Source organism: Deltaproteobacteria bacterium (assembly GCA_016874735.1).
GTDB lineage: Bacteria > Bdellovibrionota_B > Oligoflexia > Oligoflexales > CAIYRB01 > CAIYRB01.
In genome coordinates, this window is the sequence record VGTI01000020.1 from 1 (window position 1) to 57,671 (window position 57,671).

The following is a 57,671-nucleotide window of genomic DNA, read 5'->3' on the forward strand; positions in this document are numbered from 1 at the left end:
TGAAGAGTAAGGTTGTCGGAGGTCTACGGCGCATCCAGAAGGATGAGGAGAAAGTCCGCTCGTTCTTCGCGAAAGAGTCAACTCGCTACGCTGCTTGACGTCTACATACTTTCGAACGCGTTAATAAGATAAGATCTGATCAGGACTGACTGCTTTTTTATGTCAGCCACCGCGCGAAACTCTAGGCGCCGCGAAGCTTGCGAATTAGGTCCGTTTTCAACCAAGACTTTTTTGGCGTCTTTAAGCAAAGTTCCCTTAAAAAACATCAGTGCGAGACAGGACTTGAACGGCTGGATGATGGCTACATTGTGCCCTTCATGACTGTAGCAAGGCAGACGCCATTTGATGTTCTCATCAAGTTTCACAGAGCGCACAACGGCGCGAAGCATCACCATTTCGTCACGCCATTTGGTGGCGCCATTGAAAAACTTATCAACCGATGATTGCAAGGTTATAGACCTCCACGCTGCGTCACTTTTAAACGATTAGAGATTCATCCTAACACAAAATCTTCTCCCATCCTTTGCACAGATTTAATGATCTTCTGTTATCATGTCAGCAAAGATCAGACGACAGGATGCGAGATAACTTTATGAACCGACGCCAATTCGTGCGGACCAGCAGTGTCGCGACTGCAGCTGCCATGTTTTCCGGTAGAGCGATTGCAACGGCATTCCGGTTGCCGCGCATGGCGAAACCAAACCAAAGCAATACACTAAAGAGAATCGCCTTCGGATCCTGCAACCGCACCCATAAGGATCAGACATTCTGGCGGACCATAACAAAAACCGCTCCGGACCTATGGATTAGCCTAGGTGATAATATCTATGCCGATGACCTCAATATTCAGGCGAGGCGCCTCAAGTACGAAAACCTGCGCCTTAACGAAAACTACGCATCGTTTGCCGCAGCTACACCCATCATCGGCACGTGGGATGATCACGACTACGCTTCTAATAATCAAGGTGGTGAGTTTATCGACAAAGTTGCAAGCAAAGACTTGTTTCTTGACTTTTTTGATCTCGCTACACCAGATTTTCTTGATCGCAGTGGCGTCTATCAGAGTTACGTCTTTGGTACCCCAGGTCAGCGGACCAAAGTGATCCTGCTCGACTGTCGCTTCAATATGGACCGTTCACGGACAGCGCCCCAAATTCTCGGTCAAGATCAGTGGCAATGGCTTGAGAGCGAGTTAAAAACAGGCGACTTTGAGCTCCTGTTACTGGGCAGTAGCATAAGCCTTACAGCCAACTCAGTTGGGTTTGGCATCGAAGGCTGGTCGAGTTTTACTGAAGAGAGGCTGCGCCTCTACGGTGCTCTTAACGCGCTTAGCTGCCCCATTATCGTTATCAGTGGCGATCGCCACCAGTCAGACATCTCACGGATCGAGCTTGAAGGTGGATCCCACGTTTATGAATTCATGTCGAGTGGCCTTACCCACTCTTTACCGATTCCGATTCCGAATAACGCCCGCATCAGTCAACTGATCGGTGATCGGAATTTTGGCCTTATTGAAATCGACTGGAACGCAACGGGACCATCCGTACTTTTTCAAACGAGAGCGCCACATTCAGGACTGATCCTGGACGAACTACGCCTGCCGCAGCGCCGATAAAACCAATAATTCTGGTTTATTAAGATGCTGATTGGTTTTCTTGCTGCGCGCCTTGGGGCATATGAGCTATACAACCCCCAACCAACTTGGGCTGCCATTCGTTCTCAATCGCTTATCCGACGAAACAAACAATAGGTATCGATAGACTCCCATGCTTAAGACTCACAGCATCTACCTCCCCATAGTACTTCTCATCGCGTCACTAAAGTTTGGCTGCACGCACATTCAAGGGACCAGTCAAGAACCGGCCGGCGATCTGAGTCAAGGACCCGCTTGGAAAGACGAGACTGATGCCATTCTCGCAGCGATCGCGACTAGCTCTAGCGCAGATCAGGAGCTGGTATCACGAGTGCCAGCTCTTGCGGCGATGGCCAAGAAAGACGCGACTACGCCACAAATCTTCGGATTCTGGGGCACAAGTATCAATTTTGACGAGGCCGCTAAGGCGGAAATCGTCAATGCCTCGGTCCTCACTGCTGTGGGTCGGCTAGCTGGTGTGCCGATGGCTGGCCGCCATGTGCATGCAGGTCTAGCTCATACCTACGGGTACCTACTAAGTAACTTGGTGACTCCCTATGGCTACAAGCGTGAGCGCTGGACTTTGCCCACTATCGATCAAGGTTTTGGCTGGAATCGAGGGCCGATTGCGCCAGTACCGCCGCAAGGCACGTTGCTGACCAACGTGACACTTTTAGCTGGGAAAATCGCCTTCCGCGATGACGCTAAGCGCTTACACAAATTGACCGGTACGTTGACGAGTGCGGCACCAGAGATTGTTGCATTAGATACGTCAAAACTCGTGATTCGACGCTTAACGGAAACCGTTACAATACCAGAAGATCAGAAGGCAGGTCTCAGGACACGAACAATTAAGCTCTACACTGACTTAGTGAAGCTACCACAAGTCCCAAGTACAGCCACTGCGCTGACGCATATTCTTGTTTACTCCATAGCCGACACGGCGGTCGAGGGCCGTCGTCTCATAACGCTCTTTCCGATGACGGATGCAGCTGCTAACGGCGTTTTCACACCTGCTAACCTCGGCGCTGACAAGCCCGTAGTAACCCGTTACAACGCCTATGTGCCTGGACTTACTGGTCATGCGACAAATGGTAGGCGCATTGCGACTCCCTAAACTTCAACGACTACCAGGATTGTCTCACTATGGTTCGCACGCGGCGACATTTTTTTAAGCACAGCGGTAAACTCGGTGGCATGTTCGCCGTTGGCAGTAAAGGACGCGCCGCAGTAGCATCGAGGACTTTTAGAACAGAGACTAACTTCGAAGTCCGCGACTATGCCGAGAGACTAGCGACGACTTTTGCCCATGGCGTGGCATCCGGGGATCCCCTGCCACAGAGCGTGATTATATGGACTCGGATCTCTGGAATTAAAGCCGCCCAGGTTTCCGTTGAGTGGCAAGTGTCACACGACCTAGGGTTCAGCCAAATTGTAGCGTCGGGACTCACGGAAACGTCAGCCGACCGTGATTACACGGTTAAGGTCGATGCTGCCTTACCACGACCTGGGACCACTTATTTCTACCGATTTAAAGCTAACGGCACATGGTCCATGGTAGGTCGAACGAGAACAGCTCCGCTGGTCACCGATCAGGTGCGTTTAGCCGTCGTGAGTTGCTCGAGTATTTGGTCTGGTTATTTCAACGCCTACAATGTCATCGCCGGTAGAAATGATATCGATGCCGTCATTCACCTCGGTGACTATACCTACAATGTGCCGGATCCTGATGAGCTACGCAATATGCCGCAAGATCCGCTCAATGCGGTGAACCCCGATAGTCTCGAGGCCGTGCGGCAGAGATATCGATATTTTCGTAGCGATCCTTTCCTCCAGGGGGCTCATCAGCAGCATCCCTGGGTGATTGTTTGGGATAATCATGACATTGAGAATAACGCATCGCGTGCTGACAATATTCGAGCCTTTCACGAATGGACGCCGATCCGATCTCCTGATCCGCAGGATCCCAACCTCATATACCGCAGTCTAAAATTTGGCGATTTAGCTGATTTAGTGATGCTGGATACGCGGCACATTGGACGAGGCAGGATGAGTGCAGCTACCGGGCAAATTTCGCTGCTTGGTGACAATCAGTTTGATTGGCTCACTAATAAATTATCAGAGTCAAAAGCCACGTGGCGCATCATCGGCAATCAAGTTTTGATGGCACCATGGAAGATCGCCACGAAAGTGCTCTGTCCGATTAACTGGGACGGCTACGAAGCTGACCGGGCCCGCGTTCTGCAGCATCTTAAAGACTCAGGGATCCAAAATACGCTCGTCGTTACGGGCGATCTTCACTTATCCATTGCCGCTGATCTGGCCATTGACGGTGAACCTGTGGCTGTAGAATTTCTCCCAACCAGCGTGACGCGCGGCAATTTGGATGAGCAAGTTAAAGGTGCATTCGAGAATGTAGCTGCCATGGGCTTTGAGGCGGCGACCCGTCTTTTCAACCCCCATATCAAATATTTTGAAAGTCGCTCCCACGGATTTGGTATTGTCGATCTGAGAGATAGCGGCGCCACCCTTGAATTTTGGTACGTCCCCCACGAAGAGCTCAGCACCGAATGCCGCCTCGGTCACAGCATGTTTGTAGCAAGTGGGGCCCAACGCATTACCGGATCAGTGAACACCGCAACCACTGGCCCACAGATGAGTGAGCAGGCTCCGTCTCCCACACGCCTTTATGATTTTAGTACGGAAGTAGGGGGCACCGGAGGCCACTACTTTGATGACGCCGAGCAACTGCCAATAGATGCGCGCATCAAACAAGTGACGCTGCGATCAGGTCTGAGAATAGACGGGATGAGCGTTCAATATCACGATGGTCTTTTGCTTCACCGTGGGGGGCAAGGCGGGTCGGATCAAACAATGGCCCTAGAGCCAGGGGAATATATACGGCGCGTGTTAGTTGGTGTCGGCAAACACGGCAAGACCATTTCCATTCACCACCTGCGCCTAGAGACCTCCCACGGGCAAACGCTGAGCGGCGGTATCCCCACGCCTCATACCATCGAATTCATTGCCCCGTCCGGATATCATATCGCTGGATTCCGCGGGCGCGCCGGCATTGAACTTGATAAACTCGGCCCCATTTTTGCTCCGGACCTGCCGCACTAGTGCCGCTAAAGAGAAAAAAGCATTAGTCAAAAACATAAATAGCACGGATAGTTGTTGTAAAAATTATCAACTAGCTAAAGTTTACTATTGGTCGCGCCGATACGAAATCATGTCCTGCCCGTATAGAGGTTTTGTCGCAACGAGCGACCTTATCCCAAAATTTAGAGAGGGCAGATTCATGAGCAAGTCTAGAAAGCAACTAGCGGCTAATGATCAGAAAACACACCAAGAACTCCTCATTATGGAGAGACGCGGGTTCTTGCGCAGCGCCCTCCTCGGAGGACTAGGATACGGTGCCTACAGCTTTTTAAAACATAAGGGCGTCAATCACGTTGCGTCCTTTGTACAAGATGCGATGCTCCGGACCGGTGCTAGCCCCCTACACGCAATCGACGTGATCAATGATGCCCTGCGTGGCGGTCCCTCGCTACTGTCACTGAGTCGGGCGATGGCAGCCGGTGCTCAGCAAAAACCCGCCGTATTCCATGTGTTCTACCGCATGTCGCACGATATTCGCCATGAACTCAATCTGCTCGATTATGGTCCGCAGTACAACATGTTTGGCACTGGTAGCCTCAACGCAAAAACTAACCCTGACAACATTGCCCAGACCTTAGCCATGAAAGCGCCGGGTTCACTGAACCTCCTCAATAAATGGGCTTACGATATTTTGACCACTGGAAAAGTCGACGGCCCGAACGGCACACGAGTACCACTAGGCGGAAGCGCGGCTGATTCACCTGCGCTCGACGCGTCCAAGATCACTAATATGTCCATCATCGCCGGTGTGGGCATGCCCGGTAGCCAAAAAGTTCATGGCAACGCACTAACGCCGGGATACGGCAACCTGGAATATCTGGTGCAGCAGGCCTTCGCCAACTACAGCCCAGTTGGCTCGGTGATCTTCGGCACCAGTGCTTTCGACGGGACCGGGGCCGTGCAGGTTCCTGGGAAAAAAGTGAAGCAGTTTATCAGTGCTATCGATTCACCTGGTGGCTACATGCCGCGCGACAAAGTCGATAACAAAGTTACACTATTTGATGACCTTACAGGTTCGGCCGCGGTCAAGCAGATACGCACGCAGATGCTGGATGCCCACGCAGCTCTCAAACAAAAACTGCAAGCGATCCAGCAATACGGAGCCATGGCAGACATGACTTTCGGCAATTTCGGCACCAGAAATCTTGAGGGATTTGCGGGGATGAGAGTCTTTGCGGAATTGTTTGAAGCCGGTATGGCCAACCTCGGTAGCGTGGGCCTGCTCTCCCACGATCACCATGAGGCGGACATCCTCAGGCAGCCAGATGGAGACACCGGCAACATGTTGTCGGAGACGGCGCAGGCACTTGCCGGAACCTACTACATTGCACAAGCCGCTTTTGCCGCCAAGCGAGACGCCATCGTCCACCTGAGCACGTGTAGCAACCGTAGCCAGAACTGGGTTGATGACAACCAACATGTCTCGACGCTCACCATCATTATCAAGGGCTCTGGTAGCAGCAGCCCTTTCGCCGCCGTGCCACCGCAAACTTTACTCATCGGGGACAATGCCAAGTCCGTCTATGCCGAAGGTCCTAAGGAGTCCCCTGTCTTCACGAGCGCTACGGCCAAGCAGCTCGGCGTGGGAGCCGCGGGCCTCGTTGGTAGTTTGGAAGCAGGTATAGTCGAGGCAGTGGGTAAGGCCACGGGCGCACAACCTGCGATTCAACTGATTACTCCTACCGCGAAGATTATTTGAGGGCAAAATTTCGTAGCAAAATTTCTTTATAACTTATCGATATAGCTAATTTAATAATAATTATTTAGTTATCTCTAAAGTTTCGTTCAGCAGGTTCCGAAACCAGATACTGAGTTCACGAGAGAGTTAACGATTTCCGTCGCAGGGTTGGGGAGGGTTATGAAGCTCAGTCTTACAAAAAGTCTTGCCACGTTGGCCGGTGTGACGGGGCTTTCGGTGCTTCTTGCGGCCTGCGGCACTCCGGTGACCCCGCAGCCTGCTGTCGCCTCCCGAGTGAAGAACGGCAGCGGCCTCACGAGTGGCGGCAACTGCAAGCCCACAACAAAACTGACGGCAGCAGACACACTGAACTTAGCCGATGCGACAGTAGGTGGCTACGCTGATACCATTAAACCCATCCTCGATAAGCACTGCGTCTTCTGCCACCGCGCCCAGGGCACCCCGCCAGACTTGAGCAGCTACGCAGCGGCATCCACCGTGACGACGCGAGACCTGTCGCTCAAGACGATTCTTGACGAGAGTATGCCCACCGGCCCCAAAAAATTGACCGCCGATGAAAAGGCTAAGTTTAAGGCCTGGGTAGACGCTGGCGCTCCAGAGACGGCAAAACCCGCCGCAGCAGCTCCTTCAACACCGGGCACTGGTTCCGGAACGACCGGGTGCAGTGCCGATGGCACCCCCAATGGTGGGACGCCAAAACCTACACAGACAACTCCGAAACCAGGACCGACACCTGCTCCTGGTACACCGGCACCAAAACCAACGCCGACACCGCAACCCCCAACGCAGCTCGCTGTGACTTACGATAATAAGATCGCCGGATACCTGAACGCCTACTGCACCAATTGCCATGGCGGAAGCCGTCCCAAGCTTGAGACCTTTGCGCAAGCCAAGGCAAGCGCAGCGGCAAGTCTGGCCAGTATGAAGAGCGGCCGGATGCCGATCGGTCAAAGAGCGTCCGCTGCCGATATCGCTGCCTTTGAGTCCTGGGTCAATGCAGGAGCACCGGAGAAGTAATAAGGCAGCGGAAATAACGATCCCAAGCCAACGCGGCCCCCCTTGGAAGCCGCGTTTTTGTTTGAGTTTCGCCCACTAAGCTTTACCATGAAGGGAGGAGCTGCTGTCGTGATTCATCTGCTGGCTCGATGATAGGAGTGATCGCCATGCAAAGACGGGATTTTTTGACAACATCGCTGGCGGCTGGTGCGGCCCTAGCGACACTCAATTTGACCACCAAAGCGGCAGCTGCCGGTACTAAGGACGGCGCCACCAAGCCCGCCCCAACACCAGCAGCGCCGGCGGCGCCTGCAACGACCCCAGCGCCGGTGGCCGATGTTTTCGTTCAGCCACCGCTACCCTACAGCCTGGCTGCCCTAGCTCCCTTCCTCAAGGAGGAGCAGATGAGCTTTCACTACAATAAACATCATGCTGGTTACTTTAAGAAGTTAAACGGTCTGGTCGCTGGCAAACCAGAGGCCAAAATGAGCCTGGAAGACCTCATCACTAAAGCTCAGGGGCCGATTTATAACAACGCTGCCCAAGCGTGGAACCACACCTTCTTTTGGAGCTGTATTTCACCAGACGGTGGTGGTAGCCCTAAAGGCCCTATTGGTGATGCTATCGACCGCGATTTTGGTGGGATCGACCAGTTCAAAAAACTCTTTGGCGAAACTGCCGTCAATCTATTCGGCTCGGGTTGGGCATGGCTGGCTGCGGGCAAAGACAAGAAGCTGCAGGTCCTCGGCCTCCCGAATGCGGACAATCCCCTGCGGCAAGGTCTGACACCGATACTCACTCTAGATGTTTGGGAACACGCCTACTACATCGACTACCGCAACGACCGGGCCAAGTTTGTCGAGGAGTTCTGGTCTAAGGTGAACTGGGAATTCGCTGCGCACAACTTAGCTTCGTTGGCAAAAGCCTAGGCCCGCGTTATATCTCTACACATGACAACGACCGCGGTTGAATGGCTAGGGGCCATAACACGCGGTTTGTGCTTTCTTTTGGTCGCCCTTGGACCACCCTACTGTCATGGAGTTGCGACATTGACAACCAACGAGCCCAGACCAGTGCAACTTGATCCCACCTGGAAGAACGTCCTCGGCGACGAGTTCACAGCTCCCTACATGCGTGAGCTGCGTAGCTTTCTTGAGCAAGAATACAGCAACGGTAAGGTGATCTTTCCCGCTGGGCGGGAATACTTCCAAGCTCTCAACCTGACACCGCTGCCCGAGGTCAAAGTGGTCATCCTCGGCCAAGACCCCTATCACGGTCCGGGCCAGGCACACGGTCTATGTTTTTCGGTGAGACCGGGCGTTCCGCCCCCGCCATCACTCGTCAATATCTTCAAGGAGCTGAAAGCTGACCTCGGCATTGCTCCTCCTGCGCCGCTCCATGGATCACTCGAGTCGTGGGCAAAACAGGGAGTTTTGCTTCTAAACTGCGTCTTAACGGTGGAGCAGGGTCTGGCGGGATCCCATGCTGGACGTGGGTGGGAGCGATTTACAGACCGTATTATTTCTATTTTAAACGAGGGTGCCACCAATCTCGTATTCGTCCTCTGGGGAGCCTATGCCCAGAAAAAGGGCCAGTACATCGATCGCAGGCGGCACCTGGTCATCAGTAGCGTGCATCCGTCACCACTGGCGGCTCACCGCGGCTTTTTGGGCAGCAAACCATTTTCGCAGATAAACGAATATTTAATTATCTGCGGCAAAACTCCAATCGATTGGCAGCTCCCGTCTCTGGCCTGACCCAAGGAGACCCAAGGAGCAAGGCACGCCGCAGCCCCCGTCCAGCCGCTCGAAAGGCCCCGGGGGTGTCCCCCCGGGGTAACCGCTGCCGTCCCGCCCGCTAGTATTCAATTTAGCAATGTTTAGATGTTAGATAATGAATACCGCAAAAGGCCGCTGATGCATACAAAAAAATTACATCTCGGCAACTTACGACCTTCCCTCCGTAGGAGACGACCGGATCGTGGCGCCAATACGGCATCGCGACTTGATAAAATATTCATTTAATTCAGGCGGTTATCCCGGCATGCCGCGGCGGCGGCTGTAGTCCTTGCCCGACCGGCGCGGATCCCTGATCCCAGAGCACATGAGTTCGTTCATCTTATCGACCAACTGACCGTGAAACACACGGGCCCGGCGGTCACGTTCAGCTTCGTTACGTGTCCACTTGGGCGGCATCATTGGCTCGCTCAGGTAATGGGTCAGCTGAACCGGCTTAGGAATCGGGGATAGTCCGCGCCCAGCGGCAAGAAACACGGGGAGCTTGTATTTTTCGTAAAAAAATGACGTTATGTTTAGTGGCAGTACGTCATATAGCTCATCCGCTTTGGGGCACGCGGCTAGTATGACCGGCGTCTTAGTCTTCATCGCCACATGGACGAAGCCGAGGCGGTGCTCCCACTTAATCTGGTAACGCTGCGTCGAAGGCCTGAGAGCCTCAAACATGCCACCGGGAGCCACGGCAACGATTTCCTTTTGCTTGAGTAGCTGCTCGGCAATATCGCGTCGCCCCTGGATGGCACCGAGGTAATTTTCCATGAAGTTGCCGAGCAGTGGCACCTTGAAAAATAGCCGATCCAAAATCGTCCGCGCCGCCACACCGCGCTCCATGTAAAGGGCGGCAAGCATTAAGCTGATGTCATAGGTGGCTAGACTATGATTGAAGACCAGCGTGGCTCCTGTGCCTTCAGGCACATGCTCGAGCCCCTTAACCTCATGATTGTGGTAGCGGCGCGCAGCTTGAAAGACAGGAATTAAAGTCTTCAGCCAAGTTTCATGCTGAAACATCGGGTTCACTAAGGACTCCACCGGCATTTTATGAATGGGATCTGATAAGGCGTGGTCAGGACGACCTAAGGCTTACTATTTTAGGATAAGGGACGACGGCATTTCCTTCAACTCCAAGGCTCGCGCTTAAATTAGCGCGCCGTCAACCAGCGCAATTCGCTGAATTTACCCGACAAATAAAATTAATGGCCAACTGCAACTTCGTGCTTCAAAGACCTCGATAGCTTTGCTATACAATGGGCTCGCAATTCTGGCGGCATGGCGGAATTGGCAGACGTGCTGGACTCAAAATCCAGTGTCCGCAAGGACGTCCCGGTTCGACCCCGGGTGCCGCTACCACTCTCTCTTAGCATCCCTTTACATCGATGTGCTCTTAATCAGCTGGATATAGAAGCGTACCGCTTCGCCATAAGCCGTGACCGCAATACGCTCATTCGTGCCATGAAAGCGCCCCTGATCCTCCGGGCGCCAGCGAATCGGCAAGAAGCGGTATACGTTGTCGGTCAAGTGCTTGTAGGCCACGGAATCGGTCGCTCCCACAGTTGCATAAGGAGCTACCAGTGCATCGGGAAATACCATGCGTATGCTATCTGCCAGGCGTTTGAAGCTCGGCGCCTCCGGATCCGACTCCGGTGCGGGCTCCCTGGTCACCTCTAAGTTTGGCGTGACTTTGACGGCGGGATCATCAATGACCGCGACCAGACGATCAACAGCACGAGCCACACTGTCACCTGCGATAAGCCGTAGATTGACCGTGGCCGTGGCCCGCCCTGGTAGTACGTTATCTTTGATGCCTGCATGAAACATGGTTGCAGCCCGCGTCGTATGCAGCGAAGCACGCCCCGAATTTGTGCTGGCCATGGTCCTCGACACAAGCGGACTAAACGCCCATAAGTTAGCGATTGCCAACTGACTACCAAAGCTCATACCTGGCGCTAGTGCCTTGAGCGAGGCCTCGAGCGTACGGGTGATTTGATAGGGCTCTGGGTGCTCCTCAATCCGATGTATAGCGCGCGCCAACCGCCCGATGTTGGTTGTTACGCCTGGCATGGAACTGTGACCACCTGCGCCTTCAGCACTCAGCTCGACGCTGACATAGCCCTTTTCCGTGACACCAACCATGGCTGCTGGCGGTTTGACTCCGCCAACAATCTGCTCGGTGACCATCCCCCCCTCATCCAAGAGATAATCAAGCTTCACGCCTTTAGCCTGAAGCGCACGGCCCATCGCAGCAGCACCAGATCCCCCAACCTCCTCGTCATGACCAAATGCAAGGATAACGCCACGTCTGGGCTTAAAACCCTTACTGAGTAGGTGATCCACAGCTTCTAAAATGCCGAACATCGAGGCCTTATCGTCGATGGCGCCACGCCCCCAGACAAAGCCCTGTTCGATAGCACCGCTGAATGGAGGATAAGACCACGCATCCTCTGTACCAGGAGACACGGGCACCACATCTTGATGGGCCGTGAGCATGATCGGACTCAGGCTAGGGTCAGAGCTAGCCCAAGTCAGGAGGAGGCTCCCCCCAGGAAAACTCTCGACCTTGAGCGACGCGAACACTGCGGGAAAGGAGCTGCGCAGCACTTCATGTAACTGCGCTATGGCGGCTTCGTCCGCTGGCGCGGCCGGACGGTGAGAAATGGTGGCTACTCTGATCCCTCTGGCCAAGCGTGTGGCCATGTTTGCAAGGACCGCAGGATCAGGATCAAACGCCTGCTCCGAGGAAGCGATGGTGGCGGCGGTGGCTGGCGATACCGCAACACTGTTGTCTGCCGCGCTGAGACGCACAAGCATTACTATCAGCACTAACACGAGCAGCACCACGCCGGCACTCAATGCACGCAACATCTTTACTACCTCATGGGATGATCGTCCTACATGAGATAGTCGGCCCTCCAGTCAATTAAAGTCAATCCAATAAGGACTGGTACCTCAGACCGGAAACTGACCAATGCCACCTGGCACAACCCTGAAAGCGCGATCAAATAGGTGGCGTATCGCCTCCTTGAATACATGGGGTTCATGTGTGGTCGCTAGCTGCAAGATCTCATCACGGTCGAAGTAGACCCCGCCACACGAAGAGCAAAGATCACCTTTGAGACCGAAAAGCTCTTCCTCTCGCAAGTCATGGCCGCATTTCGGGCACTTCATCCAATGGTCCTGCATAAGCTGAGTATCCGCCCGCTCCTGACGCAGACGGTCAAGCTCGCGCCTATTCTGCTCAATCAACTCGCGATTGAGTTGGTAAAAGTACTCAGCCTCGCGGTCATACCCAGTGCGTTGGATATCTTGTGTCAGTGTGTAGCTGCGGTCGTCCATGGCATACCTCACAAGTCTAGTGTCAGGCTCCTTTAGTCTAGGGAGCCTGACGTCTTTACCCATGCAATCCTGATGCCACCCTATGCTTCTGCGCCTTTTCCCACAGACGGCGCAGATGACGGATGGGTCCATCACCGGCAAATAAGAGTTCACCAGCACCGGTATCAGTGCTAGCACCCGCCGGATGACTGTTCACTATCCGCGAGTCCTGCTTAAACACGATGCGATTCGATTGGTTCATCAAACGCGTCAGCGCCGACCCTAGAAGGGGCCATGTAACTAAAGCTTGATAGGTACGAAGGTAAATCCGCGTGCGATTCTCATCAATGGGACAAAAAGCCAACATGATACGAAATCGTTTGGTAATCGTATTCATCCAAATATTGGGCATTTTGAAACAAATGGAACTGTCGGCAAACTTTTCGTTCTGCTGCACCGAAAATTTGACGCTACTATCATCGGACTCGACGGTGGCCTTGCGCGTTGGATCAAAGCCGCGACCGATGGTTGTCCGGTGTACAAAGGCCAAATGGACGAAGTCGAGTTGGTTTTCGATCGCTCTAGTGATGTGGCAGTCCACATGTTCAACGATGGTTGCGTAGTCGAAGCTATCGTCGAGCTCATCGAACCACGGCACTTGATCTACCTGCGGGGCCTCATCTCCGATCCATAGCCACACAAAACCGTATCGCTCAACAGTCCAAAACGTCTGTAAACAAAGCGCTGAGGCAGGCTTGCCCGTCTCTGGGACATGACGGCAGGCACCCCCTGCATCAAATTGCATGCCGTGAAAGGGACACGCAATGGTTCCAGATTTAGTGATTGATCCAAGACTCAACTTAACCGAACGATGAGGACAAAGATCTCTCTGAACGACGAGATTACCGGCATTTTCTCGCCAAAAAACCAAATCTACACCGAAGCGACGCATACCAACGGGCCCTGTTCGTCCTACTTCGCGTGACTCCGCTACGGCATACCATCCCTGGGGGTATTGGTGCATATTCTCGCCTCATCAAAGCAAAACTTATTTTTTTTGTCACTTCAAGTTTCAAGACAACGCGCGATGTACTAAGTTGGTCTAGATTTTGATCAGATCACTGTCTCCAAATCCTTGTCTACTTTTTTGACAGCACTGTTTCGACTGGTTGAGCTGCAAGTTTGAACAATATTTTTTGGTGCGGCAAATACTTCCCAGGGAATCAATTGCCTAGAAATAAAGATTAGCTTTTTTGCCATGACTCCGCCGCCAGAAAAGGCATCGGCTCAAGATGCCCCGCGAACGAATCCGCCTGCCGATTCAGGGGATTAAAAGTTTTTTTGCGATTGCTCCCAGAGCCCGCCGTTGGTGGGCAAAAATTTCCTAACTAAATCCACATTTTGTGAAACTTTTTCGGATACATGTGTTCGCCCTCAAGCTCGCTTGCCTTTGTGCCGACGTAGCGCCATGGACTGATGCGTCGCCCCCCGATTTTGGCACTTTTCAAGGACTCAGGTACATGACGCTTAGATTCGGCAAAGTTAGTAGATCTGCGCTCCGAGGAGCGTTAGGGCTGCGCTTTGCTTTGCGTCGTTTACCCCAAAATTGGTTCGATACGATGGCGCGGCTCTTCACCGTGCGTGCGCTTACAGCAATGGTTCTGGTACCGCTGATAGCTTTCAACACACCTTATGCATACGCACAAAGCACCTTCGACTTCGTGCTGAGCGGAAGGCTGACGGAAGTAAACGGTAAACCAGTGGTTGGTCCGGTTGCGCTCGAAATCAGCTTCTTCCACGATGCGCAGGGCGCTGCTCCCGTGCTAAGCGTCACCGACGGCTTTGAAAACGTCACGCTGCAGGAAGGCATATTTCAAGTAAGGGTCACACTTAACACGAGTGACTATACCAAAGTCTTCCCAGAGGTCGGTCAACAAGTATGGTTCCAGGTCACAGATTTGACCCACGCAAGTACCCCGTACCCCATGCAGCAGGTGGTGACCGTTCCTTATGCTGCACGCGTACCGGTCGATGGGAAAACAGTCAATTTCAATAGCGATGGAAAATTAACCGTCCTGCCAGAAACAACTCCGAGCGCCAATCAGTTCTTAACCAAAGACACTAATGGCCGCTTTGTGTGGCGCACACCAAGTCCGAATGCGAGCGCTATTCAGGGTACAAACATCAGCAATACCGTTCCAGTTGCCGGTCAGGTCCTGAGCTACGATGGCGTCATGTGGACACCGGCTACGACAACGGTGACCGCAGACGCACCAATCGTTGTAACGATGAATGGCACCACGCCCAAACTGTCTTTACCAGCTGCCACGAGTGTCAGCGACGGTTACATAAGCACAGCCGACTGGCTGATTTTCAATTCGAAGCAACAACCGATCACCGCTGATACGAACCTGAATCTGGGAAGCATCGCGACGAACAAACAAGCTGCGGTTGTTCTCAAGCCTTACAGCGACGGCGCCGGACAAACAAGCGAGCTGCGTTTCAATGCACTTGCGGGTGGCAACTACATCGGTTTCAAAGCACCAGACGAAGTTCCAGCCAATATGGTTTGGACCTTACCATCAGAAGATGGAGCCACTGGACAAATCTTGCAAACCGACGGATCGGGCAAACTGGCTTGGGGATCGTTCCCGCAGGTGCCAGTCACCTCGGTGGCTGGCAAAGTCGGTGCCGTAAGCCTGACGACCAGTGATGTCAGCGAAGGCGGCAATCTTTACTACACCGATGCACGGGCGCAGTCAGCCGCTCGCCGCGGCATGGCAGCCTCCGCACCCATATCTTACGACTCAACTACAGGCAGAATTTCCATCGGGCAGTCATCGTCGGTGTCGTCAGGTTACCTCTCTGTCATGGACTGGATCACATTCAACAACAAAATCGGTAACATTACGGCAGGCAACGGCATCGTCGTCAGCACCATCGGTAGCGGAGTGACAGTGAGCTTGCCTAACATTGGGACACCTGGCGGCTACACTAAGGTAGCAACCGATGCCCAAGGCCGCGTGACTTCAGGAACCACGTTAGTACCAGGCGATATCCCAGCGCTCTCAGCCGACATCATTAATCGCGGGACTTTATCGCGCGCCGTCGGTGGTACCGGTGTCGTATCGACGGCAACATTCCCGACTGAGGGCGTGATCGTTACACGCGACGCGGCAGAAACACTGCGCAACAAGAACCTCGAGTCACCGATGCTTAATGGCGGTACTCTTGCCGGAGCCTCTCTCGTGACTGGTTCGACCGTGATCAGCACGACCGGGACTCTCACCTCAAGCCAAGCAACGATTAATGGTAATGTCAGAGTGCAAGGTGCAGGGGGCACGGCTAGTAAGTTGATACTTACCGATAAAGACTCGGTAAACTCATTATCGTTTAAAGCTCCCGATACTTTAGCAGGAACAGTGAACTGGACCCTACCGGGCACAGATGGGCTAGCTGAACAGTTGCTCAGGACGGACGGCAGCGGCAACCTGAGTTGGGTCTCCGGCGCCAGTCCAACGGGTGCCGCTGGTGGCGACCTTACTGGAATCTATCCGAATCCGCAGTTAACGACTACAGGGGTCCAACCTGGTGTCTACCCCAAAGTCACGGTCGACGCCAAAGGCCGCGTCACTCTGGGTCAGACTCTCGATGTTGCCGATGTCCCACCACTCCCTGCAAGTAAAATTTCTGAGGGTATCCTTGGCATCGAGCGTGGTGGTACTGGTGTGAACACGCTGACTACGAACGGCGTCCTTTACGGTAACGGAACCAGCGGCATTCAGGCTACAACGCCAGGTTCCTCGTTCCAAAGCTTGGTGATCCCCGATGGTGGAGGCGCTCCCGTATTCGGAGCCGTCGATCTCTCGCAACTCGCGGCAACAACGGGCATCCTACCTCGCAGCCGCGGCGGTATTGGTATCACAACGACTGCCACTTTCCCAACCGACGGTGTGGTCGTCACTCGTGACGCCACTGAGACTCTAAATAACAAAACCATAGTTAACCCTGCAATTAGTACGATCGCCAATGGCGGCACGCTGACCCTGCCAAGCACGACTGATACGATCGTAGCCAGAAATACTGCCGACACGCTAACGAACAAATCACTGATCGCTCCGGTCATCACCTCTGGCTCAATCGGTGGTACCTCTCGCATTACAGGTGCTACGACGATCGACATTACCGGCACTGTCGCCTCTGGTGCCACCACTATTGATGGCGACCTGAAAGTGAAAGGTAACGGCAACACAGCAAATAGGATTATCCTGAGCGATAAAGGCACCAACTTCTCGGTACAGCTCAAGGCTCCCGATGCTCTGTCTGGCAACGTCACCTATACATTCCCTGGTACAGACGGAATCGATGGTCAAGTACTAGCGACTGACGGGGCTGGCGCTCTCTTATGGACCAACGGGATCAAACCAATTGGTAACGCCGGTGGGGATTTAGCTGGTCAGTACCCAAACCCGACGCTGGCTGCTAGCGGAGTGTTTCCCGGAGTCTATCAAAAGGTAACCGTTGACTACAAAGGCCGCGTCGTCAGCGGCGCGACGCTGAGTCCGAGTGACATTCCACCGCTGGCCGCAAGTGCCATCACCTCGGGAGTGCTGGGTGTGGTCAACGGCGGTACCGGTGCTTCAAGTTTCATTAACAATGGTGTCGTGGTTGGTAAAGTCGCCGGCGGGCTAGTCTCGACGCAACCTGGATCCCAATACCAAACCTTAGTTGTCCCGGCAGGCGGTGGTATGCCTGCCTTTGGCGCGTTAGACCTCTCTCAAGCGGCTGCCGTGACAGGTGTTCTACCTACCACTCTCGGCGGTATCGGCGTTAGTTCGACGGCCACATTCCCTGCATCGGGAACGGTGGTCACAGAGGCTGGTAGCGCCACCTTAACTAACAAAACGTTGATTACACCGACGATCAGCTCGATCAGCAACGACGGACTCATGACGCTGCCATCGGGGACAGACACCTTGGTTGCTCGCAACACCCAAGATACCCTAACCAATAAGACTCTGATCGCACCAGCGATCAGCACCATCACGAATACCGGCACACTAACTCTGCCGACCACAACCGATACGGTCGTGGGTCGCGCCACGACGGACACCTTGACGAATAAAACCCTGTCTCTGCCCATGATTAGTGGCGGGACGGTAACTGGTGGCGCTCTCATCACCGGGGGCACGACCATCGACACCAACGGGACGGCTGCAGTTGGGACCACCACAGTGAGTGGCAATGTCACAATCCGCGGCAACACGACTGCAGCAAATGCCTTGATTTTGAACGATCGGATTAATGGCAACTCCATAGCTATCAAATCGCCCAACGATCTATCTGGATCGTTTACACTCACGCTGCCAACCACGGCTGGTGCAAGCGGCGAGCTACTGCGAACCGACGGCAATGGTGGCCTGAGCTGGGTGGCTGGTGCTTCGCCTACTGGCAGCGCCGGAGGGGACCTCGCTGGGGTTTATCCGAACCCGTCACTCAGCGCTACTGGAATTCAGCCAGGTACTTACTTCAAAATCCGTGTCGATGAAAAAGGCCGGGTCTTCGAAGGTACATCATTATCAGCAGCAGATATCCCAAGCTTACCCGCATCAGCGATTGGTAGCGGTGTCTTGGGTGTCAGTCGCGGCGGTACTGGATCGCCAAATTTCGCAACCAACGGCGTTATCCTAGGTAACGGTACCGGTAACTTGATCTCTACAGGTGCAGGCCAGTCAGGACAGGTCTTGCGCGTCCCAACCGGAGGAAGCATCCCAAGCTTTGGTGCCCTAGATCTCGGCGACTCAAGTGCTGTCACGGGCCTTTTGCCTGGCAGCCTGGGCGGTACAGGCGTCAACTCGACTGCAACCTACCCGGCCGACGGCGTCATCGTCACTGAGTCAGGCGCCGCCACGCTTACCAATAAAATCCTGACGCAACCTGAAATTAGCACTATCGCAAACGGCGGCGCTGTCATCACAATTCCCACCACAAATGACACTTTAGTTGGCCGCAGCACCGCTGACACTCTTACCAACAAAACGCTATCCATGCCGGTGATGAGTGAGATCGTCAACGGGGGCACCCTAACCCTACCCACAACCACCGACACTCTGGTAGCGAGAGACACCGAAGAGACTCTGCGTAACAAGACCCTCTCGAGCCCGATGGTTTCCAACGGTACGATAACAGGTAGCTCAATGATACTCGGTGCCTCAAGCATCGACACGGTCGGTACCATCCGCGCTGGCGCAACGACCGTTGTGGGTAACTTGAGGGTTCAAGGGAATACTAATACAGCGAACTCTCTGAGTCTAAACGACAAGGACGCTGTCTACGCAGTCAATATTAAGGCTCCCGACACTTTATATAGTAGTCTCACCCTCACCCTGCCAAGTACCACTGGAACTAGCGGACAACTACTCGCTACCGATGGGTCTGGTCTACTCTCTTGGGTATCTGGGGCGGTACCATCGGGACCTGCTAGCGGTGATTTGTTTGGTTACTATCCGAATCCACTACTGACACCGACCGGCGTCACTGCAGGGACCTACAACAAAGTCACTGTCGACAGCAAAGGTCGGGTACTCTTTGGAACGACACTGATGGTGGCGGACATCCCGCGTCTGCCAGCCTCGATCATCGGCAGTGGTTCCCTAGCGGTGACCAATGGCGGTACTGGAGCGGGCAGCTTCACAACCAACGGCGTCATTATCGGTAACAGCACTGGCAATTTACTGTCAACGGCAGCAGGCACTGAATACCAAACTCTTGTTGTACCCCAGGGTGGTGGTGTCCCGACTTTCGGTGCGCTGAACCTATCGCAGGGTGCTGCGGTGACAGGAACACTCCCCACTCAATTCGGTGGTACCGGCGTTAATTCGAACGCCACCTTCCCAACCTCTGGAACGATCGTCACGCGCAGTGCTACCGAAACCTTAACCAATAAGACGTTAGTGACCCCAGTGATCGGTGCGATCTCCAATACCGGGATGTTGATCTTGCCAACGACCAGCGACACGCTCGTTGGTCGCGCCACAGTCGATAATTTGACTAATAAAACGCTCACCAGTCCCGTTGTGACTGGGGCTACCATCAACGGCGCATCACTCATCACCGGATCTACGGCCATTAGCACGACAGGCACAGTAGCCGTGGGAGCAACCTCGGTAGCTGGCGATCTTAGCGTGCGCGGTAATAACAGTACAGCCAACAGACTGCTGCTCAACGACAAGGGTACAACAAACTTCGTTGCCCTCAAGGCGCCCGATACGCTTTACAACTCAGTCGAAATCACCTTGCCGAGTAGCGCTGGCACGGCAGGTCAGATGCTGACGACGGACGGCAGCGGTCAGCTCCAGTGGATCTCCGGCTCGACACCAGCTGGTCCCGCAGGTGGCGACTTCACCGGTTCGTTCCCGAACCCAACACTTGCACCCACAGGGGTGGCACCTGGCACCTATTTTAAAGTCTCTGTCGATGAGAAAGGGCGCGTCATGGGCGGCGCGGACCTCCTCATCGCCGATATCCCAAGCTTACCCGCATCCAAAATTGGCTCGGGTATCATCCCAGTGACGCGCGGCGGTACCGGCACCACTGGATTCGTGACAAAGGGTGTGGTCGTTGGCGGTAGCGATGGCAACCTCGCTTCGACCACTGCTGGCACAGCGAATCAAATTCTGCGCGTACCATCAGACGGTAGCGCGCCAAGTTTTGGTCCGCTCGACATCACGCAATCGGCCTCGATCACTGGCATCCTTCCCACAAGGTCTGGTGGTACTGGCAGGGATTCTGTCGCCGTATTCCCACCATCCGGCGTCATCGTAACTGAGGACGCTGTAACCACGTTAACGAATAAAACGCTGCAAGAACCGGTGATCAGCACCATCCGCAACGGTGGCCTCGTCACGCTACCGACCGACACAGATCAGTTGGTGGGTCGAAACACGACCGACATCTTGACCAATAAAACCATGCAATCAGGCATCGTTGCCAGCAGTACGATCAATGGCAGTTCGCTCATCGGCGGGGCTACGGTCATTGACACCAGCGGCACCATCAGGGCCAGCCAGACCACTGTTGCCGGCAACCTGATCATCGAGGGCAACAACTCGACGGCTAACGCGCTCGTTCTCAATGACCGTGGCGTCACCAACTCAGTGTCACTTAAAGCACCAAATAACCTGAACAGCTCGATCACGCTCACTTTACCGGAAAGCGTTGGTGGATCCGGTCAAATCCTAACATCCGATGGTACAGGAGTCTTGGGCTGGAGAACTGGGGCGAGCCCGTCCGGCATCGCTGGCGGCGATTTAGCAGGATCTTTCCCCAATCCAGAACTTTCGACTACTGGTGTGTATCCAGGTCAGTACACCAAACTATCAGTCGACCTGAAAGGTCGAGTCACTAGCGGTACGACGCTAAGAGACACCGACATCCCTCCCCTGTCGGCGACTGTCATTGCGCGCGATACTTTGGGTGTTGCCAACGGTGGTACGGGCGCGAGCAGCTTCACGACCAACGGTGTTATCCTTGGTAACCTACAAGGCAATCTATTCTCAACAGCTGCAGGGTCTCCCTTCCAAACCCTCATCGTATCCGCGAATGGGGGAGCGCCCATGTTTGGCGCACTCAACTTGTCGCAGTCGGCAGCAGTAACCGGAATTTTACCGTCGGCGATGGGTGGTACTGGAATCAATTCCCAGGCCACTTTCCCGCAGACAGGCGTCGTTGTTACGGAGGCCGGCCCATCAACGCTCTCAAACAAAACACTATCGTCGCCGATCATTACAGCGGGTACGATCGGTGGAGCCTCACTCATTAACGGATCCACTGCGATCCGAACATCGGGAAGCGTGCAAGCAGCGAGTGCGACTTTAAACGGCGACGTCACGATTCGCGGTAGCGGCGTCTTTGCTAATAAGTTGGTGCTTAACGACGCTGGTTCGATTAACGCGGTTAATTTGAAGGCACCTGACAATTTAGTAGCACCTGTGACCTTGATCTTACCTGGCACCACAGGTGCAGCCGGACAACTCTTGACTACAAGCGGAAGCGGCGAGCTCACATGGGCCACCGGAGCGATGCCGACTGGCATTGCGGGCGGCGACCTCACGGGCACCTTCCCAACACCCACGCTAACAACCACCGGTGTTAGCGCTGGAACCTACATGAAGGTCACTGTCGATGTAAAAGGACGGGTTACGGCCGGCACCAATTTAATCGCTAGCGACATTCCGAATCTTGCCACGTCTCAGATCACGAGTGGTGTCTTCGCCGTTGGTCGTGGTGGTACCGGGGCTACCAGTTTTACCAATAACGGCGTGATCATTGGTAACGATGCCGGCAATCTTTTGTCTACGGGCGCTGGATCAGCATATCAAAGCCTGGTGGTACCAGCGGTTGGTGGCACACCCACGTTTGGTGCGATCAATCTGTCGCAGAGCGCCGCAGTGACCGGAATACTCCCAACGGCCCGCGGTGGTATCGGGGTTTCATCTTCAGCCACGTTCCCACTGATTGGTACTGTCGTAACCCAAGATGCGACCGAAACGCTGAGTAATAAGACACTAGCAAGTCCGGTGATCAGCGCTGGTACCATCAACGGATCGTCCCTGATCGGTGGAGCAACATCGATCATCACGACTGGGTCGATTAGCACCGCCACTGTCGCAACGAGTGGCAACATAAACATTCGCGGTAGCGGCACTGTCTCTAATCGCCTGGTCCTTCATGACAAAGGCGCGACTTATGGCGTATCTCTCCGAGCACCCGACACCATGGGATCTTCAGTAGGATTCGTTCTACCAGGAGCAGATGGAAACTCCGGCAACATCTTAAGCACTAACGGTGCGGGTGTATTGAGCTGGGTATCTTCGGCACCACCCTCAGGCGCGGCTGGTGGCGATCTCTCTGGAAACTACCCTAACCCCACCTTGTTACCCACGGGTGTTGCTGGTGGTGTCTATACAAAGGTCACAGTCGATGCGAAGGGTCGTGTCTTCGAAGCAACAACCCTGGCAGCTGAAGATATTCCGCGGATCCCAGCCTCGAAAATTAACGATGGGCAGCTTCCTGTCATGTACGGCGGTACTGGCGCATCAGCCTTTTACACCAACGGTGTGATCATCGGTAACGCCTATGGTCCCTTGCATTCGACAACAGCGGGGTCGCGATACCAAAGTCTGACCGTACCAGCAGACGGCGGGACTCCTCGCTTTAGTGCTGTAGATTTATCTCAGATCGAAGCCACCACTGGCACCTTGCCAGCTAATCGCGGTGGTACCGGAATTAATTCGTCCGCAGTATTCCCTGCCAGCGGTGTCATTGTCACAACCGATGCACCCCAAACATTGACCGAGAAAACCTTAACGGCGCCACTGCTAACTGATGGCACGATAGACGGATCGTCGCTGATTACTGGCGCTACGGAAATCAGTACCACCGGCGGTGTGATCGCCAGAGATGTGACTTCGCGCGGTAACGTCGTTATTCAGGGGAATAACGTATCGTCGAGTCGCTTGGTCCTCAATGACCGAGGCACGGTGAACTCCTACAGTATCAAAGCGCCAGATATCATGAATAGCTCCATGGTCCTGACCTTACCAACGGTTAATGGTACCGCGGGCCAACTGCTTACCACTAATGGCAGCGGCACGCTGAGCTGGGTCACGGGGGCCGCCCCTACAGGTGTAGCGGGTGGCGATTTAGCTGGGGTGTATCCAAATCCTGAACTCACCACCACAGGGATCGCTCCCGGCACTTATTTCAGAGTCACAGTGGATGCCAAAGGTCGTGTGTACTCAGGTGGTACTCTCGAAGCTAACGATATCCCGCCACTCCCGATGTCAGTCATTTCTTACGGTATGCTCAACGTCGCCAACGGTGGTACAGGGGCTAGCAGCTTTACTGCCAACGGGGTCATTCTCGGCAATAACAACGGTAATCTCTTCTCCACCGCTGCCGGTGCCGCCTATCAGAGCTTGGTGATTCCAGGAGCTGGGGGTGCACCGCGATTTGGCTCCATCGACATCAGTCAGCCTTCTGCTGTCACTGGTATCTTGCCGACCAGTCGCGGTGGTACGGGAATGGTGTCGAATGCTACATTCCCCCAAAATGGGGTCATCATCACCGAGAGCAGTCAGTCGACTATTACAAACAAAACCCTTTTAAGTCCTATCCTCACAACAGCAACGATCAATGGTGTCTCCCGCATTGGCGGTGCTACGGTCATTGACACCCTGGGTACCATCAACGCTGGCGCAACTACAGTCGCCGGCGACTTAACGGTTCAAGGTAACGGCACCCAAGCCAACAACCTCGTACTCAATGATAAGGGTGCAATTAATGCGGTTTCACTTAAATCTCCCGACACACTGTCTAGCTCTTATAGCATGACGCTCCCAAGTGCTCTCGGTAACTCGGGACAGTTGATGTCGATTGATAGTCAAGGCAACTTAACGTGGGTCACCGGTGCGGCTCCGAATGGTGCAGCCGGTGGTGATCTCCTTGGTCAGTATCCGAACCCTATTTTGAGTAATACTGGAGTCACTCCTGGCACCTACAGCAAACTAAGAGTCGATGCGAAGGGCCGCGTCGTCAGTGGCGGTACCATCACCGTAGCTGACATCCCAACCCTCAGCGCAAGCCAGATCACATCAGGCGTCTTTGGCGTGGCAAACGGTGGTACCGGTGCTTCTAGCTTCACTGTAAACGGTGTTGTACTCGGTAATGCCGATGGCAATCTCTTGTCCACCGCTGCCGGCCTACCCTTCCAAACACTGGTCGTCCCAAGTGGCGGCGGTACACCGTCCTTTGGCTCCATCAATCTCAGTCAGCAAGCGGCAGTTACCGGTATCTTGCCAACAAGCCGTGGTGGTACTGGCATAGCGACGTCTGCCGTATTCCCCGATTCCGGCACGATTCTCACTGCAACTGGGTCCGCCACACTAACTAACAAAGCCTTAACAAGTCCGCTCATCAGTAGCGCAACTATTAACGGTGCTTCTGTGATCTCCGGCAGCACAGTCATAAACACATCTGACAACATCACCGGTTCCACAATCACAGCTAACGGCAACATGATCATTAGTGGCAACGGGACTACGGCCAATAAATTAGTGTTGCGAGACAAGGGTGCTGTCAACGCGATATCCCTCAAGGCACCAGATACGCTGGCGCAGTCACCCGTATGGACTCTCCCAGGAGCCGACGGTAGCACTGGTCAAATTTTAACCACTGATGGTCAAGGTCAACTTGTTTGGGCCACTGGCGCAGCGCCAAGCGGTGCAGCCGGCGGTGACCTGTCTGGGAACTACCCAACCCCAGCACTTACTGCCACAGGTATCGATGCGGGCACATACCAAAAGATTGCTGTCGATGCGAAAGGTCGCGCTTACTTCGGCACGACACTCGCTGTGAGCGATATCCCTGGTTTACCGGCTTCGATCATCAACGCGGGCACAATTTCTGTTGCACGCGGTGGTACCGGTGGCGTTACGTTTACTCCCAACGGCGTCATGCTTGGTAACGGGGGCGGCGCTCTCCAGGTAACGCAGCAGGGTATACCGTTTCAAAGTTTGGTCGTCCCGGCTGATGGGAGCGCTCCAGCCTTCAATGCGATTAACCTGTCTCAAGCAGCGGCGATAACGGGCATACTCCCCACTCGCTCTGGTGGTACCGGTATCAATTCTACGGCTACTTTCCCGACATCTGGGGTCATTGCAACACGCGATGCTTTAGAAACTCTCACCAATAAAACCATCGATAGTCCGCTGATTGGGTCTGCAACAATTAACGGTGCTTCTCTTATCACGGGTACAACGCGGATCAACATCACCAATGCGATTGATGCTACTGGTGCTAATATTCGCGGAGCTGTGCGGGTGCAAGGTAACGGTACCTCACCTAATAAACTCATCTTAAACGATGCCGGCACGGTGAACTTTGTCGCTCTTAAAGCACCAGATTTCGTGATCGGCGAAGTAAACCTAACGCTCCCAGGATCCGTAGGCACAAACGGCCAGGTGTTGACCAGTGATGGCACTGGTCAGTTGACTTGGGGCAGCGGCGCCGCGCCTACCGGTGCTGCAACTGGTGACCTGACGGGTTCTTATCCGAGTCCTCAACTCACCCCTACCGGCGTGAATGCAGGTCAATACACCAAGCTAACAGTAGACAACAAAGGCCGCGTCACCAACGGCACGTCTTTAGTACCAGGAGACATTCCCCAGTTGTCGGCATCGATCATTGGCTCAGGTATCCTTGGCGTAGCTAACGGCGGTACGGGATCGGCCAGCTTTGCCAACAATGGTGTCATTTTAGGAAACTTGACCGGTAATTTGTTCTCGACAGCGCCAGGTAGTTCACAACAAGTGTTACGCGTACCAAGCGACGGCGGCATCCCTTCCTTTGGGCCACTGAACATAGGTCATAGCTCTGCCGTAACCGGTATACTACCGAGAAGCGCCGGTGGTACCGGCACAGCAAGCAATGCTATCTTCCCCGGCGAAGGCACGATCGTCACACGTGACGCAACAGAAACGCTCGCTAACAAAACGCTGTCGAGTCCGGTCATTAATAGCGGTAGCCTCCTAGGAACGTCGCTCATCGGCGGCGATACCATAATCAACACGACTGGAGCGATCACTGCGGGATCCGCAACGCTCGGTGGCGACGTGACCATTCGTGGTAACAACACCACGGCTAATCGCTTAGTGCTGAATGACGCTGGCAGTGTAAACTTTGTTGCCATCAAGGCACCAAATAGCCTTGCGGCAGATATAGTTTTAACACTACCAAGCCAGACAGGTACCAATGGGCAACTACTCGGAACCACCGGTGGTGGCACGCTGACATGGTTGAACGGCTCTGCTCCGAGTGGTAGCGCTGGTGGTGATCTCTCAGGCTCATACCCCAACCCGGTATTGGCAACCACAGGTGTCAGCGCCGGTGCTTACACTAAAGTCACCGTCGATACCAAAGGCCGTGTTCAATTGGGCACCTCCCTCGTCGCAGCCGACGTGCCACCACTTTCTGCCGCTAAAATCACGAGCGGTGTTCTGGATGTGGCTCGTGGCGGTACGGGTGCCGGATTCTTCGCTACTGATGGAGTCATCGTCGGTAACGCGGATGGTAATCTTCTGTCGACTGCGGCCGGAGCTCCGTTCCAAACTCTAGTCGTACCGAGCGGCGGCGGCACACCGACCTTTGGTCCGCTCAACCTAGCTCAATCAGCGGCGGTCACTGGCGTATTGCCTACCACTTCTGGTGGTACGGGCATGGCGTCGAACGCTGTGTTCCCAATGTCTGGCACCATTATCACTGATAGCTTGCCTGCGACTATGAGCAGCAAAACTTTGATCAGCCCCATCATCACCTCGGGAACGATGGACGGGAACTCCTATATCGGTGGTTCTACGGTCATTGATACGATTGGCACTGCAAGTGTTGGCACGACTCGTGTTGCTGGTGACTTGACGATCCTCGGCAACAATACGACGGCGAGCCGACTTGTCTTGACTGACAAGACACAAATGAAGTCCCTCAGTTTCAAGGCACCCGATACCGTTAGTAACAGTTTGACATGGACTCTGCCTGGCACCGACGGCGGGGCAGGTCAACTCCTGCGCACCAATGGCAGTGGCATCCTGAGTTGGGTAGACGGAGCCTCACCAAGAGGTACTGCGGGCGGCGACCTTTCAGGTGACTATCCAAACCCAGTGCTCATCGACAGCGGTGTCATCGCGGGTACCTATCCTAAGTTTGCGGTCGATAGCAAAGGCCGCGCAGTCAGTGGACTGACGCTAGACGTTGTTGATGTGCCGCCACTGCCCGCAAGTAAAATTAGTAGCGGCGAAATCTCTGTCGTGAGAGGCGGTACTGGTGTCGCCACTCTGACTCCCAACGGAGTCATGATCGGTAACGGCACAGGGACTGTGCTGACTACGGCTGCAGGCCAGGCATACCAGAGCTTGACGGTCCCCGTGGGCAACGGAGCACCGGTATTCGGTGCCGTTGATCTCAGTCAGGCCGCGGCCGTCACTGGTATCTTGCCGCGAACCCTCGGTGGTACTGGTACCTCATCAACAGCCACGTTCCCGACCACTGGTGTCATTGTAACCAGGACGGAAATCGAGACATTAACCAACAAAACTCTCACTGCACCATATATTGCTGGCGGCATCCTAAACAGCGGAACGATTAACGGTGCGAGCGTCATTAATACGACGGGCACCCTACGCAGTGCTGCTGCCACGTTTGACGGAAACGTCAGCATCGTAGGCGATGGCACTAACGCTAAAAAACTCGTCATGTTCGACAGTGGGTCGACTTATTCCTTGGCATTTAAGACGCCGGATACGATATACAGCTCGGTAGTTTGGACCCTACCCGCGACAGACGGTGGCAACGGTCAGCTACTCAAAACTGATGGTTCCGGTAACCTCAACTGGGTCTCTGGTGCCGCACCGACCGGGAACGCAAGCGGTGACTTAACGGGCTCCTATCCAGCTCCAGAGCTAGCAACCTCCGGGGTAGTCCCAGGCACCTACGCAAAATTCGTCGTTGACGCCAAAGGTCGTGCAACGCGTGGCACCACTCTGGTCGCCGCTGATATCCCTGGGCTTGATGCGGCGGTCATTAAAACAGGCCAAATTCCTGTCCTCAATGGCGGTACTGGCGTATCCACATTTACGTCCAACGGTGTCATCCTAGGAAACAATTCCGGCAACCTCTTCTCAACGGCCGCAGGTCTATCAAACCAAACGCTAGTAATTCCGGACGGCGGCACAGTGCCTAGGTTTGGAGCGCTCAATATCGGATCGTTAGCCGCTACGTCGGGCGTACTTCCTACGGCGCGTGGCGGTATTGGCGTCAGCTCGACCGCATTGTTCCCAACCAGCGGTACGGTTGTCACACGCGAGGCGACTGAGACCTTAACCGGCAAGACTCTAGAAAGTTCGGTATTCACAACAGGCTTGATCAATGGCACCTCAACCATTGGGGGCGACTCCGTCATCAATACGACCGGCACAATCACGGCTGGTGACACTCTGATCAATGGATCAATCACTGTGCGGGGAGATGGCACGAATGCTAAACCGATCATGTTCAACGATAGCGGTAGCAGTAATTATCTCGCGATCAAGGCCCCCAATGTGCTATCGGGCATAGTGACATTGACGCTGCCTGATTCAGATGGCAACGCCGGTCAATTGCTACAAACCGATGGCTTTGGTGTGATGAGCTGGGTGTCGGGCGCATCCCCAACTGGGCTTGCGACAGGTGACCTTTCAGGGAGCTATCCAAACCCGACGCTCACAGAAACTGGCGTCATCCCTGGCACGTATCCGCGTGTCGCGGTTGACATCAAAGGCCGGATCATCGCCGGTAGCTCTTTAGCTGCATCTGACATCCCAAATATTTCCGGTGGGATCATCACAACCGGCACCGTCGGTGTCGGCGTCGGCGGTACCGGCGCGACTAGCTTCACCCAGAACGGCGTCGTCATCGGCAACGCTGGTGCTGCTCTACTCTCTACTGCGGCCGGTCTTGAATACCAAAGCTTGCTCGTTCCACCGAACGGTGAAAACAACGGCCGACCATTATTTGGTGCCGTCAACCTAAGTCAACCAAATGCGATCACAGGAATACTCCCTACGAGACTTGGTGGTAGTGGCGTCGATTCGACTGCCACCTTCCCGACCTCAGGTGTCTTGGTGACCGAGACCGCAGTTGAAACACTAACCAACAAAACATTGACGTCCCCAATCATCAACGGTGGCTCTCTAGACAACGTGGTCATTACCGGGGCCGGCTCGGTCAACATAACTGGCACTCTGACATCAGGTGCGATCACCTCCAGGAGTGACGTCAGCATCCAAGGGAACGGTACAACATCTAACCGTTTAGTCATGTACGATAAGGGCACGCAATCCATCGCCCTGCGCGCCCCGAATTCGTTGAGCTCGTCTATCGAATGGACACTTCCTGATCAGGATGGTGCCGCTAACACTGTGCTTGCGACAAACGGTACAGGTGTATTGAGTTGGGTAGGAAGTCTACCACCATCCGGTGCTGCGGGTATCGCCGGTGTATCGGGTGGAGATCTCACGGGCACGTACCCTTATCCGATTCTAAAATCTATCGCCACCGCAGGTGTCTATACAAAGGTCACCATTGATACGAAAGGGCGCGTCACCACCGGTGCCCTGGTAACGGCGAGTGACATACCTAACTTGCCTGCAACCAAAATTAGCAGTGGGACGATCGGCGTTTCCGTTGGTGGTACCGGTGCCACGAGCTTCACGAATAACGGTGTCATTCTTGGTGCGGGTGCAGGTAGCCTAGTTGCTACAGCCGAAGGTCAGCCCTATCAAATACTGACCGTTCCCGGTAGCGGCACAACGCCTGCCTTTGGTGCTTTGGACTTGGGTCAGTTTGCAGCTACAACCGGACTATTGCCACAAAGCCGCGGTGGTACTGGTGTCAACGGAAACGCAACGTTCCCGACAAGTGGTATCGTCGTTACCGACGTCAACGTGATGACGATTCGTGATAAGACGCTGATAAGCTCCGTATTCAACAATGGTACCATCAATGGCGACACGCTTATCACCGGTGGCACATCGATTAACACCACAGGGACAATCGAGAGTGGCAACACCTCGGTCAATGGTAGTGTCACTATTAAAGCCATCAACAACTTACCAAACGCACTTGTGTTTAACGACGGTGGATCCGGTTACGTGGCTTTCCGCGCTCCAGTTAGCGTTACCACTCCGGTAACCCTGACTTTACCAAACGGTGACGGCTCTCCCAATCAGCTCCTTCAGACGAATGGCAACGGCATCCTGACCTGGGTGTCAGGCGCTGCTCCTACTGGCATAGCGGGTGGAGATCTGGTCGGCAGCTACCCGAACCCAGAGCTACGCAACACGACTGTATTTGCCGGCACTTATCAGAAGGTGGCAGTCGATGCTAAGGGTCGCGTCATATTCGGCACGTCACTAACGCCATCGGACATTCCAAGCATCGATGCCAGTACCCAAATCGGAGCCGGTGTCCTTCCGGTAGTCCGCGGTGGTACGGGTGCTTCTAGCTTCGCCAACAACGGTGTCATTATCGGCAATACCGGAGGCAATCTCTTCTCAACCGCTGCTGGCCTAGCCTTCCAAAGCTTGACAGTGGGCGGTGACGGCATGACGCCGTCCTTCGGCGCGATCAACCTAACGCAATTAGCTGCAACAACCGGTGTGTTGCCGCAGAGTCGCGGCGGTACAGGCGTAAACGGCAACGCGACGTTCCCGACTGAGGGCGTCGTTACTACGGATGTCATCGCCCAGACTTTGAGTAACAAGACACTTAATAGTCCCGTTATCACCACGGGTACGATTAACGGTGCGACGCTTATCACAGGGACGTCATCAATCGATACCACGGGAACTATCCGGGCTGGCAATACGACAGTTGCCGGCGACCTAAAAATCCAAGGTGACTCCACCAACGCAAGGAAAATCCTGTTCAACGATAGTGGTAGTACCAATGCCATAGGGTTTAAAGCACCCGATACTTTAGCTACGTCGACAGTGTTTACTTTGCCTAGCGGTGACGGTGCTCAGGGTGCCGTGCTCGGAACGGACGGGGCAAGGCAACTCCAATGGTTGACCGCAGTGCCTCCGAACGGAGTGGCTGCAGGTGATTTATCAGGGAGCTATCCTGCACCCGTACTGGCAGCCAGCGGTGTGATTGCTGGCAGCTACGCCAAAGTAAGCGTCGACCTCAAAGGCCGCGTCATCGCTGGACTGGCACTGGAAGTGAGCGACGTGCCTGGTCTCCCAGCATCTAAGATCGCAGACGGCGAGCTTCTGGTCGCCAGAGGCGGTACCGGTCGCGGCAGTTTCCCGGCTAAAGGCGTACTGCTTGGCAACGGCGGTGGTACCTTGGATGCAACCGCGGCCGGCTCCGCTTACCAAAGTCTGACTGTCCCCGCAAATGGAGGCGCACCGTACTTTAGCGCCATTGACCTCTCCGAATTACCTGCCACGACTGGCGCACTTCTGACGATCCGTGGTGGTACAGGCGTGTCAGGTAACGCCGTCTACCCAAGCACAGGTACAGTAGTGACCGAGACGGGTTCCGGTACGATCAGCAACAAACGATTGATGGCTCCGATCATCACGGGTGGCACCATAGATGGTTACGGACTGATTGGTGGCAACACGACCATCGCCACGGCGGGCAACGTCTCTGGCGCCAATGCCGTGTTCTCCGGTGATGTGACCGTTCGTGGTGACAACAGTAAAGCCAACAAACTTGTCTTTGAAGACAGGGGCACTACCAATTTCTTAGCCTTCAAAGCTCCGGATACCCTCACAAAAACGCAAACATGGACTTTACCAGATGGTGATGGCCTTGGTGGCCAACTCCTAAGCACGAATGGCACCGGTGCTCTTAGCTGGGTGAGCGGTGCTTCACCCACCGGCGTTGCAGGGGGTGATCTTGCCGGTTCGTATCCGAATCCTGAACTGGGCCCAAGCGGTGCGCTTGCAGGCACCTACACTAAAGTGTTCGTCGATACTAAAGGTCGCGTCCGCACCGGTATGGCACTTGTCGCCAGTGACGTACCAAATCTGCCTGCCTCGGTCATCACCTCCGGTAGCTTAGCTGTCACGGTTGGCGGTACAGGTGCCACCACCTTTACCAACAACGGCGTCATTATTGGTAACGGTGGTAACAATCTACTTTCGACAGGTGCTGGCCAGGAAAATCAAGTCTTGCGTCTAGCTGCTGGTGCGACGGTGCCAAGCTTTGGGGCCATCGACCTCTCTAAAGCGGCTGCGGTTACAGGAGTTCTTGGGACCACAGTTGGTGGTACAGGTAAAAACTCAACTGCTGTATTCCCGGATACCGGCACGGTGGTGACGCGCGAAGCCACGGAAAGCATGGCTAATAAGACCATTAGCAACTCGACATTAACGACCAGCCTGATAAACGGCAGTTCGACCATCGGTGGATCCACAGTCATCAATACGCTCGGTGGTATGACTGTGGCATCGGCTACCATCAATGGTGACATCACAGTCCGCGGTAATAATACTTCGGCAAACAAAATATACTTTGGTGACAGCACTTCAACCAATACTGTTGGCTTGAAAGCCCCAGATACTTTCGCCAGTTCGTTCATACTGACACTACCAAATAACGACGGACTAGCCGGTGAGGTTCTGACTACGGACGGCTCTGGTGTGATGAGCTGGGTATCTGGCGCATCACCGCTCGGCGCAGTGCCAAGCGGTGGCGACCTTACCGGCTCGTACCCGAGTCCGCAGCTCACTAACACCGGCGTCATAGCTGGCCAGTACACGAAAGTGACGGTAAATGCCAAGGGCCGGGTAACCAGTGCCACCTCTTTGGTTGCGACCGACATCCCAAGCTTACCTGCATCGGTAATCGGTAACGGAACGCTGCCTGTCACAGTGGGCGGTACCGGCTCCAGTATGTTCACCGAGCGAGGCGTCATTCTCGGTAACAGCACGGGCAATCTCTATTCGACCGCCGCTGGCAACCAGTACCAAGTGCTGATGGTGCCGTCTAACAACGGTTCCCCGACATTCGGTGCCCTAAATCTTTCGAGCCCAGCAGCCGTCACGGGCATCTTGCCTACAGGTCGCGGTGGTATCGGCGTCGATTCTACGGCCACCTTCCCGACATCGGGGACGGTCGTAACTGCTGAAGCTAGCCAAACCCTGGTTAACAAAACACTGGCCAGCCCAACGATCAATGCAGGCACGATTGGTGGCTCGTCACGAATCGCAGATGCAACCGTGATTGACACGACGGGAACACTAGCTGCTGGACCTAGCACCATCACGGGCGACATCACCATCCGCACGACTAGTGCCACGGCCAATCGGCTGGTATTCACTGACTCTGGGTCGACCAAAACGCTAGGATTCAAGGCACCGGACGTGATCTACAATACTCCGGTCACATGGGTATTGCCAGACGGTGACGGTTCCAATGGACAGCTGCTACGCACGAGTGGCAGTGGTGTACTAAGCTGGGTATCCGGTGCTGCACCCACTGGTGCCGCCGGTGGTGATTTGAGTGGCAGTTACCCGGCTCCTGTGCTGACGAACACTACAGTCGTCGCAGGCACGTATCAAAAAGTCGCAGTTGACCAAAAAGGCCGTGTTTACTACGGATCCAGTTTAGCAGTAACAGACATCCCCAGCTTACCAACTAGTATCATTGGGTCTGGCATATTTAACGTCGAAAACGGCGGCACCGGATCTGGTAGCTTTAACTCCAGAGGTGTCATCCTAGGAAACGGAACTGGCAGCCTATACTCAACGGTAGCTGGTACAGCATTCCAGGTCCTGAGTGTACCTAGCAACGGAGGCAACCCAACCTTTGGACCCCTCAATTTATCACAAAACGCCGCAGTCGCAGGCACTCTGTCGGCTGCCTACGGTGGTACGGGTGTCAGTGGTAACGCGGTATACCCCCAAGCGGGCACCGTCGTTACCAGGGATGAGATTGAAACTTTAACTAATAAAACGTTACTTAGCCCAATCGTCACTGCCGGTACGATCAACGGATCCTCAGTAATCGGTGGCGCAACGATCATCAGCACCACTGGGACGATCAGTGGCGGGGCGACAACTATCGCCGGCAACCTCACGATTCAAGGCCAAGGTGCTCTTGGTGATGCCAACCGGTTACGGCTCAACGACAAAGGCACGACGAATTACGTAGGTGTGAAAGCTCCACAAACTCTTACTTCGTCCTTTGATTTAACCCTACCCAACAGCGCAGGCAGCGCCGGGCAAATCCTTGCAAACTCAGGAAGTGGCATCCTAACCTGGATCACTGGCACCACGCCCACCGGTGCGGCTGGTGGCGACTTAACGGGATCCTATCCTAACCCAATTCTGCAGACCGTACTGGCAAATCCGGGCGTATACCAAAAAGTGACCGTGGATGAAAAAGGTCGGGTCACTGCAGCTACCAGTTTGAGTCCCAGCGATATCCCAAGTTTACCGGCAAATATCATTGGCACCGGCGCCGTCGCCGTGAACGTCGGTGGTACGGGCAGGACGACCTTCACAACCAAGGGTGTCGTTCTCGGTAACGGCGATGGCGCACTCAACGTGACAGGTGCTGGACTGGCATATCAGACTCTCGTGATACCTAGCGACGGTGGTCCACCAGAGTTTGGCGCTCTTGACCTATCAAAACCAACAGCGGTCAATAATATCCTTGGGAAATCCAATGGCGGTACCGGCATTACGTCTAACGCCACGTTCCCGAGTGCTGGTGTCATCGTCACCCGTGACGAGATCGAAACCCTAACCAATAAAACCCTGACATCTCCACTCATCAACAGTGGCACGATGGACGGCGGTTTAATTACCGGTGCAACGACGATTGCCGTCGATGGCACCCTTGCTGCCCAGGACACCACGATATCAGGTAATATCAGCATCCTCGGGGATACGAGCAACGCGCGGAAACTCATGTTCTATGACAAGGGGGTAACAAACTATGCCTCGCTGCGCGCACCAGACACACTCAGTACGTCGATCAATTGGATTCTGCCTAACACGGTAGGCACTAGCGGTCAGCTGCTAGCCAACACAGGCAGTGGGCAGTTAGGTTGGGTCAATGGAGCTAATCCGGTCGGTAACGCTTCCGGTGACCTTACCGGCACGTTCCCGAACCCTTCGTTGGCAGTCTCAGGCGTGGTCGCTGGAACCTATACCAAGTTGAGAGTTGACGCGAAAGGTCGCGCCCTATGGGGCACTACTCTTAGCGTCTCCGATATTCCGCCGCTACCTACAGCTGCGATTACCTCGGGAGTGTTCGGGGTGGTTAACGGCGGTACGGGTGCGTCTAACTTTACAAGCAACGGGGTCGTCATCGGCAACGGCGGATCGAACCTCTTCTCGACGGCTGCGGGAAGCGCCTTCCAGAGTCTAGTGGTTCCAGCTGGTGGTGGAATTCCGTCGTTCGGTGCGGTCAATCTTTCCCAAGCTGCAGCTGTGGTCGGCACGCTACCAACAAGTCGCGGTGGTACCGGTGTAGTTTCCACGGCCGTGTTCCCACAATCAGGTACCGTCATTACAGACATCGGTCAGCAAACTCTGACGACCAAGACGATCAACTCTTCGGTGTTCAACACAGGCACTATCAATGGGACCTCTATTATCACGGGCAATACCATCATCGACACCCAAGGGACAGCGACCATGGGTACCACGACCGTGAACGGCAACGTTTCGCTCCGTGGTGATGGTAACGGCAATGCACGCCGCCTGATCTTCTTCGATGGTGGCAGCTTGAACTCCGTGTCGTTCCGCGCACCAGCGACTCTTGCCGGATCGGTAACATGGACCTTGCCTGGAACCGATGGCATCAGTGGACAGCTACTAAGCACCAATGGTTCTGGAACTTTGAGTTGGGCGTCAGGTGCGATCCCAACAGGGGCCGCTGGTGGCGATCTCACAGGCAGCTATCCTAATCCTACTCTGGGACCAAGCGGCGTAAGCGCTGGCACCTACGTGAAAGTTCGCGTTGATACCAAAGGCCGTGTGATTGGCTACATGGCATTGAATGCCAATGACATCCCAAGCCTACCGGCTGACAAAATCGGATCAGGAGTATTTGGAGTCGCAACAGGCGGCACCGGCGCGAGTAACTTTACAACTGACGGTGTCATCATCGGCAACGGGATCAATAACCTACTGTCTACTGCAGCAGGTCAACCGTACCAAAGCCTCATTGTGCCATCCGGCAGCACAACACCGCGGTTCGGCGCGATAGCACTCGATCAGGCCGCTGCCGTGAGCGGCGTACTCCCTACTGCCAACGGTGGTACGGGCGTCGAATCGACGGCAGTCTTCCCGTCGGACGGTACTGTGATCACGGCCGAGGCAGTACAGACATTAGCGGCTAAAACCTTGACGACCCCAATGATCAACGGGGGCACGCTATCATCTGGTGTGATCAACGGATCCACCGTGATCAGCACTACCGGAACACTTGATGCCGGTGCCACTAATATTACCGGTGACATCAACATCATGACGACGACCAGTACTGCTAACAGACTGGTCTTCCGCGATGCTGGTAGCAACTCGATAGCCCTTAAAGCACCGAATACTCTCAGCACCTCGGTCGAATTCAAACTACCAGACGGTGATGGCCAACCAGACCAACTACTGAAAACAGACGGCAGCGGTCAGTGGTCCTGGGTTTCTGGTGCAGCACCAACTGGTATTGCTGGCGGTGATTTAACTGGAAGCTATCCAAATCCAGTATTAAGAAACAGCACGGTCACCGCTGGCACCTATCCGAAACTGATGGTTGATGCGCGCGGTATCGTCATCGGTGGCACTAACCTCAGCGCTTCGGACATCCCCTCCATCGACGCATCAAAGATCGTCTCTGGTTCTCTTGACGTGTCGGTGGGCGGTACTGGTGCGACAACCTTCAACAATAAAGGCGTCGTGATCGGCAACGGCTCAAGTGCACTTTCAAGCACTGGAGCTGGGCTACCCTATCAGGTCCTTGTTGCCCCTACAGATGGCACGCAGGCTCCTTACTTCGGCGCTGTTAATCTGTCGCAGGCAAATGCGGTGACAGGCATTTTGCCTAGTTCACTCGGTGGTACCGGCACACCGTCCACCGCAATCTATCCGACCTCAGGCACCATCGTAACGAGAACTGCTACTGAGACCCTAACGAGCAAAACGCTCAGCGGCTCCTTTGTCACCGACGGCACGATCAACGGAGCCTCATTGATCACTGGCACCACAGTCATCAGCACAACCGGCTCGATTGCCTCAGGAGCTCAGTCGGTCACTGGAAACATCACCTTGAAACCTACAGTCTCCGGTGCGAGCAGAATCATCTTTAACGATACTGGGACGACCCAAACACTCGCCTTTAAAGCTCCTGAAACGCTGACTAAGTCCGCTGTTTGGACCCTCCCAGACGGTGACGGTCAACCCAACCAGTTGCTGATGACCAACGGTTCAAGCGTTCTCAGCTGGGTCTCGGGCGCAGCACCAAGTGGCCCTGCTGGTGGCGACCTCTCAGGCAGTTATCCGAATCCCGTGCTACCACTTTCTGGTGCCACCCCTGGCACCTACGCCAAAGTCCGGGTTGATAACAAAGGCCGCGTCACTGCAGGAATGAGCTTGCTCGCCAGCGACATCCCGAGTTTATCGGCCAGCATCATTGGCTCGGGAGTCCTAGGAGTCACCAACGGTGGTACCGGTGCATCTAACTTCTCAAATAACGGCGTCATACTCGGCACTGGCGGCAACAATCTTCTATCAACAGCGGCTGGTAACGCCTACCAGGTGCTGACCGTGCCAAGCAACGGTGGCACACCATCGTTCAGCGCCCTCAACCTCGGTCAAGGCGCAGCAATTACTGGTGTACTAGCGACTACCTACGGTGGTACGGGCGTGTCTTCGAGTGCAACGTTCCCACAAAACGGCACCATCGTGACGCGCGATGCCGTTGAGGCCCTAACCAACAAAACGCTCACGGCACCGCTCATGACTGCCGCGACGATCAACGGCGCGTCGCTGATCGCTGGTTCGACATCAATCAGCAGCACCGGCACTTTGAGCATTGGTGAGACTGTCATCGATGGCAATATCACGCTGCAAGCGAATCCAACAACTGCAAACAAATTTATGTTTAACGATAAGACTGATAACTACTACATAGCTCTGAAGGCTCCAGACGTCCTGGCGGCTTCTGAGACTTTCGTCCTACCGGTAGCTGATGGCATTGCGAATCAAATTCTCACGACTAACGGCGCCGGCTCTCTGGGTTGGGCGAGCGGCACCACACCAATTGGCAACGCCGGCGGTGATCTTACCGGCACGTTCCCGAATCCAATACTGAAACCAAGTGGAGCTAATGCCGGTAATTATCCGAAAGTTACGGTTGACACTAAGGGTCGTGTAACTGCTGGCCTAACCCTCGATATCGCTGACGTACCGCCGCTCCCTGGGTCAAAAATTTCCAGTGGGACTGTTAACGTGATCAATGGTGGTACCGGAGCATCGAATTTCACCAGCAACGGTGTGGTCATCGGTAACGGTACTGGCAACCTACTCACCACCGCCGCCGGTGCCGCCAATCAAATCCTGAGAGTCCCATCGGGCGGCGGTCTACCTTCATTCGGTGCGCTGAACTTATCTGATGCTGCTGCAGTTTCTGGGATTTTGCCATCCAGCGTCGGTGGTACTGGGATAGCGTCGGATGCCGTCTACCCAACGACTGGCACCATTGTCGTCCGTAGCGCTGCTGAGACTCTAAGCAATAAAACCCTTAACAACACCGTGATGATGAGCGGCACGATTGACGGTGCGTCGCAAATCATCGGTTCAACACTTATCAACACGTCAGGTGTTGCAACTGTAGGCGGCGCCAACATCAACGGCGATCTCACGGTACGCGGTACTGGGGTCGGTGGTATCGCTAACAAAGTGGTGCTAAACAATGCTGCCAATACGTTCTCGCTATCTCTGAAGGCGCCAGATGGGCTGACGGCTAATAAAGTGTGGACTCTCCCCCCTGCTGACGGCACGAATGGTCAAGTGTTAAGCACTGACGGATCTGGAGTGCTAGGCTGGGTCAGCGGCACATCCCCAACCGGCGCCGCCAGTGGAGATCTAGCAGGCAGTTACCCTGCTCCGGTATTGAGCACTGTGGTCACTGAGGGCACCTATACCAAAATGTTTGTCGATACCAAAGGTCGGGTCCGCTACGGTACTAACCTGTTGGCGACGGACATTCCAAGCCTCCCAGCCTCAGCCATCGGCTCGGGTGAGATCTCTGTTAGCCGCGGCGGTACTGGCTCTAACAACTTTACCAACAACGCACTCTTAGTTGGTAACGGGACCAGTGCCCTGGGTACGGTGGCTCCGGGCAATGCTGGTCAGGTCTTGACCATGTTAACCAATAATGGCCTCCCCACGTTTGGAGCCCTCAATTTAGCGAGCGCCAATGCCGTCAGCGGTCTACTGCCGTCATCCAACGGTGGTACCGGCATCAGCTCAACAGCAACATACCCGTCCACCGGTGTCATCGTCACTGAGGCCGGAGCCGCTGCCTTGAGCAACAAAACACTCACGTCACCTCAGATAAACGGTGGCACGGTCAGCAATGCCTTAATCGCTGGATCAACGGAGATCAATACCACAGGAACCATTCGCAGTGGAGCTCAGACTGTAGATGGCGACATCACCGTCCTGGGCAATACCACGACGGCTAATAGACTCATCTTAAATGATAAAGGCACAAGTAGCTCAGCGAAGTTTATCGCTCTCAAAGCGCCAGACACAGTGACCACGTCGCAAACTTTCGTACTGCCAGTAACCGATGGTGGTATTAATCAGCTACTAACTACCAACGGTTCGGGATCGTTAGGTTGGACGTCAAGCGCACTGCCGTCGGGGGCAGCTGGCGGCGATCTAAGCGGTAACTATCCAAATCCAAGTCTCGCCGCGAGCGGTGTGACAGCCGGTAGCTATGCCAAAGTTGTAGTCGATACCAAAGGCCGGGTCATAAATGGTTTGGCGCTTAGCACAAGCGATATTCCTAACATCTCAGCGAACATCATCAACACTGGCACCTTGAGCGTGAGCTTTGGCGGTACCGGAGCTGGTTTCTTTACTAACAAAGGCGTCGTTCTTGGCGGCGGTAGCGGTGCTCTTTATACAACTACGGCCGGTAGTGCCTACCAAGTTCTGAGCGTACCTAGTGATGGCACAAGCCCTGTATTTGGTCCGATTAACATCAACCATGACAGCGCTGTAAGTGGGCTCCTAAAAACCACCAACGGTGGTACGGGAGTTAACTCCAACGCTACATTCCCTTCGACTGGTTTGGTGCTCACTGATTCCAACACGGCCACTCTGACTAACAAAACTCTGACGAGCCCGCTGATTTCGTCAGCTACTATTAACAGCGCCTCGCTTATCACGGGTCAGACCGTGATCAATACCCAAGGCGCTATCGCGACCTCCTCAACCATCACCGCCGCAAGCAATGTCACGATCCAAGGTAGCGGTGGACAAGCGAATCGCTTAATTCTGCAAAACCCACTGAACACGGCATCAGTATCACTCAAGGCTGCCGATGGTCTAGCTTCCTCGATTACGTTCAGTTTACCAACTAGCGTTGGCAGCCCCTACCAAGTACTCCAAACCGATGGGTCTGGTGCCCTGAGTTGGACGACAGGCGTGCAACCATCCGGTGCCGCTGGTGGAGCAGACCTTACAGGCAACTACCCAAGCCCTTATCTGACCGACACCGGCACGGCCACGGGTACCTTCACTAAGGTTTACGTTGATTCCAAAGGTCGTGTACGCTCAGCAACCACTCTGGTTGCCAGCGACATACCTCCGCTGTCCACAAGTATCTTAACCAGTGGCACATTGGGCGTGAGCAACGGAGGTACCGGTGCTACGAGCTTCACGCTCAAAGGCGTCCTCGTAGGGAGTGGCGCCTCGGCTATCTCGGCTACCGCTGCCGGTAATGACGACGAAGTGCTTGTCGCAACCCCAAGTGGCCCGACTTTCGGTAAAGTCAACTTAGGCTCAGCTAGTGCAGTGTCTGGCATCTTGGGCAGCACGTACGGTGGTACCGGCGTCTCATCAACAGCAACTTATCCAAGCACTGGCGTCATCGTCACGCGCGACGCTGCAGAGACACTGACGCAAAAAACGCTTACCAGCCCGATCATCAATGCAGCAACAATCGATCTTGCATCGCTGATCACCGGCTCAACGACGATCGATACCACAGGTACGATCACCGCAGGTAACACTAGTGTGAATGGCACGATCACCTTGCGTGGTAACACAACTAACTCCAAAGCCATCGTATTTAACGACAAGGACAACACAGGGTCCCTGCAGCTGCGTGCTCCAGATACTGTCACTAACTCCGCATCGTGGATCTTACCAAACGGTGACGGTCAACCTGGTCAGGTCTTAAAAACTGATGGTTCGGGTAACCTAGGCTGGGTCAGCTCACTAGCTCCAAGCGGACCAGCTGGTGCCGGTGGTGGTGACCTGACGGGATCTTATCCAAACCCAGTGTTGACCACTGTAGTGACAGCAGGCACCTACACCAAAGTGGTCGTTAATGAACGCGGTCGTGTCACTGGTAGCATGGCTTTAGCAGTCAGCGACATCCCGACGTTACCAACATCAAAAATTGGCTCTGGTTCCTTCAGCGTTACCAATGGTGGTACCGGCACATCGACCTTGACTCTAAACGGCGTCATGGTGGGTAACAGTGCTGATGCCGTTAAAACCACTGCGCAAGGCTCAGCCTACCAAGTGCTGACAGTATCACCATCAGGTGGTGGCATGCCAGAGTTTGGCGCCGTTAACTTGGCCCAAGCAAACGCTGTAACCGGTATCCTCTCGACAGCTAATGGTGGTATCGGTCGCACTTCGAACGCAACCTTTCCAGCTTCCGGTGTGGTCGTTACTGAAAATGGGGCCGGCACCCTGAGTAGCAAGACTCTCGATAGCCCAATCATCTCTGCAGCTACGATCAATGGTGCCTCGGTGATCAGTGGTAGCACCGTAATAAATACGACTGGCAGCGTTTACACAACATCCACAATCAAAGCTAAGTCTGACATCAGTATCGAAGGTGCTGGTACGCTGTCGAATAAACTCGTACTCCATGATGGTGACACATCCAACTATTACGGCATCAAAGCCCCTGACTCTTTGGCCTCGGATCTGACTTGGATCCTGCCTGCAACGCAAGGCGCCGCTTCCAGCGTGCTGACCACCAATGGATCGGGCTCACTCAGCTGGATTTCGGGTGTACCACCAACGGGTAATGCTGATGGCGATCTCACTGGAACATACCCGGCACCGACCTTAAAGACCGTAATGCTAGGGTCTGAGGGAACCTACACCAAAGTGTACGTTGATGCTAAGGGACGCGTAACATCTGCTTCCAACCTTGTTGAAGCAGATGTACCAAATCTTCAAACGACCAAAATCACGTCTGGCATATTCTCGGTAGCACGCGGTGGTACCGGTGCATCAAGCTTCACTGACAACGGTGTCATCTTAGGTAACGGCAGCAACACACCACTTAAAGTCACTGCCGCCGGTCAGGCCTTCGAAGTCTTGCGCGTGCCATCAGGAGGCGGCTCACCGTCGTTCGGTGCGATCAACCTAGCTAGCTCGTTTGCCGTCACCGGTATTCTGCCTGCAACGTTAGGTGGTACTGGTACCTCTTCGGATGCTGTTTACCCAACCACAGGCGTCATCGTAACAGAAGCCAGCGTCTCCACATTAACGAACAAAACACTGAACAGCCCGCAAATTAATACCGGTACCGTCGGTGGCGCATCGCTGGTTACCGGAAGCACTGTGATCAATACCACTGGCAATATCAGCGGTGGCATTTTCACAGCCGCGGGTGACATCCGCATTCGCGGTAATAACAACACAGCAAACAATCTGGTATTGAACGATAAGAATGCAACTTACGGCGTTAATTTGAAGGCGCCCGATACGATGGTGGCATCAGTCACTTACACGTTGCCTGGCTCCTACGGTTCCGCAGGGCAGTTGCTGCAAACTAACGCCTCTGGCCAACTCAGCTGGGTATCTGGTGCTGCACCTACTGGTAGTGCAACCGGCGATCTCGTGGGTAATTACCCTAACCCAAGTCTCGCTGCTGTCGGCACAGCCGGCACCTACGCCAAAGTCACTACCGATAGCAAAGGCCGCGTCATTGCAGGTACAACCTTATCGCCGAGCGACCTACCACCGATTTCGGGCTCTCAGATCGTCAATGGCGCGGTAAGTGTCCTCAACGGTGGTACCGGTGCCAACAGCTTCACGGCTAACGGCATTTTGGTCGGTGCAGGTGCCGGTCCCGTATCAGCAACGGCATCCGGACTGCAGTATCAGGTGCTGACAGTCGATGCGAGTAATGGTCCCACGTTTGGCGCTGTCAACCTGGCTTCGAGTCTTGCCGTAACGGGCTATCTACCAGCTAGTCATGGTGGTACTGGCATCTACTCGACTGCTACGTTCCCAGCTAGCGGTACAGTGGCAACCCTGGCTGCGGCACAAACTTTCACCAATAAAACTCTGACCAGCCCCTACATCTCAGCCGGTACCATCGACGGGGCTTCGGTCATCACTGGTAGCACCACAATCAGTACAACGGGATCGATCGATTCCACCTCAACCATCCACTCCACCGGCGACATCACCATCCGCGCCACTGGTGCGACCCAAAACAAACTCGTGTTGAATAGCCCGAGCGACGCCTCATATGTCGCCTTGAAGGCTCCAGATAGCCCAGTACAGTCCCTCATATTCACACTGCCTACGAGCTATGGCTCGAATGGTCAGTTCCTCACAACCAACGGCTCAGGTACCTTGAGCTGGACGGCGGGTGCTACTCCCTCGGGCGCTGCTACTGGCGATCTTACCGGCAACTATCCCAACCCAAGTTTGACGGCCACCGACGTCACTGCTGGCACTTACACTAAACTGTATGTAGACGCGAAAGGTCGTGCACAGTACGGTACATCGCTATCTGTTAGCGATATCCCAACGCTACCCACGAGTTCAATATCTGGCGTCTTTGGTATGACAAATGGTGGCCTCGGCGTCTCAAGTATCACCGCCAACGCCGTGCTACTAGGTAACGGCTCAGGCACCATCAAATCGGCGGCCGGTTCTGACGGCCAAGTGCTGGTGATCTCAAGTAATGTCCCAACCTTCGGCACCGTCAATCTGAGTAGCACGGCCGCCGTTGCAGGCACTCTCGCTAAATCGATGGGTGGTACGGGTATCAGCTCTACCGCTGTATTCCCCGGCAGCGGCACGATCGTGGTCCAGGATGCGATTGAAACCCTGAGCAACAAAACGCTAAACACCACCATTTTGAGCAGTGGCACCGTTCAAGGCTCTTCACTCATTGGTGAAGGTACCGTTATCAACACGAGTGGATCAATCACCACATCGTCATCAATCACCGCGACTGGTGCCGTCACGATCCGCGGCAACAACACTACTTCGAATAGCCTGATCCTCAACGATAAAGGCACTACTAACTACGTCAGCCTACGTGCTCCAGATACACTAGCTGGCAATATCAGTTACGTTCTGCCGGCAGTTGATGGTTCTCTTAACCAAATTTTGACTACAAATGGATCAGGCTCGCTCAGCTGGACTTCGAATGTCACGCCTACAAGTGCTGCTAGCGGTGACTTGACCGGCACCTATCCTAACCCAGTCCTGACTAATACCAGTGTGATTGCTGGGACCTATACCAAAGTATATGTTGACACTAAAGGTCGCGTCCAAACGGCTACCTCACTCTTAGCGAGCGATGTACCGTCTTTAGATACCTCCATCCTTTCGTCTGGGATCTTGAGTGTCGCTCGCGGCGGTACGGGTGCAAATAGCTTTATTAATAACGGTGTCGTCCTAGGCTCGGGCGGCGGCGTGGGACTAAGCTCAACCCAACCAGGTACGCTAAACCAAGTATTTAAAGTTGGCCAGACGGGCCCAGAATTCGGCCAGATCAATCTCGCCGCCCCCGAGGCCGTCAGCGGCATCCTCGACCGCACCAACGGTGGTACTGGCATCTCGAGTGGCGCTACCTTCCCATCGAGCGGCACCATCGTCGTGCGTGATGCGACAGAAACACTTACGAACAAAACGCTGGAACGTACGATCCTCTCCAGTGGCACGGTCAACGGCGCATCGCTCATCAGTGGAACCACCATCATCAATACTTCGGGGGCGATCACTACTGGCTCGACTCTCACCACGGCAGGTAACGTGACCATCGGCGCCACGGGAGCCACCAACAATAGCCTGATACTCAAAACCAGTAACGACAGTTGGGCAGCAAGTATCAAGGCTTCAAACTCAATGGCTGCCAACATGACGCTGACGCTGCCTGTTGACGACGGCACGAGTGGACAATTGCTCGCCACCGATGGCTCAGGTGTGCTGAGCTGGGTCACTGGAGCAGCACCAAGCGGTCCAGCCGCTAGTGCCGACCTCACCGGAACTTATCCTAACCCAGTGCTTACCAGCATTATGGGCACACCAGGCACTTACACCAAGGTTGCTGTTGATGCTAAAGGACGTGCTTACTTCGGATCCACGCTCGAAACCACTGATCTGCCACCGCTGGCGACGACGATGATTACATCCGGCACTCTTGGACTCACCAGAGGCGGTACGGGTGCGACCAGCTTCACAACTAATGGAGTCGTCCTAGGTGGTGCTTCGGGACTAAGCTCAACCAGTGCTGGTGCGATTAATCAAGTACTCGTCATACCCACCGGTGGCGGCGCTCCATCCTTCGGGGCGGTTAACCTTGCATCCACTGCAGCAGTAACCGGTATCTTGCCAGGAACGCAAGGTGGTACTGGCGTAAGTTCGACGGCCACCTATCCGGCGTCTGGCACGATCGTCACCAGAGCCGCGACCGAAACTCTAGAAAATAAAACTCTCACCGCACCTACGATTAACTCTGGCACCTTGGCCGGAACATCGCTCATCGGCGGCGCTGCAACGATCAACACCAGCGGCTCGATCACCACAAGTTCAACGCTGACTACGACGGGCAACATCACGCTGCAAGGCAACGGCACTACTGCCAGCAAACTAGTACTCAACAATGCTGCAAATAATGCGACGGTATCGTTGCAAGCGCCAGCAACGCCAAGTCCATCGAACTTAACCTTCGTACTACCTGCTGACTATGGCTCAAGTGGCTACGTGTTAACCTCTAACGGTAGCGGCACTCTGTCCTGGGCTGTGGGCGGTACGCCATCGGGTTCTGCCTCCGGTGGTGATCTGAGCGGCAATTACCCAGCCCCAGTGCTTGCTGCAACCAGCGTTACGGCCGGGACCTATACCAAACTCTATGTCGACGCCAAAGGTCGTGCTCAATACGGTACATCGCTAGTTGTCGCCGATATCCCAGCATTGCCTCCATCGGCTATCAGCGGCACGATCCCGGTCTCTGGTGGTGGTACTGGTGTGACCAGCTTCACCAACAACGGTGTCGTTATCGGTGCTGGGGCACAGCCACTATCAACGCTTTCAGGCACCAATAACCAGGTCATGTTTATCAGCGGCGGAGCTCCCACATTTGGAGCGATTGACCTCGCCGCCTCTGCGGCCGTAAGTGGTCTCCTTAGCCGCGCAAATGGTGGTACGGGCATCATTAGTACCGCCACATTCCCATCGAGCGGCACCATCGCCACTGTCGCAGGTGCTGAGACCTTTACTAACAAAACACTCACATCTCCGATTATCAACAGCGGCACCATAAACAACGGGCTAATCACTGGAACAGCCGCTATCAGCACTACCGGCACGATTAGTTCTGGTGCTGTCACCACCAATGCCGACATCACTATCACGGGCAACAATAAAATAGTACTTCGTGATAGCGGCGCTAATAGTGTCTCGCTTAAAGCTCCGGCGACAGCCACGGGTGCTGTAGTGTTCACTCTCCCTGGTGCTGACGGTTCGGCTAACCAACTACTCACCACAAACGGCTCAGGTACCCTGAGCTGGGTCAGCGGTGCGGCACCGACTGGTGCTGCAGGTGGCGACTTAACGGGCAACTTCCCGAGCCCAACTCTCACTGTCATGAGTGGCCTTACAGCAGCTACTTACACCAAACTAGCAGTCACCAACACGGGTCGTGTGAGCTGGGCATCAACGCTCACGTCAAGCGACCTGCCACCACACAATGCAAGCTTGATCACCTCAGGTGCTATCGCAGTAGCAAACGGTGGTACTGGACTCACCACGGCACCTTCGGCTGGTCATTTGCTCATTGGTACTAGCGGCGGTGGCTATGCACAAGCATTCCTAAGTTCAGGTACAAACGCTGGCGTCACCATTACGAACGCTACTGGCTCCATCACTCTAGATACAGCGCAAGACATCCGTACCAGTGCAAGCCCAAGCTTCTCTGCACTCGCAGTGACCAATGCCGTCACAGCTGCGAACGTGCTAGTAGGATCCGGTAACGGCACCGGTACTGTCACGGGCGGAGCGTTGAAGTCAGCAAGCTATAGCGGCACTAACGGTCGCGGCGCTAACCTCACGATCGAAGCCGGCAACGGTAACGGTACGGGCGGTTCAGGTGACATCTACTTCAAAACGGCCGCCACCTCCACCAACGGTGCTGTTAACAACTTGGTCGAAAGACTCACCATCACTAACAGCGGCAACATCGGTATCGGTACCACCCAACCGACGACGCGCGTGGAGTTACCACAAAGTGCAAACCTACCAGTACTGAAAACGGGTACGATGTACCTGCAAAGCCAGGCTAACGGTCGTAACTCACTAACGGACAACCTCTACTACGATGGCACCAACTACGTCTACGCTGCCAACTCTTACGGTTCGATGCTGGAATTCTGGAACGGTAATATCCACCTGCGTACTACTAGTGCCAGCAACTCATCAGGTGCCGGTGCAACAGCAACCACTGCTGTACCTCTCACTATCAATAGCAACGGTAAAGTCGGTGTCGGTATCGGCACGGCAACACCTACTTCGACACTCACCGTGGGTGGTAGCCTCACTGTCGGCGACAGCTACAAGGCCTACGCCGCAACGACTGACGGGATGATCGTGGCCGGGAACGTCGGGATCGGTTCTACGAATCCAGCTTACCCACTTGACGTCAATGGTGTGGTCCGCGCAACGAGCTTTATCGGTACAAGTAACTCTGACTGGTCGAACAAAAACATAAATAACTTGCTGGCTATCGGTATCGGCACCGCAACGCCTGCGACCGACCTGAGCTTCGGCGGGGCGACCTCACGCAGTATTCAAGTGGACCGCCGCACCACGAGCGGTGCCGGCGGCGCATTGACGATTAGTGCCGGTGGAGCAGGTGCAGGTTCGACGGATGCCGCTGGTGGTGATTTAATCCTGTCCTCGGGTATATCGACGGGTAATACCTCGTCCGCTATCCGCATCAAAACGGCATCGGGCAGTAATACAGGTACCGTTGACGCTGCTCCAGCCGAGCGCTTGACCATCCTAGGTAACGGTAACGTGGGTATCAACAGTGCGACGCCAGGTACTAAACTTGATATCGCCAATGATGCCTTAAGTATCGGTGCCAACACAACTACGGGTTATCAAGCGGCACAATTACGTGTGTCTGGCTACTCCGACGGGACTAAACGCACGGTTCTAGGCTTCGATACGACTAGCAACTACGGTATGCTTGCAGCAGTCAACAACGGTACGGCAACGACTCTCACGCTGAACCCAGCTGGTGGTAATGTCGGTATCGGTACCACCGCACCGACGTCGATATTCCAAGTTAATGACGGCACGGCTAAGACCGCAAACTACACGGGTGTTCAGTTCAACTTAACCAACACTTCGAGCTCGATGTCCGTCAATAAGGTGGGTGTAGATATCCAAAGCACTGGCAACTGGAACGCTTCAGGTGCTGTCAATACTGCTCTGAACGTCAATGCAACTGGTGGCCTGACTAACTACGCGGCTGTGTTCTCCGGCGGTAACGTCGGTATCGGAACGACGGCGCCGACAGCCACATTGCAAGTTACCAGTGGCACGAAGAGCTTTGCGGCTTCTTTGGCAGCAAACGCCACAGACTCTTTAATCCAATTGACCTCGGCCGCTACCACCAACTGGGCAAGGATTGGTACTAACGGCAGCAGCCTAGCTCTGTTGACACAGGGCACAGACTCGAGCAGCACAACCCCAGCTATGATCGTCACCAATACGGGTAGCGTTGGCATCGGCAGCGCCACCCCAGCCGGACTCTTGGACGTAAGCGGCAAGTTGACCGTTCTGACGGGTGGTAGTGTAGGTATCGGTACCACGACCCCAACTGCAACGCTTAGCATGGGTGGCACGGCAGCCAGAACCATTCAAGTCGACCGGAACACCACCGCTAACTCAGCTGGTAGCAGTTTGACTGTTCAAGCCGGTGCCGCAACATCGGCGGTGACAGATAAGAACGGCGGTACTCTATACATTGCCAGCGGTACGGCAACTGGCACAGGAACATCGACGATAGAATTCCAGACGGCAACTGCTGGCGGCTCCGCGACCACAGATAGAACTCCGACCACCAAAATGCTCATCGATGGTGCCGGTAACGTCGGTATCAGCACCACCGCGCCCGTCGGACTTTTGGATGTGAACAGAAAACTAACTGTCCTTAGTGCTGGTAACGTCGGTATCGGCACGACGGCTCCTACCGGTGCACTCAGCATCGGTGGTAGCTCGCAGTTCCAAGTCGATACGTCAGGTAACTTGGTAAAAATCAACAATATTGCCTACAGCTGGCCAGGGGCACAGGGAGCCGCAAGTCAAGTGCTCACCAACAACGGCAGTGGCGGACTCTCATGGACAACGCCCAACAACGGCTGGAGCACGGATGGTTCGAGTAAAGCTACGACTAGTTATAACGTCGGTATCGGTAGCGCTACGCCAGCCCAAGCGCTAGATGTCTACGGCAATGTCAAAGTCAATGGTGCCTCCAGCGCCACGATCTACATAGGCACTGCCGGTCAGGGTGCACCTGGTGCTGGTTCTGCCGGCGAAAGAATTCAACTCTCCGGAACTGCCGGCACCAATGCCGCAACCGACTATGGTATCGGTTACGAAACAAACTTCCTCTGGTTTAATACCAACGGCGGTACAAAGTGGTACAAGGGCGGCACGCAGCAAATGCTCCTAGATTCCTCCGGTAATCTCGGTATCGGTACCGGCGCGCCTGTGGCTGCCCTGCATGTAAACGTCGGCACCGAGGCTATCTTCGGCACCGGTAACAACTCTACTACCCCTGCTCCGTTCACGATCAGGGGCCCCGATGGTACAGGTGCATCTAACGTAACCGGTCCGAACCTAACTATCCGTCCAGGTAACGGTATGGGAGCTAACAACTCTGGTTCGCTGATTTTCCAAACGGCGAAGGCATCAGGCACAGCAAGCGTAGCGAATACAATGACGCAGCGCATGATGATTAATGCTGATGGTTACGTAGGAATCGGCACCACTACGAGTATCACCGCTCCACTGCAAGTTACGGCTATCTCGGCAAATACTGCTCCAGATACTAACGGTATCTACGTGAATAACCCGGACAACACCTCCACATCGCAGCACGCTATCATCGGCGCTAAAGTTGGTGGCGCCTCCGCCGGTGACCCATACATCTCCCTTGCCGTAAACGGTGGTAGCAGCTACGCCCTCGGTATCGACAACACCGACGGTGATAAGTTCAAGATCTCCCGTACGGTCAACGATGTAGGCAATAACACTGCTTTGACGATCGAGCCTACCAATGGCAACGTAGGGATCGGCTCAACCAGTCCGACAACGACTCTCGATGTCAATGGTACGGTTAGTGCTAAAGGCTTTAAAAATTCCTCTGGTTCTTACACTATCAACAACGGCTCAACCTCTCTAGCCCTCACCGACGCTTCAGGTGTGGTGCTGCTAACGAACGCTGCCTCCGGCAATAGCACCATCTCAACCGTCACTGGCTGCAACTCCGGTACTATAGGCCAAGGTCAAACCGTCACATTCGTTGCGGTCGGATGGACTACTGCCGGCACATTGGGTTTCGGTGATACTAATGTCGGCACAGCAACGGCAGATACCTTGGTCCTAAATGGAAGCGGTACCTTCAATCTGATCGCGAACAATTCATCTCATCTTGGATCATCAATCACCTTACTCTGCACTACCATCGGCAGTACGAAACGCTGGATCGAAGTCAGCCGCTCCGCTAACACCAACTAATCTCGGCTCGCTCCCAGCTCCCCTCCCCCTAGTTGCTCCCATTTCCCCCCGTCAGCTATACTCGGCTAATGCTACCTCGTTTACCAATAGCTCTTATCCTCAGCGCCGTCGTCCTGACCTTCGTCGGCTGCGTTTGGTTTGATTTTATTCCCTACGACGACAAGGCCAATATCTATCAAAATCCATCGCTGATGGATTTGAGCTTAACGAATCTCCAGCACATCTGGACCACAGCGCATGATCATTTATATATGCCGATCACATTTACGGTCTGGGCCCTTTTAGCCGCCATTAGCCGCAGTGTAAGTGGCACCCTAAACCCTAGCTTTTTCCATGCTGCAAATGTCGTGGTTCACGCCCTGAATGCTGGGCTCGTATACAAAATCATCTGTCACCTATTTGCGACGATGAGCTTAAGGCAACGCTACCTGGCGGCGATCGCTGCCCTCGTCTTTGCCCTGCACCCTCTCGTTGTCGAGCCAGTCGCCTGGGCCATGGGCATGAAGGACTTACTCGCTGCGACCTTTGCGCTTCTCACGATCCGCTATTATTTGCACTCTGTGACCCAAACCAAACGCCACGCCTATCTCATAGCGACCATCTTCTTCCTCTGTGCACTCCTTGCAAAAGCTGCCACGGCAACCTTACCTTTAGTGCTCTTCGTGCTTGAGACGTATTGGTACAAACTCCCTCGCGGAAGAGCCGCAGCACGGCTCGGCCCCTGGTTGCTCTTAGGACTCGCAGCTTTGATTGCCACTAAGCTACTCCAGCCTGACGGCGAACTCCCCTTCGCCGTATCGTGGCAGGATCGCCCGCTGATTGCGGCAGACGCCGTTGCTTTTTACCTGCAAAAGTCGATCTGGCCCACTGCCATGTCCATAGACTTTGGCCACCGCACGGACCGTGTCATGGCACAAGGCTGGACGGGAACGACCATTGTGACGCTTATTGTCGCCTGCTCAGGTCTCGGCATAGCGATTTGGCGTCGTCGTCCCCTGGCATGGATCATCGCCTTTATGTTTATGGCCCCCCTCCTTCCAGTGCTGGGATTCGTGCCCTTCGGCTTTCAGGCATTCTCGACGGTCGGCGCCAGGTATGCCTACCTCTCGCTACTTGCAGTCGCAGTCCTGGTCTACCACCTCTTAACTACACTCCCCGCGCGCATTGTGATCCCGCTCGGCCTGACACTCGTCACCGTGCTTGGCACCTTATCCTGGCAGGAGTCGCGCTACTGGCAAAATTACCACACGCTTTTTGCCCTCGCGGTGGCACTCGATCCGGACAATTGGACTATGCGCTACCGCTACGGTTGGGCCTTGTCACAGGATTTGCGTCTTGAGGAGGCCATAACTCAGTATCGCGCTTCACTCGCATCTAACGACGGGATCGCAGCGGTGCACCGCGATCTAGGTCGCGCCTTGGCTGGACTTAAGCGGTGGTCCGAAGCTGAAGAGAGTCTCCGCCAAGCTTTGCAGATGAGTCCAGAACTCCCCGATACGCGCCCCTCCCTGGCTGGAGTTCTGCACGAGCAAGCGCTCACGCTAGTCCGCGGCAGTAACGACAAAGAGCGCATCAAAGCCGCCCTGCCCATCTTTCACGAGGCCTATACGCTAAGTCCAAACGATCCGGCAATCGCAACTAATTACCGCCATGCGCAGCAACTGGCCCAACCCTAATGGTCGACAGTGGGGTGCTATTAATGCTAGGTTTCCCTGCATATTTAGGCAGGAGGTGTATCGATGCAACGACTTTTAGGTGGCGCCCTTAAATTCGGCAACCACGTATTCCGTGGTAAACGTCATTTATTCGAATCCCTGCAGAAAGGTCAAAAACCGACCGCCCTCTTTATCACTTGTGCTGACTCACGGATCTGTCCGACGCTGATCACACAGACAGACCCAGGTGAGCTTTTCGTGATCCGCAATGCTGGCAACATCGTCCCGCCTGCTGGATCGGCCGGTGGAGAGGCAGCTACCATCGAATATGCGATCAACGCCTTGGGTATTCGCGACATTATAGTCTGTGGTCATTCCCACTGCGGTGCCATGGCGGGTGCTCTCGATCACCCGGATGGCATTGAAGGCTTGCCATTCTTGAGTCAGTGGTTGCGTCATGTCGCAGCTGCTAGAGGCGTCGTGCTCGCAGAGTACGCGGGTGCCCCTCGTGAGCAGCAGCTCGAGATCCTGACGGAAGCCAACGTGCTCCTGCAGATCGAGCATCTAAGTACCCATCCTGTGGTGGCGCGCGCCTTAGCGCGTGACGAGCTTGATATTCACGGATGGATTTACCGCTTTGAGACGGGACATATCTCAAGTTTTGAGCTAGCTACCGGCAAGTTTCGGGAGATTAGTGAGCTGCTCAATGAACTGCCCGCCGATGCCGAATCGGTGCCTGGACTTGCTGCGGACTTTCGCAGTAGCCCGATGATTCGAGCCATTCGCGGCGACTGATGATCATTGGTAGTAATGACCCCGGGACCTTAAATCAGACCGTGGCACAGTGGCAATCGTTCTCACAGCTAGTAGCCTTGGGCTCAAGCTCAACTGTCACGTGAATATTGCCGTGTTTGGCGACGGTTTGGCGGATTTCTTTTTTCACGGTCTCAAGTACACTCAGCGGTAAATCCTGCTCCACCACCACATGCACCGTGAGCACGTGTCGCTCCCCATCTAGCGACCACAAGTGAAAATCATGCGTACTCTCGACCGCTTCGACTCCGGTGATGTCACGACGCAAGGCCTCTAGATCGATATCCCGCGGTACTGCTTGCAGAAAGAGGCGAACCGTTGCTCCTAGTGACCTGAGAACGTTGAACACTATAAACAAGCTAAAGATGATGCTCAGGATGGGGTCGATGATGGGTAGATCGGCCACCATCATCACCAGAGTTCCAATCAGCACGGTGAGCCACCCAAGCACATCTTCGATAAGGTGCCACGAGATGACGCGCTCGTTCATGGTGCCACCGCCACGGACCAGCCGCCAGGCAGCATAGCCATTAACGGCCACGCCTAACACGGCGAATCCCAGCATACCCGGCAGCTTTGGCATCGTTGGAGCCAGCAAGCGTGGAATAGCCTCGGATAGTACAAAAGCGGATCCTACGAGTAGGAACGCAGCGGTGAAAACGGCACTCAGCAGTGACAGCCGGCGGTACCCATAAGAATACGAGGCACTCGGCTGACGCTGGGCTAAACGCTCAAAAATGTAGGCAGACCCCAGAGCGATCGCGTCACCTAAATCGTGCACCGCATCCGACAGGATGGCGACACTGCCAGTCCAGATGCCACCCACAATCTCGACGAGCGCAAAGCCCAGATTTAAAAAGAGAGCGACCTTGAGGTTACCAACCGCTCGATGATTATGATGATGCCCGTGATGCCCGTGATGCCCGTGATGACCATGATGGCCGTGATGGCCATTGGTATCATGATGATGGTGATCGTGCGCTGACATCTGTCCCACCTCGTAGGGTTTGAACGTGTCTTGATCTTGCCATTTTTACCTAGGGAACAACAAGGCCTGGAAACGCCGCCCGGGCAATCTTCGTGTGTCCAGCGGGGGACAGGTGGAAGCAGTCCTCCGCAATGTCGGCGCCATCAAACCCAAGTTGCGCTGTTGCCGCAACATAGTGAAAACGCACTGCGACGTGTTCTGCCATCATTTTCTCATTGAGGCGCTCCACCGCCTTGGCCGTTGCCTCACGGTAATCACGCAGATGATTAGCCACGACGCTGATCTCCGCTTCGCGCTCCTTGCCCTCCAGTGGCCCCATCAAGGTCGCGCAGTACCCAACCGGATTGGGCGGCATGAGCATTGAGAAATACCAAGCTGCGCCGCGATTCTCAGCGAGCGCACCACTGCGTTTCTGCATCACTTGTTGCTGCTCAGGTGTCGGTAAAAAACGCTGATCACGCAGGGCACGGCAAGTGGTTTCACTGCCGAACGCGGTGATGTTTTTATTTAGGATACTATCGCTTGTCAGTAGTTGCAGCACTCCCAATTGTCCGAGTACGTAGACATCAGTGCCGCTGGCACCAACCTGACCGTTACGGACCATGTAGCGTAAGCCACGCTCCAAGATGGCGGCATAATCGTGAGCGCTAGTGATTTCATTGGTCGTCGCAGCACAGAGGTCGTTGCCGGTAAAGAACACGGCAATACGCGGTGGCAAGACACCGTCGGTCGCAGCAAGGACGCGGTCCACTTGCCGCGGTAACTGTGCCACCCTTGCCCCGTCATCACCTGCAATCAGGATACTCTCAGGAGCCACCTTGAGTGCTAGGCCTAGCTGGTAGCCCCAAGAGTATTGAGGCGTATCGAGAAAACTCCGCGCGACGATCTGCATAGCATTGCGCCATATCCAGTCGGGACCACCAAAAAATTCGCGCTGACCTGGCCACAGGCGCTGCGGCGCCGGCAGGGGGTCAGGTAGCCCAGCCGCGAGATCCGCCGGCAATACTGAGGCTGTCGCCGGTAGTGGTACCTTGCCGGTAAAGACGTCCCACAGGACCAGACCATCGTACCGAAGCGCCGGATGGGTCGCCGCTCCCGTGGCGAGGCTGTCACCGAGAATGACAAGTCCAGGAGTCGACGGCGTCTCTCGGGCCCAGGCTGTCGGGCCGAGACCGGTCGTACCGCAAACTAACGTGAGCAGGAATTCTACGAAAAATGCCATCAGCGCCGCCTATCCACTTAAGGGTGTAAAACACCGGGTGAACTCGGCGGCAACGGCACCAATTAGTTGAATGCCATGCGCACCATCGACGGTAAGCGCCGCCCAAAGGCAACCACTTCCTTCCAACCGGGTTTAGCAGCTTTGAATAGCACCGGCGTCGCCACCCGGGCTAGCGAAACCTGCGGATCGATGCCGCGCGCCAAGCCTTCGATCGTGACCAGGCTCTTTGCCATTAGCAAAAGCCCGTCCGGCACGGCAATCCCAAGTCTCGCGGCGCTGTTGAGGCAGGCCTCTAGTAGCTCTTGGATCGACGCTTTTTCGGCCGGATTTTCGCGGCCTTTCTTTATCATTCCCGAAACGGTCTTTAGCTCCTTACGCACATCTTCACGCTCAACCTCACGCCCGACATCGGTGCCCATAGCGACCAAGGCATCGATGAGCTGCTCTTGGTCGAGAGCAATTACGGCTTTAAGTATTGCAGCTATGTAGCGGCGATCGCTATCAAATAGCTCCCCGGCAAGGCCCCAGTCGAAAAGCCCGACATCACCGGTCTCCATCAAGATTAAGTTTCCAGCGTGCGGATCAGCGTGAAACAGACCTAATTCAAAAACTTGGACCAACAGCTCGGATAGGACGCTCTTGGCAAGTTTTTGTTTGAAAGTCGGCGGCAACTCAATCTTGCCCGCCACCACATCCGAAAGCGAAATTCCCATAAAGCGTTCAACAGTCAGTACATGCTGCGAGCAGTAGTCGGTGTTTACCTCGGGAATGAGTAGCACGCCCTGTTTCTTGCCTGCCAGTTTTTCCCGGAGTCTGATGATGGTGTCGCGCTCGCGGATGAGCGATGTTTCGCGCCTAAAATTACTGACCAGCTCACGCAGCTCACGCACGGTGCGTTTCGATACTTGCGTCAGTGCAAGTGGCTCTACCACCGCAATCAACTGATCGAGAGCAGCTGTCGTCTCCATCATGCGCTGCTTAGCCTGCGGCTTGAGCACCTTGACGACCCACTGACGGCCATCCGAAGAAGTCGCTGCGTGCACCTGCGCCATCGATGCCACCCCGAGCGGCACTGGCTCTACTTTGAGTCCCACACGCCACTGCGGAATTTCGGTATCGAGTATGTGCTGTACTTGAGACCACGGCAATGCTGGCCAGTCCTTATAAAGCCGCGTCAGATGGAAATCATCGGCGACGGCATGCGCCTTCGGTGACATCCGACTTAGGGCGATCTGTCCGGCCTTGCCGTAGATTGGACCCAGAGCATCAAAGAGACGCAGAGCATTATCTCCGAAAAGTTCGTAGAAGCGCTTGCCGCTAAAAATAGACTCAAAACTAGTATCGGTCACCAGTGACCGCGTAAGTTTAGTCGGCAAACCAAACACGCCGAACCGCCACCAGGCGCTAACGAGGCGCGTAAGTTCCCGTGGAATTGCCAATGCTCCAGCTTTTTCCGTACGCACAGCGGTTTTTGCCTTCATGGGGAAGCCTCGAGATCTTGTTGACGGTCGCTAATTGAGTCGAGATGGCCTATCAT

17 protein-coding genes, 1 tRNA gene and 1 pseudogene are annotated in these 57,671 nt (G+C 54.7%); 11 read left to right on the forward strand and 8 right to left on the reverse strand.

Going from position 1 to position 57,671, the window contains the following annotated elements:
* Positions 1-101 precede the first annotated feature (101 nt).
* Entirely contained in the window at positions 102-449 is a 348-nt protein-coding gene (locus tag FJ146_10035; protein MBM4252299.1) for a hypothetical protein, read from the reverse strand.
* Between the two features lie 128 nt (positions 450-577).
* On the opposite strand from FJ146_10035, the gene FJ146_10040 reads away from it, so the two are divergent.
* The 7 genes and pseudogenes from FJ146_10040 to FJ146_10070 all read left to right on the forward strand — a co-directional run bounded on the left by FJ146_10040 (position 578) and on the right by FJ146_10070 (position 9,247).
* Entirely contained in the window at positions 578-1,615 is a 1,038-nt protein-coding gene (locus tag FJ146_10040) for an alkaline phosphatase family protein (GenBank protein ID MBM4252300.1), read from the forward strand.
* Between the two features lie 151 nt (positions 1,616-1,766).
* Positions 1,767-2,750: a hypothetical protein gene (locus FJ146_10045; protein MBM4252301.1), complete on the forward strand. Its 984-nt coding sequence runs from the start codon at positions 1,767-1,769 to the stop codon at positions 2,748-2,750.
* Positions 2,751-2,779: 29 nt separating this feature from the next.
* Positions 2,780-4,756: a hypothetical protein gene (locus tag FJ146_10050; GenBank protein ID MBM4252302.1), complete on the forward strand. Its 1,977-nt coding sequence runs from the start codon at positions 2,780-2,782 to the stop codon at positions 4,754-4,756.
* Between the two features lie 178 nt (positions 4,757-4,934).
* Complete coding sequence (locus FJ146_10055) at positions 4,935-6,494, forward strand: hypothetical protein (protein MBM4252303.1); 1,560 nt, start codon at positions 4,935-4,937, stop codon at positions 6,492-6,494.
* Positions 6,495-7,184: 690 nt separating this feature from the next.
* Positions 7,185-7,280: pseudogene (locus FJ146_10060) on the forward strand (energy transducer TonB).
* 359 nt (positions 7,281-7,639) lie between these two features.
* Positions 7,640-8,419, forward strand: coding sequence for a twin-arginine translocation signal domain-containing protein (locus FJ146_10065; protein ID MBM4252304.1), 780 nt, complete (start codon positions 7,640-7,642; stop codon positions 8,417-8,419).
* Between the two features lie 21 nt (positions 8,420-8,440).
* A complete protein-coding gene (locus FJ146_10070) occupies positions 8,441-9,247 on the forward strand; it encodes a uracil-DNA glycosylase (GenBank protein ID MBM4252305.1) in 807 nt (268 codons plus the stop codon).
* A 276-nt stretch (positions 9,248-9,523) separates the two neighbouring features.
* On the opposite strand, the gene FJ146_10075 is transcribed toward FJ146_10070, so the two are convergent.
* Entirely contained in the window at positions 9,524-10,321 is a 798-nt protein-coding gene (locus tag FJ146_10075) for an acyltransferase family protein (GenBank protein MBM4252306.1), read from the reverse strand.
* A 225-nt stretch (positions 10,322-10,546) separates the two neighbouring features.
* On the opposite strand from FJ146_10075, the gene FJ146_10080 reads away from it, so the two are divergent.
* Positions 10,547-10,633: transfer RNA gene (locus tag FJ146_10080), tRNA-Leu, on the forward strand.
* Between the two features lie 18 nt (positions 10,634-10,651).
* Here the strand turns inward: FJ146_10080 and FJ146_10085 are convergent.
* The 3 genes from FJ146_10085 to FJ146_10095 form a co-directional block, all read right to left on the reverse strand.
* On the reverse strand, positions 10,652-12,145 hold the full coding sequence (locus FJ146_10085) for a M20/M25/M40 family metallo-hydrolase (GenBank protein MBM4252307.1): 1,494 nt from the start codon (positions 12,143-12,145) through the stop codon (positions 10,652-10,654).
* Positions 12,146-12,229: 84 nt separating this feature from the next.
* On the reverse strand, positions 12,230-12,769 hold the full coding sequence (locus FJ146_10090; GenBank protein ID MBM4252308.1) for a hypothetical protein: 540 nt from the start codon (positions 12,767-12,769) through the stop codon (positions 12,230-12,232).
* Positions 12,672-13,619, reverse strand: coding sequence for an aromatic ring-hydroxylating dioxygenase subunit alpha (locus tag FJ146_10095; GenBank protein MBM4252309.1), 948 nt, complete (start codon positions 13,617-13,619; stop codon positions 12,672-12,674). Before FJ146_10095 ends, FJ146_10090 begins: the two co-directional genes overlap by 98 nt.
* 496 nt (positions 13,620-14,115) lie before the next feature.
* Here FJ146_10095 and FJ146_10100 point away from each other — a divergent pair, with 496 nt between their 5' ends.
* The 3 genes from FJ146_10100 to FJ146_10110 all read left to right on the forward strand — a co-directional run bounded on the left by FJ146_10100 (position 14,116) and on the right by FJ146_10110 (position 53,906).
* On the forward strand, positions 14,116-51,456 hold the full coding sequence (locus FJ146_10100; protein ID MBM4252310.1) for a hypothetical protein: 37,341 nt from the start codon (positions 14,116-14,118) through the stop codon (positions 51,454-51,456).
* Between the two features lie 68 nt (positions 51,457-51,524).
* Complete coding sequence (locus FJ146_10105) at positions 51,525-53,132, forward strand: hypothetical protein (protein ID MBM4252311.1); 1,608 nt, start codon at positions 51,525-51,527, stop codon at positions 53,130-53,132.
* A gap of 63 nt (positions 53,133-53,195) precedes the next feature.
* Positions 53,196-53,906, forward strand: coding sequence for a carbonic anhydrase (locus FJ146_10110; protein MBM4252312.1), 711 nt, complete (start codon positions 53,196-53,198; stop codon positions 53,904-53,906).
* 34 nt (positions 53,907-53,940) lie between these two features.
* On the opposite strand, the gene FJ146_10115 is transcribed toward FJ146_10110, so the two are convergent.
* The 3 genes from FJ146_10115 to FJ146_10125 all read right to left on the reverse strand — a co-directional run bounded on the left by FJ146_10115 (position 53,941) and on the right by FJ146_10125 (position 57,615).
* Entirely contained in the window at positions 53,941-54,912 is a 972-nt protein-coding gene (locus tag FJ146_10115; protein MBM4252313.1) for a cation transporter, read from the reverse strand.
* 49 nt (positions 54,913-54,961) lie between these two features.
* A complete protein-coding gene (locus tag FJ146_10120; protein MBM4252314.1) occupies positions 54,962-56,134 on the reverse strand; it encodes a hypothetical protein in 1,173 nt (390 codons plus the stop codon).
* Between the two features lie 62 nt (positions 56,135-56,196).
* The gene (locus tag FJ146_10125) at positions 56,197-57,615 is read right to left on the reverse strand and encodes an AarF/ABC1/UbiB kinase family protein (protein MBM4252315.1); all 1,419 of its coding nucleotides are present in this window, start codon (positions 57,613-57,615) and stop codon (positions 56,197-56,199) included.
* Positions 57,616-57,671: the final 56 nt, after the last annotated feature.

Bases quoted from the DNA above. Each gene is read 5' to 3' on its own strand.
- FJ146_10105 (MBM4252311.1), top strand. From the start codon at position 51,525: ATGCTACCTCGTTTACCAATAGCTCTTATCCTCAGCGCCGTCGTCCTG.
- FJ146_10085 (MBM4252307.1), bottom strand. From the start codon at position 12,145: ATGTTGCGTGCATTGAGTGCCGGCGTGGTGCTGCTCGTGTTAGTGCTG.
- FJ146_10070 (MBM4252305.1), top strand. From the start codon at position 8,441: ATGACAACGACCGCGGTTGAATGGCTAGGGGCCATAACACGCGGTTTG.
- FJ146_10040 (MBM4252300.1), top strand. From the start codon at position 578: ATGCGAGATAACTTTATGAACCGACGCCAATTCGTGCGGACCAGCAGT.
- FJ146_10055 (MBM4252303.1), top strand. From the start codon at position 4,935: ATGAGCAAGTCTAGAAAGCAACTAGCGGCTAATGATCAGAAAACACAC.
- FJ146_10075 (MBM4252306.1), bottom strand. From the start codon at position 10,321: ATGCCGGTGGAGTCCTTAGTGAACCCGATGTTTCAGCATGAAACTTGG.
- FJ146_10120 (MBM4252314.1), bottom strand. From the start codon at position 56,134: ATGGCATTTTTCGTAGAATTCCTGCTCACGTTAGTTTGCGGTACGACC.
- FJ146_10115 (MBM4252313.1), bottom strand. From the start codon at position 54,912: ATGTCAGCGCACGATCACCATCATCATGATACCAATGGCCATCACGGC.
- FJ146_10110 (MBM4252312.1), top strand. From the start codon at position 53,196: ATGCAACGACTTTTAGGTGGCGCCCTTAAATTCGGCAACCACGTATTC.
- FJ146_10125 (MBM4252315.1), bottom strand. From the start codon at position 57,615: ATGAAGGCAAAAACCGCTGTGCGTACGGAAAAAGCTGGAGCATTGGCA.
- FJ146_10100 (MBM4252310.1), top strand. From the start codon at position 14,116: ATGACGCTTAGATTCGGCAAAGTTAGTAGATCTGCGCTCCGAGGAGCG.
- FJ146_10095 (MBM4252309.1), bottom strand. From the start codon at position 13,619: ATGCACCAATACCCCCAGGGATGGTATGCCGTAGCGGAGTCACGCGAA.
- FJ146_10065 (MBM4252304.1), top strand. From the start codon at position 7,640: ATGATAGGAGTGATCGCCATGCAAAGACGGGATTTTTTGACAACATCG.
- FJ146_10045 (MBM4252301.1), top strand. From the start codon at position 1,767: ATGCTTAAGACTCACAGCATCTACCTCCCCATAGTACTTCTCATCGCG.
- FJ146_10050 (MBM4252302.1), top strand. From the start codon at position 2,780: ATGGTTCGCACGCGGCGACATTTTTTTAAGCACAGCGGTAAACTCGGT.